Consider the following 46,465-nt stretch of genomic DNA (forward strand, 5'->3'; position numbering starts at 1 on the left):
CACACAACTTCCAATTTGTCGCGAGTTTCCTTGAAGTATGCAATGCAAGCAGATTCATCAGGAAATCTGTTAGTAAATTCAAATAGGTTCATTTTTTCACACAAAGATAATAATTTTGGGCGAAATTCCTGATAGTCATTTTTATTTTTTATTAAGATTATGAATTCCAATAATTTGTGATTTTTTGTTTTCTAAAACCTAATTCTTAAATGCCTAAAAACAAGATCTTTCAAATTTATGATATTTAGCATTGAACAGCCCTGATTTTGAGCTATGGAAATTTTGATAATTTGCATAAAGAAGAGTAATATTTTGTAGAAGAAATAAATGGTTTGTTTTTTTTTCATATATTTGGAAATGAAGTATTGTAGAATAGCAGTTTAGTTACAAAATGAATATTGGTAGATTATGAATATGGTTTTAATGAATGCTTTGAATATGGAAGTATTAAACACTGTATTAAATACGACACATGTTTTAATAACATTTTTTTTATTCTATTTCGCATATTACCAAATAAAGAAACTGAACTCTGTTAACAATGCAACATTCATACAATCAATTACCTCAAATTTCAACAAAGCGGAAGTTATGACAATATTTACACTTCTATATTCGAATAGTGTAAAGTTTGAAACAAATGATGACATTCCAATATTTAAAATTGACATTAATAAAACAGAAAAGATATATCCTAAACTAATATACCCAGAAAAAGGATACTACACAGCAGAGGAAATGGATTTTTATGTGTTAAACAACTTGGATGATGTTGGCTTATATGTTGATCGTAGGTTAATAAAACTTCAAGATGCTCATACTACATTCGGATGGTATGTGAATTTGGTTATGAATAATAAAGCAATTAAATCATATTTTGATTGGCAATTGAAATTTCCAGAAGAATCATTTACATTTATTAAACTCAAACAACTAAATAAAAGATTTGAAACAATTCTTTAAAAACATTAAGAAATCAGTTTTATATTGCAAAAAAAGTAACAAATGCACCTAACCGATGGCAGATAATGCTTTTATCTACTATGACCAATTGCAAGTAAAATATATTTTTATAAATATTTTATTTTTTTTATAAAAATTTATGTTATTTTTGTATATCGAATAATAACAACCATGATTGTTATTAAAATTAATTAAAAAGAATTAAGTTATGAAAAAAAATGCAAGTATTTACATGTTTATTCTTATTATGATTCTATTAATTGCACAAAGCTGTAAAAAAGATGAAAATGGATTTAACATAAATCAACAATGGGAAATCCTTAATATTCCAGACAATAGAGGTTATGATGATTTTGTATGCTCTTTAAATAAGCTTATGTATGGCTTTGAAGATGATCTATACTTTTCAAATGACAATGGAAATACCTGGAATAACATTTCTAATGAAGTTTCCAATGGTACCAGTATTACCAGTTTTTATATTACAAACAATAATTTATATGTAAGTACTTCTTCATCATCACCATTTTATGAAGATGGTATTTATGTATCCGCAAATGAAGGTAAGACTTGGACTAATATTGGAGAAGGTTTGCATAATTACTTGACCTATTTAAATGTTTATACATTATATGTAAATGAGCCAAATATAATCGTTTACAATGGAGGTTATCTAATATTTACCTCAGAAGATAGTGGTAATACTTGGTCTGTGTCTAATTTATCAGGTGTTCGAGTAACAACTTTTGTTTCTTATGGTACAACTGTTTATGCAGGAACTGATGAAGGTTTGTATTCTTCTAATGATAATGGAATGAATTGGACTTTAGTAAGTGTTTTAGATTCAGAATATGTAATATCAATAGCCATAAAAGGCACAAACATCTTTGTTGGAACAACAGATAATGTGTTTTTTTCTAATAATGGAAGTTCATGGAGCACAATAAATAATGGTTTGCCTTCAAATATATATTCTTCCTCTGTCTCCATTAGCGGTAATTATGTTTTTGCTGGGATTTCATCAGAAGAAAGTGGTGGAGTCTATTTTTCTGATGACAATGGAGATAATTGGGTTAAAATAAACAACGGATTAACCTCTAATGTTAATATTGAGAATATTGAAATTAACGATCATTACATTTTTGCAAGTGCTGATGATGATGGACTGTGGAGACGTCCTTTATAAAAATCATAATAAAAAAATCTAAACCTTGCATAACCCGTCAACACAGATTTGCAATCCGTGCATACAAAAACACGAAAAGCATTTTCACATCGCCGCAATATTTCCCAGCTCACGACAACATGTTGTCGGTATGATTTGATAAAGCTACTCGCCCGATTGCATAGTATGTACTACAAATAAATAAAAATTTCTTCAATAGAAATAAAAAAGTAAGCACTCAATACTTTTTATTGTGCTGATAACAAGTCCAATAGGAATTGAATGCAAATGATCTCATTTGAAATACGTGGTATTTTGCAATTCAGAATTCTTTATGACTTACATCATTATTTCTTGCACCTATATCTATTGATATTCTATCCAATGAAGGATTGTCAAATGGATTGAGTTGAGTAGATACAAAACGCAAAATAGCAGGACGCTCCTACGGAACTATAAAAAAATATGAGCCATATTTTACAAACAGTATGATGCTCCTATGGAGCAAAAAACAACAAAAAGCCACAACAAGACATCTTGTTTGGAAAAAACAGCAAAATGATAAAAAGATAGCTCCAGCAGAGTAAGCTGGTTGTAAAATGTAATAATAAAAAATAAGCTCCAAAGGAGCCACCTGTTTGTAGAAAGATATAATCGCAAAAACAAAACCAGCTCCAGCGGAGCGACCTTTTTGTGAAAAATAATAGAATGAAAAAAAGATAGCTCTAACAGAGCAAGCCGTTCGTAGAAATTCCTAAACAAAACAAAATATTTCTTTTGTAAAATCGTAATAATTTATTAATTTCGGCATTGCTTTTTTAGAAAAAAAATAAAATGTAAATGACTGAAATAGAAAACAATAATAATGGCGTAACTGGATATTCTGCTGATAGTATTCAGGTTCTTGAAGGATTAGAGGCTGTAAGAAAACGACCTGCAATGTATATTGGCGATGTAAGTACAAAAGGACTACATCATTTGGTATATGAGGTTGTAGATAATTCCATTGATGAGGCACTAGTAGGATATTGTAATAATATAGATGTTTCTATAAATGCAGATTGTTCAATAACAGTCATTGACGATGGACGAGGCATTCCTATAGATTTTCACGAAAAAGAACAAAAATCTGCTTTAGAGGTTGTAATGACTGTACTTCATGCAGGTGGAAAATTCGATAAGGACTCATATAAAGTTTCAGGAGGTTTGCATGGTGTAGGTGTGTCTTGTGTAAATGGATTGTCATCCCATTTAGCTGCAGAAATACACAGAGAAGGATATATATATAAGCAAGAATACGAATTCGGTAAACCACTCTATGATGTTAAAAAAATTGGTACAACAGAAAAAACTGGAACGATAATTACATTTTATCCCGATGCTTCCATTTTCACAACTACTGTTTATAATTTTGAAATTCTTGAAACCCGACTTCGAGAATTAGCATTTCTCAATAAAGGGATAAAACTTTCTATCGTTGATAAACGAGAAAAAATTGAAAATGGAAATAATGAAAGTGATTATAGGCAAAAAACATTTCTTTCAAAAGATGGTCTAAAAGAATTTGTTGAATTTTTAGATGCAAATAGAGAGAGATTAATTCAGGATACAATAAATATTGAAACTACGAAACACGATGTTCCTGTTGAAATTGCTATGCAGTACAATACTTCTTATGGCGAAAATATTCATTCATATGTAAATAATATAAATACACATGAAGGAGGAACACACCTTACTGGTTTCCGGCGAGGATTGACCAGAACCTTAAAAAACTATGCCGATAAATCCGGAATGCTTACAAAACTAAAGTTTGATATTAGTGGAGACGATTTTCGTGAAGGACTAACAGCTGTAATTTCAGTAAAAGTTCAAGAACCTCAATTCGAAGGACAAACCAAAACAAAACTTGGAAACTCAGAAATTAGTAGTGTTGTAGATCAGGCTGTTAGCGAACTTTTGTCGAATTATCTCGAAGAAAATCCGAAAGATGCCAGAACAATTGTACAGAAAGTAATTCTTGCGGCAACAGCTCGTCATGCCGCTCGGAAAGCCAGAGAATTAGTTCAACGAAAAAATATTCTTGGTGGTGCCGGTTTGCCCGGAAAACTTGCCGATTGTTCGGAAAGAGATCCGACACTTTGCGAAGTATTTTTTGTTGAGGGCGATTCGGCGGGAGGTACTGCTAAACAAGGTAGAGATAGAAAATTTCAAGCAATAATGCCGCTTCGTGGAAAAATTTTGAATGTTGAAAAAGCAATGATGCATAAGATATTTGAAAATGAAGAAATAAAAAATATTTACACTGCCCTCGGTGTTTCAATCGGGACTGCAGAAGATAGCAAGGCTTTAAACCTCGAAAAAATACGTTATCATAAAGTTGTAATTATGACCGATGCGGATGTTGATGGCAGCCACATTACAACATTGATTATGACTTTCTTTTTCAGATATATGCTGGAACTTATTGAGCGAGGTTATCTTTATATTGCAACCCCACCATTATATCTTGTGAAAAAAGGCAAACAACAACAATATTGCTGGAGCGAAGAAGAGAGAATTGCATTTATAAATGAAATTGGTAAAGGCTCGGAAAGTGGAGTACATATTCAACGATACAAAGGACTTGGTGAAATGAATGCCGAACAATTGTGGGAAACTACCATGAATCCTGAGAGAAGGACCTTACGGCAAGTTACCATTGACAGTGCTGCTGAAGCCGACAGGATTTTCTCTATGCTTATGGGCGACGAAGTTCCACCAAGAAGAGCATTTATTGAGCAACATGCAAAATATGCTAACATTGATATTTAAGGCAAAATATTTTAGAATAAAATATGTAATTCTCTGAATTGATTTGTGATGGGAAAACAAAAGATAGCTGTAGTTTTATCATCAGTGCGATTACAAATTTATATTTCCTCGTTTTTTATTCTAATCACAATTCTCGCAGCAATATTCAACTTCATTGAATTACAAAAAATCTGTGTTTGTATTTCTAATTATTTAGCATACTCATGGATACTTTTCGGAATTTCAATTATTTTTGGATTAATTCTTTTTCTTCAACTCACTGCTATTCAAGATATTAATATTCAAAACAAACGCATAATAGTTTTGACAATTTTGCAAACAATTAGTTTCATCGGAGGCATAGTAATATTTGTTTTATTTGGTGCCTTACTGTTAGATTTGTTATAGTTCATTCACAGCGCAACTGTAATTTCCTAAACTTTTGAATAATTTAATTAGCTTTGTTATTTAATATGAATTTATAGAATGATGAAATATAAGATAATTTTAGTCTTTTTTAGCTTAAGTTTTGTAGTAAATGCTCAAGTAGCTCCAAACAAATATAGAATATATTTTACAGATAAAACAAATACCCCCTATTCTATTCAGAATCCTGAAAATTTTTTATCGGAACGAGCCATTCAGAGAAGAATTAACCAGAATATTCCCATAATTGAAAATGATTTACCCGTAGATCCTGTTTATGTTGACAGTTTGATATCTTTAGGATTGGAAATCCTTAACACATCGAAATGGATGAACACTGCCGTTGTTTTCTCAACAGATACTGCACTTTTAGACACTATTCAAAATTTAGGTTTCGTTTCAGATTTATACAAATCTGCTTTACTATATGAAAACAAAACAACTAAAAATAAATTTGGTTATCAAATTAAAAATGAAAGCTTTGCAACAGATAGTTTCATTTTGTTTGACTACGGAGCAGCTTCCAACCAAATAAAAATGCTAAACGGACATATACTGCACAATCAGGGTTTTCAAGGACAGGGAAAAATTATTGCAGTAATCGATGCCGGATTTTATCATACAGATATTTTACCAGCTTTTGATAGTTTGTGGGCTAATAATCAAATAATTGGCACAAGAGATTTTGTCGATGGAGGTACAGTTTCATTTTCTGGACATACTCATGGAATGATGGTACTTTCTACAATAGGTGCAAACATACCGGGCGAATTTATAGGTACAGCTCCAAAAGCAAAATTTTGGCTATTGCGTTCGGAAGATGGTGCTACAGAATATGTAATTGAGGAAGATAATTGGGTTTCTGCAGCAGAATTTGCTGATAGTGCCGGTGTAGATATAATCAATACATCTTTAGGATATAACACTTTCAACGATCCAAGTCAAAATCATACTTATTCTGATTTAGATGGAAATACAACTGTAATTTCTGTTGGAGCTGATATTGCTGCAAGTAAAGGAATGTTAGTAGTTGTTAGTGCCGGAAATAGTGGAGGTGGCTCTTGGCAATATGTTACTGCACCTGCCGATGCCGATAGTGTTTTAAGTGTTGGGGCTGTAGATGAGAATGAAGTTTATGTTGGTTTTAGCTCTACTGGCCCAACTCCTGACGGTAGAATAAAACCAAATGTTGCAGCAAAAGGTTATGGTGCTACGATTCAATCAACGGGAGGTCAAGTTAGTTCAGGAAGTGGAACTTCTTTTGCTAGCCCAATAATTGCTGGTATGGCGGCTTGTTTATGGCAAGCAAACACGGATTTAACAAATATGGAAATACTTCATGCAATTGAAGAAAGTTCCGACCAATTTTTTTCGCCTGATTCATTAAAAGGATATGGTGTACCAGATTTTGCTGCATCGAATTTAGTTTTACAGAATATTGAATATGATGACTTTTACAATGAAAATCATACAAAAACATTTCCTAATCCGTTTACAAATCAAATTAATATAGAATTTTATAGTGTTGATAGTCAGTATATCAATATTGTTGTTGTTGATTTATTAGGAAAAATTGTAAAAGAATATTCTGTCTCTCTTAAATTGACTTCATATAATAAGGTATGCCTTAACAATTTGCAAGACTTACAAAACGGAATATATTTTGTAAAAATTAGTACAAATTTAAGGTCCTATCAATCTAAACTTATAAAAGTAAGTAAGTAATGTCTTTAAGTAGTTTTAATAATTTATTAATGTACTAAAACCAATTATCTCAATACAAAATTTCACACAAATGCAAATCTGAAAACGATTATTAGATAAATCACAATTTCAGATTCATTCTCAAAAAACGTTTAAATACATGAATCTCGAAAGAAAACTATGGCAATGGGCAATACTGATTTTTTTGGCAATTATTTGGGGTTCATCGTTCATTTTAATGAAAAAAGGACTTGATTCTTATACAGATTACCAAGTTGCAGCTTTTCGAATTTTCATTTCTTTTGTAGCTTTTATACCATTGATAATTAAGAATTTAAAAAAGTTATCGAAAGAGAATGTAAAGTCTTTGTTAATTGTTGGTTTCATTGGAAACGCTTTTCCTGCAATACTTTTTGCCAAAGGTCAGACAGAAATAAGTAGTTCGCTTGCAGCAATGTTAAATACCTTAGTTCCTGTATTTACCCTCGTTATTGGTGTTATTTTTTATAAAATTAAAACTAATATAGTAAATATTTTTGGAGTATTGATTGGATTAATTGGAGCTGCTGTTTTAATTTTTTATAGCTCAAATGGATCATTCGAAGGAAATTACTGGTATTCAGTTCTAATAGTTGTTGCAACAATGTTTTATGCAATAAATACAAATGAAGTGAAAAGTAAATTGCAGAATTTAAGCGGAGTTTCAGTAGCTGCATTATCCTTTCTGATGATAGGTCCATTTGCCGGAATTTATCTTATATTTTCAGATTTCACAAAAGCAAGCGAAAGCCCCGATCGTTTATTAAATTTCGGATATATTTGTGCTCTTGCATTATTAAGTTCATTCACAGCTATTATTATTTTTAATGTATTAATAAAACATACAACGGCTTTGTTTTCTGCTTCTGTTACTTATATTATCCCTGTATTTGCGATATTCTGGGGAATATTAGATAATGAAACTGTCAGCTTGATTCAAATATCCTCTGTTGTTATTATTTTTCTCGGAATTTATTTGGTAAACAAAAAAAAAGGAACTCAATCGTAATTTTGAATTCCTTTTTTAAAGGTAATTGATTTTAATAATCTAAAAGACTCATTTTCATGAACCACTACATTTTATCCAAGATAAGACTTCAATAGCTTACTTCTTGATGTGTGTCTTAATCTCCTAATTGCTTTTTCTTTAATTTGACGGACTCTTTCGCGGGTCAAACCAAACCTCTCTCCTATTTCTTCTAATGTCATTTCTGTCATTGAAATACCAAAAAATAGTTTGATAATATCTCTTTCTCTTTCGGTGAGAGTAGCAAGTGCTCTATCAATTTCTCTGCTTAGAGATTCGTTAAGCAAACTTTTATCGGCAATTGGCGAATCGCTGTTAATTAAAACATCTAACAAGCTGTTTTCTTCGCCATCGACAAAAGGTGCATCCACAGAAACATGACGGCCTGAAACTCGCATAGTATCAACTACTTTTTCTTTAGGAATTTCTAAAGCATCGGCCAATTCTTCAGGTGATGGTTTTCTTTCAAATTCTTGTTCGAATTTAGAAAATGCCTTATTTATTTTGTTTAGCGATCCTACCTGATTTAAAGGAAGTCTGACAATTCTGGATTGTTCGGCTAAAGCCTGCAATATTGATTGTCTAATCCACCAAACAGCATACGAAATAAATTTAAAACCTCTTGTTTCATCGAATTTCTGGGCTGCTTTTATTAATCCTAAATTACCTTCATTAATTAAATCCGGCAAATTCAAACCTTGATTTTGGTACTGTTTTGCTACAGAAACAACAAAGCGTAAGTTTGCTCTTGCTAATTTTTCTAAAGCAATTTGGTCTCCCTTCTTAATTCTCTGAGCCAATTCAACTTCCTCTTCAACAGTGATAAGTTCCTCCCTGCCAATTTCTTGTAAGTATTTGTCTAGAGAAGCACTTTCTCTATTTGTAATAGACTTTGTTATCTTTAATTGTCTCATTTACTATATTTAAAAATTTTGCAAAAATAATACTTTAACCTCACAAAACAAATTTTTTGTTCAATTATTTAACTGTTAAAAACAATCGTTTATTATCTCATATTCAGCACATTATATTTTTGTAATCGTTGTTATACGAACAGCTTAGCTTTTAGTTACATTTTTTTGAAATTAAATAAATTTTATTTTATAATGTTTTTATGCATGACTAAAAGATATACTGAAAAAAATACTATAAATAAAAAACCCTCTTTATTAAACTAAAGAGGGTTTTTTATGAAATAATTAAAACTTTAGACCATTTCAACAACAATAGCAGAAGCTCCTCCCCCGCCATTGCATAATCCGGCAACACCGGTTTTTGCATTTTGCTGTTTCAAAACATTCAGAAGTGTTACAATAATTCTGGCACCAGATGCTCCTAATGGATGACCAAGAGAAACTCCTCCTCCGTTTACATTTACAATTTTTGAATCAAGTTCCATTTTCTTTAAGTTAGCAAGCGCAACCACAGAAAATGCTTCATTAATTTCATAAAAGTCAATATCTTCTTTTGTCAAACCAGCTTTTTCTATTGCTTTTGGAATAGCTAATGCCGGTGCGGTAGTGAACCATTCAGGGGACTGAGCAGCATCTGCATAGCCTCGAATTTTGGCAATTGGTTTAACTCCAAGTTCTTCTGCTTTTTCTTTGCTCATAAGTACCAAAGCTGCAGCACCATCATTTATAGTTGAAGCATTTGCGGCAGTTACTGTTCCATTTTTAATAAAAACAGGACGTAAAGCTGGAATTTTCTCAAATTTTACATTTTTATATTCTTCGTCTGTATCAACAATAATATCTCCTTTTCTTGAAGGAATAACTACTGGGACAATCTCTTCTTTAAAAAGACCATTTTCCACTGCATTTGCTGAGCGTTTATAAGATTCTATTGCAAATTCGTCTTGCTCTTCGCGAGAAATATTCATTTCTGTAGCACAAAGCTCGGCTGCATTTCCCATATGGTAATCATTGTAAACATCCCATAATCCATCTTTAATCATTCCGTCAAGTATTTTTCCGTGCCCTAGTTTCAAACCCGATCTTACACTGTCTATGTAATGAGGAACTGCTGACATATTTTCCATACCGCCGGCTACTACAATGTCGTTGTCGCCTAACATTATTGATTGTGCTGCAAACATAACTGATTTCATTCCTGAAGAACAAACTTTATTAACAGTGGTACATGGAACGTGATTTGGAACACCTCCAAAAATTGCGGCTTGACGTGCCGGAGCTTGTCCAAGGTTTGCTTGTAGAACACTTCCCATAAAAACCTCATCGATACTGTTTGCATCAATACCTGCTTTTTCTATAGCACCTTTTATTGCAGTTGCTCCCAATTTTGTTGTTGGAACTTTTGATAATGAACCACCAAAACTTCCAATTGGAGTTCTTACTGCCGAAACAATATATACATCTTTCATACTATAAACATTTAATTAATTTTCGATAAAAATAGTAACAAATTGTAAAAACCAACATGAAATTTCGCATGATTTTATCATTATTTTCACAAAAGCTATTAATATGCTAAATATTAAGCGATTATAATTATATTGAAGGAATTAAGTTTGTTGATAAGCGAACTTACTGAGATTCATTATTGCTTCTAATCTATCATTAGAATGAACAAAAAAATGATTTTCGAAAATATTTTACACCCAATATGTTATGTCTTTTTTAAAATAGAAAACCTAAAATACTATGGTAAAACAATTCGGAAGCCTATAAAGTTGTAGCTGTAGTACGGGTAGGTGTTGAAACGACGGGAAAGCTCACAGCTGATGAAACTGCCGTACCAGCTACCACCACGATAAATGCGGACAGAGCCCGATGTAGCTCCTGTTGGGTTGTTTGTTCCCGATGGATAGTTAGTTTGATGTCGGTCTGCTGTCCACTCCCAAACATTACCGCTCATATCGTATAAACCAATTTCGTTTGGCAGTTTTGTACCTACAGGATAGCTTTGGTTGCTACTATTTGAGCTGTACCAGGCATAATTTCCAAGTGAGCTGCTGCTGTTTGTGCCTGCATAAGTGTCATTATATGTTCCGGCGGCTTGTGCTATGGCTGCTCCTCGTGCTGCTGATTCCCACTCGGCTTCAGTGGGTAATCTGCCTCCTGCCCACAAGGCATATGCATTTGCTCCATACCATGTTACTTCAATTACCGGGCAATCGGCTGTTGGGGCATGATTACTACCACCAAAATAAAAGCTGCTGCCGTTATGGTCTATGGCACAATATGAGCCATTCATATCAATATACTCAATATTCCCATAAGCAGCATCGAAGTAACTGCCAGTGGCATTGCAGTTTATACTGTTCAGGAAAGCAATAAACTCGGTGTGTGTCACTTCGTATTTGCTTATGTTGTAGGAGCTTAGTGTTACATTGGTGCCATTTATATCGTAAACTCCGGCGGGGATTTGTACAAAACCTTCCGGTATCGGTGGTTCGTTTGCAAGATAAATTATAGTATCAGCTAAATTCATTTTTATTTGATAGCCTTGCCCGGGTTCTATATCGCCAATAAGATTAAATCCATATTGTGGCCAATAAACATTTCCAATCTGGTCTTTTACTAAATCAATATTTAGACCGATAGTATAAAGCATTGAATCGATTGGTGCTACAGCTTTTCTCAGATATCCAATCATGCTCCATCCGGCAGGAACTGCAATTGGGGTTTGTTCTGGACCAAGTTCAATACCAGAAATAATAAGTGTATCAGCAGTGTTTGTTTTTATTTGATAGCCATGTCCAATTGTAATATTTCCAATATTATTTATTCCATATTGCGGCCAAAACACAAGTCCCAAGAAGTTTTTTGTTATATATACATTGTTTACAATTTCTGAAAAAACTGAATCAAGCAATGGATACACAGGGTTTATATATGTTGAAAAAATATTCCAACCGGAACTTAAAAAGATTTCTTGTTCGTCATAAATGATTTCTATCTCATAAGAACTAGTAAAAACCTGATTCACTGTATCTGATATAGTTAAATAATATATACCATTTGCCAATTGATCAATATCTTCGGAGGTTTCACCGTTCGACCATAAATATGAATATGGCGGAAGTCCACCCGCAACACTAATATCAATTGAACCTGAAGTTTCACCTATTGGGCAGCCCTCAATAGTAACACCTGTAATCATTATCGGTGTAAATGCAATTAGAGAATTTAATACGCTATATCCTCCAGCAGAAAAATTTCCTTGTTGTGGTAATCCTGACAAATAAGTTGCTTCTGCATCAAACTCACTTTGGTCTGAAGCTCTCCATATTTTCCATTTGAATTCTTCATTTGTTGCAAAGCCATTGTTAATTCCACTTTGTGTTTCGTAAGCGATAATGGAAATTTGGCTGCCTGTCAATTGCGTATATCCACCACAAGCAAGCCCACCTGAGTTTAAATTATAAAAAACTCCAACATAATTGCCCACAGAAATCTGAACTCCATTGATAGATACAGGAATTGTTCCTTGAGCAAGAATGGTGTGCGAAATGCCTGTGTTGGTATAAGTCCAAGCTGGCTGCGAATAGCTATAAGTAATAGCAAAAAGAACAATTAATATACTTGTAATTTTTTTCACAATATTAGTTATTTAAGGAATGAATATTTATCGCAAAGTTAAAAATTCATTTTAATTGCTAAACATTATTTTTATCACTAATTTCATTCTTTTATAGGCAAATTATAATTTGTCTATTGAAGTTAAATGTTGAAGTTTTAAGGCTTTGTAGAACTTTAAAAGACGATTTGAGATTCATAGTGTGTTCGATTTAAAAGTGATTTGGTGATCCGAAGTCACCAAATCACAAAATTAACTTTCCTGTGTTTCGTTCGAGGCATTTCAGACATAGCAATACGCACATAATCCTTTTAGTTTTTTTTTAAAATTAATTAATCAATAAGTTCTTTCAATCGAAATACTTTTACATATTTGATTATTTTTGTGCGATTTTTTAATGAAAAAATAAGAAAATGAAGTTTTTTATAGATACAGCAAACCTCTCTGAAATAAAAGAAGCTCAGGATTTAGGAATACTTGATGGAGTAACAACCAATCCTTCACTTATGGCAAAAGAAGGAATCAAAGGAGATTCTAAGATTTTGAACCATTACAAGCAAATTTGCGAAATTGTTGATGGCGATGTAAGTGCCGAGGTAATTTCTACAGATTTTGAAGGAATGATAAAAGAGGGTGTTGTACTTTCCAAATTGCACCCGCAGATTGTTGTAAAAGTTCCGGCTACCAAAGATGGAATTAAAGCCATCAAATATCTTTCAGGAAAGGGAATAAAAACAAATTGCACATTGGTTTTTTCTCAAGGCCAGGCTCTGTTGGCTGCAAAAGCCGGGGCAACCTATGTTTCGCCATTTATTGGTAGATTGGACGATAATTCTACCGATGGAGTTGAACTTATTTCTCAATTAGTAGAAATGTTTAACTACTACGAATTTGAAACTCAGGTACTTGCTGCATCTATTCGACATACAATGCACATTATCAAGTGTGTAGAAGCCGGCGCAGATGTTGCAACCTGTCCTCTTAAAGCAATTCTCGGACTATTGAACCATCCACTCACTGATATTGGGATTGCAAAATTTTTAGCAGATTATAATAAGTAATTTCAAATAGCTTTAAACATTATGTTAATAAAAATATATCCACAAAACCCCAGCGAAAAGCAAATAAATCGAATTGTTGAGATTCTTCAAAAAGGAGGAATAGTTATTTGTCCTACCGATACGGTTTATGGAATGTGTTGCGACATAAATAATCATAAAGCAGTGGAGAGAATAGCCGCTATTAAAGGCATTAAAAGGGAAAAAGCAAATTTTTCTTTCATTTGCCACAGCCTCTCGCATCTTGCCGATTATGCAAAACATGTTGACAATAATGTATATAAGCTAATGAACAGGAACTTACCCGGACCTTTTACATTTATTCTAAATGCAAGCAATAAAGTTCCCAAATTGTTTAAAAGTAATAAGAAAACTGTAGGAATAAGAGTGCCAGAGAATAATATTGTTAGAGAAATTGTCAGGATTTTAGGGAATCCAATAATGTCAACTTCTGTTTACGACGACGATGAAGTTCTGGAATATACAACCGATCCGGAATTAATTCATGAAAAATACAAAGATATTGTAAACGTAGTGATAGATGGAGGTTATGGCAACAACGAAGCATCAACCATTGTGGATTGCACAGATTCAGATTATGAAATCCAGCGTCAGGGAATTGGTATTTTAGAAACATAAGCCATATTTACGCATTATTATCTTATGAAAATCTAAATATATTCAGGCTACCTAAAAACTATCATATGTTAAAACTAAAATTACATTGGCAAATATTGATTTCATTCTGTTTTGCAATTGTTTATGGAATATTTTTTAGCGAATATGTTGGTTATGTAAGTTGGATGGGAGTATTATTTCTGCGTGCCCTAAAAATGGTTATTATTCCGCTTATTTTAACATCAATCATTTCAGGAATTGCCAATATTGGAAATGCCGAAAATCTTGGCCGCTTAGGAATAAAAACCATGCTATATTACATGGCGACCAGTATTCTCGCAATTCTCACAGGCTTGTTTTTTGTAAATCTCCTAAAACCTGGAGTAGGCGCAGAATTGGGTCTAAAAGAAGAAGTTGTTGGACTAAATGAAGCCAGCGAATCGTTTGGGGATACATTAATCAACATAATTCCTACAAATATTATTTCAGCTATGGCTGAAAATCAGATGCTTTCGATAATATTTTTTGCACTAATATTCGGATATTTCATAAGTAAAGTTCCTCATAAGAATAGTGTTTTTCTTACTAATTTCTTTAATTCGGCTTTCGAGGTAATGATGAAAATTACAATGTTTGTAATAAAATTTACAGCTTTTGGAATTTTTGGTATTGTAGCAAAAGTTGTTTCCGAGCAATCTGATTTACCTGAACTTTTTGGCCGTCTCGGTATTTATATGCTTGCTGTAATATTAGGTTTGCTTGTACATGCTTTTATTTCCTTGCCCCTTTTGCTGAGGTTTGTTGGAAAAGTTAATCCACTCAAACATTTTTCTGCTGTTACTACTCCGCTATTAACTGCTTTCTCTACTTCATCATCGAGCGCTACACTTCCATTAACAATGGATGCAGTTAAGCATAAGTCAGGAGTTTCAGATAAAATCACAAGTTTTACTTTGCCTTTAGGTGCAACAATTAATATGGACGGAACTGCACTATATGAACTTGTAGCCGCCATGTTCATTGCTCAGGCATATGGAGTTGAACTTGGATTTTTCGAACAAGTGATTGTTGTTCTAACAGCCTTGCTTGCCTCGATTGGTGCCGCAGGAATTCCAATGGCAGGATTGGTTATGATCACAGTAATTCTTTCTGCAATTGATCTCCCGCTCGAAGGAGTAGGTTTAATTCTTGCAGTTGATAGAGTTTTAGATATGTTTCGTACTTCTGTAAATTGCTGGAGCGATACTTGTGGAGCCGTAATAATAGCAAAATCGGAAGGCGAAAAACTGAAGGTTCAAACTTAAAAACTTTTTCGTTTTTGTGATTATTTTTAGTTTAATATTGCTATAAATCACTTTGTTTTCATATATAATATTAAGTAAATTTGCTATCTGTTTACTATTAAAATATTTTCATTATGAAAAATTCAAGAAAACTTTCGCAAATATTTTATACAACTTTGGGATTATTGATTTTACTTCAATTAAGTGCAATTTCCCAAAATACGAAAACTGAATCATCAGATATCAAGCATAATATTATTGAAAAAGAAATTGTTACAGAAAGTGATTCGATTGCTAATATTGAAACTAAACAAGGATCAACTATTATAGGTAGAATTATTAAAAAAGGAAATGTTAAAATAGTTATAGAATCTTATGAGTTTGGAGAAATAACAATTTTACTGGAGAATATTAAAAATTTAGAAATTGTTTCATCTGATAGGATAATAAATGGTAAATATTGGTTTGAAAATCCGCATGATTCGAGATACTTTTTCGGACCTACAGCACGAAGTTTGAAAAAAGGTGGAGGATATTTTCAAAATATGGAATTGATTTTAATGTCGGCAAATTATGGAATAACTGACAATATATCTATCGGTGGAGGTTTTTCAATAATGCCTGATGTGGAAATATCAAAACAATTGTTTTTTTTCCAACCAAAGATTGGATTTCAAATTAGTGAAAAAATTAGTGCTGGTGGCGGTTTATTTCTTTTTGGAGCTTCTGAATTTCTTGGTAGTATTGTATATGGAAATTTGACTTATGGAAACTCTGATATCAATGAAACCATCGGTTTAGGTATTGTTTCATTGGATGACGAATTCTTGAAGTACCCAATCTTGATGATCAGTGGAATGCAAAGATTGTCTCCAAGAATTGCTTTAGTTACAGAAAATTGGATTTTTAGTGAATTGCAAATAGTTTCTGCTGGAATCAGATTTTTTGGTCAAAAAATCAGTGTAGATTTAGCTTTAATAAATTTATTGCAAGATCCTATTTTTCCAGGAATTCCTTATGTCGATTTTGTTTTTAAGTTTTAAACTAATGCTTAAAATAAGATACATTAATCCGTTATATACAAGACAAATATATTTGCTTGCATTAGTTTTTTTATATTCCTGCAATTTAGAAAATTGTTATCAGGCTACAGGAGGAGAAACAATAGAAATTAGGCAATTGTCAGATTTTAACGAAATAGAGATTAACGATGTTTTCGATATTTATCTGCAACAAGATACTGTGAATGAAATAAAAATAATCTGTGGTGAGAATTTAATTCCACAAATTTCTACTAAAGTTTCAGATAAAAAGTTGGTTTTATCGAACAATAATATTTGCAATTGGACCCGCTCATTCAAAAACAAAATTGAAGTTACAATTAGCTTTATTTCAATAAAATACTTACTATTAAATGGGGAATGTAATATTTTTTCGAATGATACTTTATTTGGAAACAAAATTCTGATTGATAATTATTCCGGAGTTTCAAGCATGCAACTATCTTTAAATTACGATACTATTCATTTCAGTTTACATAGCGGAACCGGCGATTTTATTTTGAATGGCAGTACAAATATTGCATATTATTATAATCATGGCACAGGATATTTGTTTTCTCAAGAATTAGTTTGCAGTAAAATATTCATCACAAACAGCTCTACCGGAGATTGTTATGTTAATGCTACAAATTCTCTATTTGTTTCGATTATTGGAAATGGAGATATTTATTATAAAGGAAATCCTGAAATTAACTTTGGAGAAATGACTTCAGGTGGAAAATTAATTGAAATTTTGGAATAAAATTGACGAAAATCAATTCTGAATATTGATCAGCAGTCTTTTATATAAAAAGAAATTGAAGACTGCTGACCAAAAATATTGTACTAATAAGCCTTCGCAAACAAAACTCGCATATTTGAAGGTTTACCTGATATTATGCATTTGCCTTCCTCTTCAGTAGAATCGAAAGGAATACACCTAATTGTAGCTTTTGTTTCATCCTTAATTTTTTGCTCACTTTCGGCTGTACCGTCCCAATGAGCTAAAACAAAACCACCTTTTTCCTCAATTATTTCTTTAAATTCATTGTAGGAATCAACTTTATTAGTGTTATTGCTCCTAAAATCGAATGATTTTTTATAGATATTTTTCTGAATTTCGGTCAATAAATTTTCAACAATTTCTTCGATGTTTTCTTGTGGTATAAACTCTTTGGTAAGAGTATCTCTCCTTGCGATTTCAAGCGATTTGTTTTTAACGTCCCTCGGACCTATCGCAATACGAATAGGAACTCCTTTCAATTCATATTCGGAAAATTTGAAGCCCGGTTTATGAGTATCTCTATTGTCATATTTTACGATGATTCCTTTAGATTTAAGCTTCTGTTCTATTTGTTTTGCAACAATATCAACTTCTTCAAATTCTTTGTTTCCTTTATAAATTGGAACAATAACTACTTGAATTGGTGCAAGCTTTGGAGGAAGAACTAATCCCTTATCGTCGCTATGAGCCATTATTAAAGCTCCCATCAATCGAGTAGAAACTCCCCATGATGTTGCCCATACAAATTCTTGTTTACCTTCTTTTGTGGCGAACTTCACATCGAATGCTTTTGCAAAATTTTGCCCTAAAAAATGCGATGTTCCCGATTGCAAAGCTTTACCATCTTGCATTAAAGCTTCTATAGCAAAAGTCTCAAGTGCCCCGGCGAATCGTTCGCTTTCTGTTTTTGCACCTTTAATAACTGGTAGTGCCATCCATTGCTCGGCAAAATCTGCATAAACATTTATCATTTTCATTGTTTCTTCTTCAGCCTCAAGTTTCGTTGCATGTGCTGTATGCCCTTCTTGCCAAAGAAATTCTGCTGTTCTTAAAAAAAGACGAGTTCGCATTTCCCATCTAACAACGTTTGCCCATTGGTTTACCAAAATCGGTAAATCTCTATATGATTGTATCCAGTTTCTATAGGTGTTCCAGATTATTGTTTCTGAGGTGGGTCTGATTATGAGTTCCTCTTCCAATTTTGCATCATCATCAACGACTACACCTTTACCATCAGGATCATTTTTTAATCGGTAGTGAGTAACAATTGCACACTCTTTTGCAAATCCTTCGACATGACTTGCTTCTTTGCTAAAAAAGGATTTTGGAATAAACAAAGGAAAATACGCATTAGAATGTCCTGTATCTTTGAACATTTTATCTAATTGTGCTTGCATTTTTTCCCAAATTGCATATCCATAAGGTTTAATCACCATACATCCTCTCACGGCTGAGTTTTCCGCTAAGTCTGCTTTTATAACCAACTCGTTGTACCATTGCGAATAATTCTCGCTTCTACTTGTTAAAAATTTTGCCATCTTCTAATTTTTGGTATAATAATTGTAAATTGCACGTTTGAATTTATTGCAAAGAAAAAGAAAATATTTATAAAAATGATATTTAAAGGAGGAAAGAAAATGAAAACAATGTTCAAAATTTTTGTAGTTATACCTTTATTGTTTGTTGGATGCTCAACAACGGATTACATTAATTCAGGATATACAGATGACATATATTATTCGCCTGACGACCAGGAAGTTGAAATTGAAAAAGAATATGTATATGTTGATACAAATCAAACTAATCAAGAAAACTCAAATAATGAATATGTCTATAAAAGTGGCGGAATAGCCGAGGAAAACCAAGATTTTGAAAATAGAGATTATTCAAATTATGGTAATGATGAAAATTTAGAAAATCAGAATCAGGAATATTATGATGATGAGGAATATGAATACTATCCTGAAGAGGAATATTATGATGATGATTTTGAATATGACGATTATTACGATTATCAGTATGCTTCACGAATAAGAAGATTTCATAATCCTTATGTCGGTTGTGGTTATTACGACAATTATTATACAAATTATTATATGTATAACCACGATCCATACTACTGGGGTTCAAGCATTTATTTGGGCTACAATTGGTGGTATCCTTCATATGGATTTTATGGATCTTATTATAGTCCATACGGTTTTGGATTTGGTTTTGGCTACAATCCATTTTATTATTCCTATTATTCACCATATTATGGATATTCTGCAGGATATTATCATGGTTATTGGGACGGTTACTATTCAGGAAATTACGGAGGAAATTACCATGGCGACAATTACTACAATAGCTATGACGGAACAAATTACTACTATGGACAAAGAGAAAATAGTAGTACAGATGGGATTGTTGATAGAGGAAACACTTCGCTTGGAAGAAAGTTTGAAAATTCAATAAAAGAAAATGGTGGCAATATTCATTACGTTTCTACCAATGGAAGTTTTTCGAATTCTGCTGCAATTTCTAGCACAAAATTACCTGTCGATCATAAAATAACAAATTCAAAAGCTCCTCAAAATTTGCCTACTGCAAGCAACTCTCAATCGAATAGTTCTGTACAGAGCGATGCTAAAAACATTAAAAACCCAAATAATAATTTATCAAATAGTACTACTCAGCCTACAAAAACTAATGTTAGTGAAAATAGTAAAATTCAAACTAATAGGACTATTTCTGAACAATCTTCAAAAAAGAATATAGACCCAAGTTCAAAATATTCGAGTAACACTAAAACCTACCAGGATTATAATAAGGAAGTTTCGAAAAATACTCAATCAAGTAAAACAAGTAGTAATACAAGCTCAAAGCCACCACAATCAAAAAAATATATTTCGAACACATCTAAATATAAAAAGCCAAGTAATACTACTAAACCAAAATATAATAGTGATTCTCGCTATAAATATTCTGATTCTAAAACATATTCAAAAAGTAGCACGAACCAAAATTATTCAAAACCAAAAAGTAGCACAACAAGCAATTCGAATTATAGAAAAAGCACTTCAACAAAGCAAAATTATACTAAACCTACTAAAACTTATTCTAAACCAAATAAGACCTATAATAGCCCAAAAAGAAATTCATCTTATACGAAACCACGATCTAATTCAAGTAGTAGCAGCTCAAACCGAAACTCACGATCGAGCTATAGCTCACCGAGCAAAAGTGCAAATAAAAAATCATACAGTTCTCCGCGTAGTAGTTCAAGTTCAAGCCGTTCCAACTATTCTTCACCTTCAAGAAGTAGCTCAAGTTCAAGCCGCTCTAGCTATTCGCCCTCAAAAAGTAGCTCAAGTAGTTCATCTTCAAGAAGCAGCAGTTCATCTTCACGTTCTTCATCAAGTTCAAGCAGAGGTCGTAGATAATTTTGTTGTCAACAGAAGTTTAAAAAGCCATTAACTCAAAAATCAAATAATCATGAAAAAAGTAATAAGTATAGTATTTTTCACATTGTTAATCACAACAATTTCATTCTCGCAAAATGGAAGCGATGCTTTGAGATATTCGCAAAGTTTTCCGCAAGGTACCGCCCGATTATCAAGTATGGGTGGAGCTTTTGGAGCACTTGGCGCCGATTTTTCCGCAATTCTTATTAATCCTGCAGGATTGGGTGTCTATCGTAAATCGGAATTTGTTCTTACACCGTCAATTTCATACAATAAAACATTGTCGAACCTGAATAACCACGCTTACGAAGATTTCAAATACGATTTTGGACTAAATAATATTGGTCTGGTTGGTACATTCAAAACCGGAAATAAAAATGGATGGATAAGTACAAGCATTGCTTTCGGATATAATCGTATAAGAAATTTCGATTTTAATACTCTCGTAAAAACAGATGAAGCAACAAGCTCTATGCTCGACGAATTTGTCTATAATGCAAATAATGGAGATATTCGAAATTTTTACGAAAAGATGGCAATCAATACGGGTGCAATATATTTCGATTCTTTATCGAATATTTACACAAACGATTTCATAAAATATAACAATTCCGAATATGGACATTTACAGCGACGTTCAATAAATACTAGTGGAAAGATGGGTGAATATGTAGCTGCAATAGCGACAAATTTCGATAATAAAGTTTTTATTGGAGCAAGCATAGGTTTTCAGAAAGTGAATTACTCAAGCACTTCTATTCACGAAGAAGAAGATACGAGAGATGAAATTGAATATACAAACAGATTCATTTACGAAGACAATCTCAAAACTGAAGGAATTGGTATAAATTTCAAATTGGGAGCAATTGTTAAACCTGTACAATGGATAAGAATTGGTGGAGCAATTCATTCGCCTACATTTTTCGACTTGAAAGAAGATTTTAATTCTACAATGGATTTCTTTATGGATAACGAAATCGACCAATTCAGAGATATTGCAAGTGGCGGATATGATTATGAATTGACAACACCTTTGAAAGCTATCGGTAGCCTCGGATTTGTAATATACAAATCTGCGATTGTTAGTTTCGAGTACGAATTTATCGACTATTCGACCATGCGATTGAGAAACGGTGGCGATGGATACGATTTTTACAATGAAAATGAAGAAATTCAAGGAAAATATGTTTCAACCGGAAATCTGAAAAGCGGTGCAGAATTGAAATTTGGTCCTTTAAGTTTGAGAGCTGGATATTCCTTATATGGAAGTCCTTACAACTCTGATGCATTAAATAAAGATGCTTTCACAACAGCCTATTCCGGTGGTTTTGGAATAAACAGTAAAAGCTTCTATTTCGATTTTGCATATGTTTATTCACAACAGTCGATAGAATATGTTTTGTACCAATACTCGGATCCAGTAGTTTCTACGATAGAAAAAAATCCAAATCAACTAATGGCAACATTAGGATTTAGATTCTAAAATACATTTTATAGATAGTTAAATTAGAAGGAAGCTGGAGACGGCTTCCTTTTTTTTGTTATAAATAATGAATATCGAATATTGAATAATGAATTTTAGAAAACTTCAAATAGTTATTTTGTCATATATTCTTTTATATGTTGGGTTGCCCATTGTCTAAATTTTGTAGCTACATGCGATTTTTGTGAATTGTTTTCTTGTACTTTCTTTTAGTTTCAATGTGTATGAATGCTAAGCGTTGGCATTTTAGAAATTTCCAAATAATTTTTTTGAAGGGGTTAAAGTTAATATTGCCTCATCTTCAATCTTTTCATTACTTACCTTATCTGCATTTCCAAATTCTTCAGTTAAAGTTCCTTCTTGATTGTATGTTAAGATATATTGAAACCGCTGTCCTTTTAGTTCAAACTGTTGTGTTTTTGTCTCAAAGTATTCGTACAAATGGACAAATTGTGCTTTATCAACACTATCAAAAATACCATCGTGAACTAGAAATCTTGGAGCATTTAAGTTTTTATACATTGAATTAAATAACAATGAAATATCGTAAATAAGTGTTCTTACATTATTTTTGCCTTTACCAAACATTGATGAGTTTTCTAGAAAACTGATTGCAATTTTTGATTGTTTATCTGTTGCCCCAATATCAAATATTGAATTATCATCCTTATATTCAGGATAAATTGCATTATACGTTTCGTGTATAATTTTTGAAAGTTCATATTTATAAGAACTAATTTCTTTTTCAAAATCCAAAACTTTAACTTCAAGCTTTTTTATTTCAACTTCAATTTCTGTTTTTTCTATTTTCAAATCTCGATAAATATCAACCCTCCCTTTAAGTTCTGAAAGTTCATTTTTCTTTTCTGTTAATCTATAATGAGCTTCCGACAGATCTTTAATAGCTTCTTCATTTGAAAGAAAATCAAAAATATTTTTCCGTTTATTTTCTAATTCATTAATTTCCTTTTTTCTTTTATCAATTTTTTTCTTTAATTCTTTTACTTCTTCATTAATAAACTCTTTTCTTGATTTTATTAAATCTTTTTTAAATTTTATTGTTTCATCTAACGTTTTCTTGATATTCTCTGCAAGAAGTACATTAAATTCTTTATAAAGTTGCTCCACTCTTTTTGTTTGTATTTTAGTATCATCAAACTTTAAACTATTACTAAAAGCTTCTATTTGTTTTTTATCACTATAATTTTCAAACCATAATTGTTTGATTTTTGCAGTATATTCGTCTGCTTTTTTTTCATCAACTATATAATTTTCTTGAAGTTTAAAGCTTTTAATTGTCTTATCTAACTCTTCATATTCTCTTTGTAATTTATTTAAATTACTTGATATTTTTGCTTGTTGATTGTCAGAAAGACTTAAATCATACTTTTCTTCAAAAAATGATTTTATACCATCTAATGCTGGTTTAATTTTTTTTAATTCTGATTGATATTTGAAATTATTAAATGACAAAGCATTATCAATATCCATTAAAAACAAATGATATTGATTTAACTCTGTTTCATTTGTTTCTTTTATATATCTAATAGGGTCAGTAAAACCCTCTTTTTTATATTTATGTATTTTTAAATAAAATGGAATTAATTTTCTTAACCAAATATTTGTATAATGCCCCTCATAATCTTCTTTTTTGAAAATTAAATCGCACAGTTTAGTTTTTATTTCATCTTTTGTATATGGTGCAAATTTTGAATTGCTAATTGAAAATAAAATTTCTTTATTAGGATTGTCAAAAGAACGCTTTATAATATAATTAGTTTCATTAATCCCAAACTCTAAAACAACCGTTTTTTCTTTTAAATAACCTTTGTTATACGCTGCAAAAAGCCGTTTATTTCTACTGTTATAATCAGAAAGCAAAGCAAAATCAAGTATGTCTAAGAATGTAGATTTGCCAATATTATTTAATGATTTTTTTGATTGTGTAGATTTCTCTTTTTTACCAAAGATAAAATTTATACCAGATTTAAATTCCACTGGTTCAAAAGTAATAGGTTCTGTATATAGTTTATTTAAATACATTATTTTTTCAAGTAAATCTGAAATTCGTTTTTATCTACAATTTCTGAAAGCCATAAAAATGTTAAAGCATCATAATACGTATCAAAGCTTATATCTATTTTCTTTTTAATTTTTTGATATAGTTTTTCAATATTGTAAGATTGTGTTTTCAGCAATTTAATTATCTCAGAACCAATTACAAAAACATTCTTGTTTAAGTTTTCATATTTAGATGGAATAATCATAATTAAAATAATTTCTGTTGCTTATTTTTATTTTCATCCATTGTTTTTTTGCCAAAGTCACAAAATTCAAAGAAATATAAAATTAAAGCGATAGAATTTGCCAGATAATCAGGATTGTTAATATTTTGCTTTGGAATATATTTTTCAGACATTTTTTCAATAATTGTATAATCATCTATAATTGTCTGATTATCTTTTGTGTTTCTTATTTCTCTGTAATTTTTTTTTGAATTTCAATTTTTAGTGCAATTACTTTTTCTTGATTTTCGTTTGAAATAAACTGTTGAATTAAATCTTTACGTCTCCATAAATTACTAAAATAGTTTTCTATATTTTTACGATCAACACCTTTAAAATTTAGAGGAATTTTTATTTTTAAATCTGTTAGTTTATCTTTATTTACTTCATATACTTCCCCTATTTCTAACACATTATCATATATATATTTAAAGATATCTTCAATAATACCAAAATCTTTTACTTCATCAAAAGCAAAATAATTATTGACAGTACTACTATCACCAAGTTGATAACCTGTTCCTCCTTTTTCAATATTTTGTTTTTGACTTTTCATTTATTAATATTAATTGTACTATTATTTCCAGTTTGATAACCTGTACTTTTTTTTCCAATTTTCTGCTCTTGCTTGTTAATAAAATTTAGCTGTTTTTTATATTTATTCTTCTGTATCAACTGAATAATGCCAAAAATAAATGATATTAAGCCAAACAACCAACCTGATATTGAAATAAAATCCATAAACATTATTTTTTAACCAACAAAAGTACATATTTTATCTTTACTCAATCTCAATTTTATCAATTTCTCTTATTATTCTATAAATTTCAGAAAGAGCTACTATTATTTTTTGATAATATAAAATATCGTCAAACTCCAATTTTCGGTATTTCAGCCATTTTTGGGCAGCTTGATAACTACAATATAAAATTCCCAAGCTACGAGTAGCATATTTTCAAAATATGAATCAAAATTCACAATTGAAAAATATTATTTTTCCCCTTCAACAACAATAACAATTTCGCCTTTTATTTTTTTTTCTGAAAAATAATCTATCACTTCTATAATTGTTCCACGCTTGTTTTCTTCATAAATTTTTGTCAATTCGCGAGAAACCGAAACTCTTCTATCCTCACCAAAAAACTGAGCAAACTGATTTAAAGTTTTCAACAATCTGTATGGCGATTCGTAAAAAATCATTGTTCTGCTTTCTTCAACAAGTTGTTCTATTCTCTTTGTCCTACCTTTTTTTTGTGGCAAAAATCCTTCAAAACAAAACCTATCGCTGGCAAATCCAGAATTTACCAATGCAGGAACTAAGGCAGTTGCTCCTGGCAGGCACTCAATTTCAATGTTGTTTTTAAGACATTCGCGAACCAATAAAAAACCCGGATCTGAAATAGATGGTGTGCCTGCATCAGAAATAAGAGCTATGTTTTTATTAATTTTAAATTGATCTACTATTCTCGAAATTGCCTTGTGTTCATTAAATTTATGGTAAGATTGTAGCTTTTTTTCAATGCCATAATGTTTCAGTAGTTTTTGTGAAGTTCTGGTGTCTTCAGCCAAAATTAAATCTACTTCTTTTAGAATTCTAACTGCTCTAAAAGTAATATCTTCAAGATTCCCAATAGGTGTCGGAATTATATAAAGTTTGCACATTTTAGTTTACCTTAAAATCTAATGTATAGTCTCTCAAAAGACGAAATAAATCTTCATATCCTGATAAAGGAAGATCTTCCGATTTGTCATTAATATTATGATATTCTTTATATTCACCAATTGAGTAAATAAAAAAACTTTTTACACCCGCATCATAGAAATAATAATGGTCGCTATTTGCCGCAGCACCTCTTGAAGAAACTTTTTTCAAATAATTGTTTTGCTCATTTATTTCAACAAACTTCTGATATTCGTTTTCGAAAACTTTACCATTCACAATTTTAATTCCTTTTGAGGCATCGCCCACCATATCTAAATTAATTAGTATTTTTATTTGCGATAAATCGAAAAATGGTGAATTTACATAATATTTCGAGCCTAATATCCCTTCCTCTTCTCCCGAAAAAAACATAAATGCATATGAATAATGTGGATTTTCCGGCAAGCCTGAATAGTATTTAGCGAGATCCAAATTCATAGCAACACCGCTTGCATTGTCATTTGCTCCTGGAAAATATGCACTTTTCCCCATCATCCCAAGATGATCGTAATGAGAAGAAAAAACTATAAAACTATCGGTTTTGCCTTTTACATAAGCAATTACATTTCTGGAAGTGTAATTTTCTATATACTTGTTTTTGATATTAACAGAAATGAATTTATTTTCGTGTCCTATTTTTCCTCGTTTTATTTGAATAAGTGGGAATTTTTTTTCTGTTTGAGATTTTCTATATACTAACTTTTTATCTGCAATTTCAATTATTCCCTTTGCATTCACTACATTTGAATCCAATATTATTTCAATAAGTTCCAAAACATCTTTTCTATGAATTCCAACTGTATCTATCGCCAAAAAATAGTTCGACAAGTCGTTTGAAAGCATATTAAATAAGGCATCTCTGTGATTTACTACTTTTTTATTAATCCATGCAATTGGGAATTTCCCTTTGCAAGAATTTGATTGTGAGCCTACTAAATAATCAACTCCCGGAACAAGCTCATTTTTATCAATTTTTACTGATATGGCAGACGGAAAAGTATTGATTGAAAAACTAAATTCCTGAAAATAATCATCGTCAAATTTCTGCAATTTATTAGAAATAAGTTCATTTCTAATAAATTTTGCTGCTTTTTTATCTCCATTTTTTTCATATCCTCTTCCTCTGAAATTCTCAGAACAAAGCTCCGAAATTATTTGTCGAGCATATTCAATGTCTTGATTAAAAGCGGATAATGAAAATAAAATTAGAATTATTGGAAAAATATGTTTTTTCATATACTTGAGTTATATTTTAGGAAACCTCAGCTGATTGATCATTCGAATTTCAATAAGAAGACATTTATAAAAATCGCCTATTTATAAATTCCGAGAGCTTCTTCATAGCTTTTTCGTTTTCTGTATTGGCCTTACTTGTATTCAATATATCGAGTGCTTTTTCTTGATTTTCAGCCGTATTTATTAGGTTAATAGTATTATTATATTCATCTACATCGCCATTAAACAGTCCATTAATCAACCAGATTTTATCGTTTAATCCAATTGCATTTTTTATATTGTCGATAGGTTTCGACTTCAATAAAGTTGAAACATCTTTGTTTGTTTGCTTTTGCGAAAGCCTTTCGTTCACAGAAATAATATCTTTGTTTAGCTGCTCACCAATAATTTGTTTTTCACTTTTTTCAATATTCTTTTCAGATTTCAGTAACTCTTGCTCATCTGTTTTTTGGCTCTCAAACAAAGAAGGTTGATTTTTCTCATATTTATAGGTTTTTTTTGATTTTTCAGAGATCCGTTTCGGAGTTTTTGCTTCCTTTTTTTGAATGTTTTTTTGATCAGAGCTTGGTTTTTCTTTCGCTACTGAATCTTCTATTTTGGTATCTTTTGCTTTTTCGATAATAGATTCTTTATTATCAGAAATCTTTTGCATTTCATCTGTTTTGTCTGGTTCCACAGTTTTCTCTGTTGCATATTTTTGGTCAGAATCTGTTTCTTTAAATTCAATTAGCTTTGGTTCTATTGCAATTATATTTTCTGTCGGTTTTTCTACTTTTTCAACAGATTTAGTGATTTGTTTCTCTATCTTAGAATCTTCAATTGCGGTTTCATGCTTTTTTTGATCATCTATTTCGATTTTTGGTTTTGTTTTTTCCACTACTACAGTTTCAGAAACAATCTCCTTTTTGATGTTCAAATCGTCATGTTTTTCTGTTTTTTTATCAGTATCAATACTTCTGTTTGCCTCCTCCGGAAATGTTGGTACAGAAGATTTATTATTATTCAATAACTTAAACATCAAAAGTTCTTCATACAATTCCCTGATTTTTTCGAGCGAAAGCTCAATATCAAGAATTGGAATTTCGGAATAATTAGTAAAATTTTGAATTAACAGATTGATATTGTGGCTTTTTTCGATAATTTTTTTTACCTCTGAATTGTTACTCATTGCGTTTTATTTTTTTAAATAAATCATTTATATGCAAATCAAATCATAATTTTTAATTTTGTAAAAATAATTTAATGATTTTGAAAAATAAACGAAATTGAGAATAAATAATAATGTTTCTTGAAAGCAATAATAAAAACATACAACATAAAGGCTGGATTGAAGTAATTGCAGGTTCAATGTTTTCCGGTAAAACAGAGGAATTAATCCGTAGATTGAAGCGAGCAAAATTTGCAAAACAACGTGTTGAAATATTTAAACCTGAAATAGATACAAGATATTCTAATGATGAAGTTGTATCGCATGACTCGAATGCAATTTTATCAACACCGGTAAACTCATCTGGTAATATTCTGATGCTTGCCAACAATATAGACGTGGTTGGAATAGACGAAGCCCAATTTTTCGATAAAGCTCTTGTGGACGTTTGTAATAATATAGCAAATCGAGGAATACGTGTAATTGTTGCAGGCTTAGATATGGATTTTCAGGGAAAACCTTTTGGCCCGATTCCAGAACTTTTTGCTGTTGCCGAATATATTACAAAAGTTCATGCAATTTGCATGAGGTGCGGCGACCTCGCTCAATATTCGCATCGACTCAGCGATTCGGAAAAGTTGATTGTTCTGGGCGAAAAAAGTGAATATGAACCTTTGTGCAGAACGTGTTTTGGAAAATCTATTAAGAAATAAAATCAAATCTAATTCCAAAAGATTCATTAATGACACATACAAAACAAAAATTAGCATTTCCGTTTTGGCTAATTACTCTTTCAGCTGTATTTGGACTTACTCTTACAGTTTTAATTCAAGATGTTATGTTTCAAGATGCAATGGCGTTTAGCTGTGTTTCTCATAATATGGGTATTGGTATTGGAACTTTTTGGTTTCCACAGTACAGTACATTAAATATTGATAATATCCCTTCTTTTCACGAACAACTACCATTAGTTTTTGGGATACAATCAGTTTTTTACAGATTGTTAGGCGATAGTATGTATATCGAACGATTTTATACTTTTTTGATTATTCTTCTTCACATAGTTTTTATTAGCAAACTTTGGAGAATAATATTTAAAAACAAGCCCGAATACAATGCACTTGCCTGGCTTCCTGTATTATTTTGGATTATTATTCCAGTATGTTTCTGGTCTTACCGGAATAATATGCTGGAAAATACTGTCAGTATTTTTGCATTAATTTCTATTCTGATAAGTTACAAACAAATACACATTCAAAAAAATAGAATAATACCTTGGTTGTTATCCGGTTTCTTCATTTTTTTAGCTTCCTTTAGTAAAGGTATCGCAGGCTTTTTCCCTATTGTTTTTCCATTTTTGTATTGGCTAATAACACGAAAAATTAGTTTCAAAAAAAGTATTTATCTAAGTCTGATTTTAATCTCAGTGCCACTTGTTATTTACCTCATATTTTTGATAAATCCTGATAGTAGGCAAAGTTTGACAATTTATTTTGTCGATAGGTTTTTGAAAAGGGTAAATACTATGCCCACAGCTGATTATAGGTTAGAAACTGCATGGAGATTATTCACTGAAATGATACCTATATTAGTCTTTTGTGCTATTAGTTTATTTTTTGCAAAAAGGACAAAACTAAAATCGTATGTTTCAGAAAACTATAAGAATTTTCTTTTATTTGTAGCTATTGGGCTTTCAGGCACATTGCCATTAATGCTAACTATGATACAAAAAGGCTGGTATATGGTTCCTGCATTCCCGTTTTTTGCAATCGGATTCGCCATCTTAATTACACCTGCTATCAATGCATATCTTCAAAATATTGATATTCTGAATATTAGATTTAAAGTGTTTAAAGCATTCAGCATTTTACTTTTTATATCAGTAGTAATATTTATTACTTTGCAGATAGGAAAAATTAGTAGAAGCAACGAAGTTGTAACAGATGTGTATAAAATTGGTACAATTGTTCCAAAATTTTCAACAATTACTGTACCACCAGAAATGTACGATCAATACGATTTTAAACTTCAGGGTTATTTAGTCAGATATTTCAATATTAGCATTAGTCCTTACAAAGAATATGATTATTTCTTGAAAGAAAAAAAATCGAACTCATTAATCCCCGATAAATATGATGAAGAAATTAATTTGGATTTGAATGTCTATGAACTATATAAAAAATAAGTCAATCAAAATGAGATAAATGGTTTATGGAACTTCCAAAATTAGTAAAGGGAACTTCTAAAAATGCAAATTTCTTCGTTTTTTCAAAATTTCAAAATCCTCATTTACAATAGTAAACTGCGGTTTTGAAATTTCTTACGCCTTGAAATTTGCTATTTTAAGAAGTCCCCTAAAGTTGGAGGTCTAAGAAATTTACATTATTATATGTTACCATAAATATTTCAGACTTAATGCCATAAAAATTTTATTCAACAATATTTTTAATGACTCGTAATTGATGGGTATATCGTTTTGTATCAACATTGTAAATCCCATGATGGTCGATATTATCAATTCTTACCTTGCCTGAAGCATGAATAATTTGCTTTGAATTGAGCAAAATCCCAACATGAATAATTTCTCCGGCTTCGTTGTCGAAAAAAACCAAATCGCCGGTATTAGCTTCGTTAATGAAGTCTATAACTGAGCCATGTACAATTTGCTGGCTGGCATCTCTCGGCAGAAAAATATTGTTGATTTTTGCAACAAGCTGTACAAATCCTGAACAATCAATCCCAAATGGAGTTCTCCCACCCCACAAATAAGGTGCATTTAGGTAAAGTTTCGATGTTTCAATAAGAGAACTACGAATATTTTTGCCGTTTTGAAACAAAGGACTTTTTCGAAACTTAAATTTTCTGCCATCAAACCGAAAAGACCTTTTCCCATTGAAATTTGGAATGCTGCTACCTGCAACGATTGTGTGCTCAATTTTTTCTTTATTATCAATAATAGGAATCATTGAGTTTGATATTATGCTCAAATTCTTATTTTGCATATAATTGAACGAATATGTAGATATATCTGAGTGCATTTTTGCATCTATCCAGCCAATATAATCATCGAAATATGTTTTTATCTGTAACCAATTATCTCTGGTTCCCAATACATGATAAGTTTCTCCAAAAAGCAACTGACTAATCATTTCACTTTTTTCAGATGGTTCCTTCCTGATTGGAATAATGCTAAGCTTTGAAATTCCAATTTTCATCTGCTTTTTCTTTATAGACTTTTTTTTTCGACTTTTCATGTATCTTAATATATGGAAAATAAACTAAAAAATTATTTCAACACGAGAAAATAGTTATTGCAAAATACTGTCATCAACAATATTAGGTAAAGTTACTTTAAGTAATGGATTAAATTCCATTGCGCGTTTTATCGCAAAAATGGCTTCTTTATTTCTTGCCCAGCTTCTTCGGGCAATTCCATTGTTTACATCCCAATGAAGCATTGATTCAATGTTTGTTTGTGCATTTTCTGAACCATCAAGAAAAAATCCAAATCCTCCATTTATCACTTCGCCCCAACCTACTCCACCTCCATTGTGGATAGAAACCCATGTGGCACCTCTAAACGAATCGCCAATAACATTTTGAATTGCCATATCTGCTGTAAACTGCGAACCATCGTAAATGTTTGAAGTTTCACGATAAGGCGAATCAGTCCCTGAAACATCGTGATGATCGCGTCCAAGAACTATTGGTGCAGATATTGTCCCATTTTTAATGGCTTCATTAAAGGCTAAAGCAATTTTTGTTCTGCCTTCGCAATCGGCATATAAAATACGAGCTTGCGAACCCACAACCAACTGATTTTTTCCGGCTTCTTTTATCCAAAGAATATTATCTTTAAGCTGCCCAACAATTTCTTTCGGAGCTGTCTCAGCTATTTCTTCAAGAATCTTAGAAGCAATCTCATCCGTTTTTTTCAAATCTTCCGGATCCGACGAAGTACAAACCCACCTAAAAGGTCCAAATCCATAATCGAAAAATAATGGTCCCATAATATCCTGAACATATGAGGGATATTTAAACTCCTCAGATTCGCCAAATACATCAGCACCAGCCCTTCCAGCTTCCAGCAAAAAAGCATTTCCATAATCCCAAAAATACATTCCTTTGCCAGTCAGTTTATTTATTGCTTCAACATGACTACGCAGAGACTCTTGAACCTTTACTTTAAATAATTCAGGATTATTTGCCATCATTTCATTTGATTCTTCAAAAGATAGTCCTGCAGGATAGTACCCTCCAGCCCATGGATTATGGAGCGAAGTCTGATCAGAACCAAGCTCAATACTTATATTCGCCTCTGATAATTTGTCCCATAAATCGACTATATTTCCTTGATAGGCAAGGGAAACAGCTTCTTTATTTTGTTTTGCAATTTTTGTTCTTGATATAAGTTGGTCAAGGTCTTGATAAACTTCATCTACCCACTTTTGTGAATGTCTAAGATGGACTACTTTTGGATTAATTTCTGCAACTAAGCATATTGCTCCGGAAATTACAGTAGCTTTTGGCTGGGCTCCGGACATTCCGCCAAGGCCCGATGTTACAAAAATCTTACCTCCCAAATCTGTTTCTCCTTCACGCAAAATCTTCCTTCCGGCATTTAATACTGTAATTGTAGTTCCATGAACAATTCCCTGTGGACCAATATACATAAATGAACCTGCTGTCATTTGCCCGTATTGCGAAACTCCAAGTGCATTAAATCGCTCCCAATCGTCTTGTTTCGAATAATTTGGAATTACCATTCCGTTTGTAACAACAACTCTTGGGGCATTTTTATGCGATGGAAACAATCCTTGAGGATGACCAGAGAATAGTACGAGAGTTTGCTCTTCTGTCATTTCTGCTAAATATTTCATCGTGAGCAAGTATTGAGCCCAATTCTGAAAAACAGCACCATTTCCACCGTAGGTAATCAATTCGTGAGGATGTTGAGCAACAGCGTAATCTAAATTATTGCTAATCATCAGCATAATGGCTGCTGCTTGCTTAGATTTGTGCGGAAAATCATTTATTGATCTGGCAGTGATTTTATAATCGGGACGAAATCTATACATATAAATTCTGCCATATTTTTTCAATTCATCAGCAAATTCAACCGCTAATTCAGAATGAAATTTTTTATCGAAATATCTTAAAGCATTTTTTATTGCCAGCTTTTTTTCTTTATGCAATAAAATATCCTTACGTTTTGGAGCATGATTTATGTTCGTTTCATAGGATTTTTGATTAGGTAATTCATCTGGAATTCCCTGTAATATAGCCTTTTGGAAATCTTCAATTTTCATTTTACTACATTAATAATTGTTAAAATTTTGTGTGTAAATGTAGATAAAATTTATAAAGTATAAAGTTAATTGATAAATTTTGAAAAAGTTAATGTAAAGTGCTCAATTGCAAGCACTTCCCATTTAAATACAGATGAATTACAGTTCTACAATTAAACCATCGTAGGCGGGAAAAATATTTGTAGGGAGCTCATTTTCAATATTTTTGTGCAAACCCATCTGATGACTTAAATGGGTAATGTAAGCTTTTTCAGGTTTTAAGATGTTGAAAAGTTCAAGAGCTTCATCTAAAGTAAAATGTGAAATGTGCTTTTTTCTACGCAAAGCATTAAGAACAACTACTTTTGAGCCTTTTATTTTTTCAATTTCTGTATTGGAGATATAATTTGCATCGGTAATATATGTAAAATCCTTAATTCTATAGCCAAAAATAGGCAGAAAATAATGCTGTAACCTGATAGGAAGAAACTCCAAACTGCCAACTTTAAACTTTTGGTTCGAGATTTCGTGAACACAAATCTCAGGAACTCCTGGATATTTATCTTCTTCAAAAACGTATGAAAATTCTTTTTTTAGTGCATTATGAACCCTTTCTTCAGCATAAATGTCAATGATTTTATTGTTGAAAAAATTGAACGCACGAATATCGTCTAAACCAGCAATATGATCTTTGTGTTCGTGGGTAAAAATTATTGCATCGATATCCTGAACATTTTCTCTTAGCATTTGCTGTCTGAAATCCGGTCCGGAATCAATTACAATCGTCTGACCATCCTCTTCTATCATAATTGAAGTACGCAAACGTTTGTCATTCATAGAGTTCGACTGACAAACTTTACATTTACACGCAATTACGGGTACGCCTTGTGATGTTCCTGTTCCTAAAAAAGTAATTTTCAAATGTTTATATTTTTCATGAAAATCTTTAAAATAAAGAATTTGATATTGATTTTCAAAATCATTTATTAAAAAATATATTGCATCAAGTATTATTAATATTTTTGTATATTAATTTTAAAATTATGGATATAAAATTTTATAAATATCATGGTACCGGCAACGATTTTATACTCGTTGATAATAGAAAGAATTCTTATTCACTGAATTCGAACCAAATAAAAAGACTTTGTGATAGAAATTTTGGAATTGGCGCAGATGGTCTGATACTGTTAAGAAATGATAAAGATTACGATTTTTTTATGGAATATTACAATTCTGATGGTCATGAATCGTCGATGTGTGGAAATGGCGGGAGATGTATTGTGCAATTTGCAAAAGATTTGAAAATAATTTCAAAAGAAGCAGAATTTGGGGCAATTGATGGAATTCATACAGCATTTATTATGGACAATGGTTTTGTGAATTTGAAAATGATAGATGTAAAGAACATTGAAATTGGGGATAATTTTTATTATTTAGATACTGGTTCTCCGCATTATGTAGCATTCAGAGACAATATAAAATCTATAAATGTTTTGAATGTGGCAAGAGAGATTAGATATAATAGTAGATTTAATGATGAAGGAACAAATGTAAATTTTGTTGAGATAATAAAGGATACAATTTTTGTAAGAACCTATGAAAGAGGAGTAGAAAACGAAACCTTATCGTGTGGTACAGGAGCAGTTGCTTCAGCAATTTGTGTTCAGATAAAAATGAATGTTGATTCTAATAAATTGGAAATTAATACATTAGGCGGTCTTTTAAAAGTTGAGTTTAAGAAAAATCCCAACAATGAATTTAATAATATTTGGCTTTCAGGTGAAGCCAAATTTGTATTTAAAGGAAATATTAGAGTTTGAAATATCAATTATTATATTCTGAATAAAAGATACTGCTCAAAAGCTTTAACTTTTAATTAATTATACAATTTACGAGGAATAGCAATTGTTTTGGACAATTTTTGATACTCAAATTTAAAAGCTAAAAATAGTTAAAACTACTAAGAGCCTGATTTACAGAACAATATAAAATTGATGATATTTATAAATATTTTTTATAGAAAATAATTATTTTAATATTTTTGACAAGTGAATAATAAATAAAAATTGATATGGACGAAGTATTTGATAAAAGAGAAGGAAAAGAAAGAAATGATCGTACCGAGATTTATTCAAAAGTAGTAAGAGCCGGAAAACGCACATATTTTTTTGATGTGAAAGCAACTCGTTCAGGCGAATATTATTTAACTCTGACTGAAAGCAAGAAAAAGTTTGACCACGAAGGAAATTTCCATTTCGAAAAACACAAAATATTTCTGTATAAAGAAGATTTTGAGAACTTTGAAGAGGGACTTATTGATACAATTAGCTTTGTGAAAAAATCTCAAAGTGAAGAATAAAATCTATAAACAGGATGGATTGCAAATAATACTTGTTTATCCATTTTAATATTTCAAGAATTATTGAATTTAATAATTTCATATGAAATGAATTCTATTTTCAACAAAAAATCCTGATATTTTTCTATCAGGATTTTTTGTTTTGGGTTAACTAATTGATTATTGCTTTTATTCTTTTTCTCGTGGTTCAACTTTTTTGTATGTAATTTTCATAGAAAATGACTCTTCGTTTTGCTGAACAACTATTTCTGATTCAGTTGCTTCTATCAATTTATATTTGCTTGTAGCATCTGAGCTTTTATTAAATCTGTCAAAATAAGGACCGTAAGGACTGCAATATATAGATAAGTAGCTATCAGGACCATCCTTTCCATCTATATATCCTGGGGCTCCTTCTTGTCCGGGATTTCTCCAAATTTCGTAACCAACTTCCCAGGCATAAAGATTTAAAGCAAAACCATCCCAAAATGAACCTTCGTAATATAAATCATAGTATCCAGATTGAGCATGGTAGTTTCTTCCCCAAACAAAAACCTCGGGGATTGCATAAGTTCCTGCATCAATGTATGATGGCTGATCGTATTCCCAGTCTAAAGAAATATAAGCTTCTCCTGGGCGGCCATCTCTGCCTCTTTCGCACGAGCTTAAACTCATTGACGTGAAAATTAGTAATAGAAATCCAAATAGTAAATATTTTTTGAATTTCGTGCTGGGTTGATAATTTGACTTTTTCATGGTTTTTAAAATTTAAAATAAAAAATATGAAAGCCTTGATTTCAATTTGTGTGCCAAAAAGAATGATTTGAAAAATTTTGAGATGAAAAGTTGTGAAGATGCGAGGATCTTGAATTGTGAAATTTGCAGATAATATTTTAATTTCTTTTACTTTTGCAGTTTTTTTACTGAATAGTAAAATTTTATGAACAATCAAGAAATCAGAGAATTACTAATAAAAGAGTGTCTAAAAATTGTGGATACTACTGTAGAAAATGCAAAACTTGCTGTAGAAGATACACAAAAGATGGCAAATGAATATGGACAACCAAAAGACAGGTACGATTCGTACAGGATGCAATTGTTGCGAAAACGGGATTTGCATGCCCAACAGCTTCAGAAAGCAATTTTTGAAAAAAGTGTTATTCAGAAAATTGAAAAGTCTCAAAAAAGCACTAAAATTGCCTTTGGATCGGTAATTATTACTTCAATGCAAAAACTGTTTGTATCCATTGGATTGGGAAAAATTGGTATAGATAATGATCAATATTTCGCTATTTCTGTAAATAGTCCCATTTTCAAGCAATTGAAAAATAAAACTAAAGGCGATAGTTTTCATATTAATAATAAGGAAGTTAAAATACTTGAAGTTTTTTAATCAATTCTAATAAGTTTTTTGCAAACATGAAAACAGATATCTACAATTATAAAAATATTTCAACAGAGGATTACTACTATTCGCTTCCATCAGAACGAATTGCAAAATTTCCATTAGCCAAAAGAGACCAGTCGAAATTGTTAGTTTATAAAAATGAAAATATCTATCACGACCGATTTTTCAACATTACAAAATTTATAGAAAAAGATAGTTTAATTGTTCTTAATAATACAAAAGTTATTCAGGCTCGATTGAATTTTCGGAAGGAAACCGGAGCAAAAATTGAGATATTTTGTTTAGAGCCTTATAAACCAAGTGATTATGAATTTTGTTTGAATCAAACCAAAAAATGCGAATGGAAATGTACGGTTGGAAATTTGCGAAAATGGAAAAATGAAATTCTTTTGAAGACTTTTTCAATTGAAAATGAAGATATTAAACTTTCAGCAAAATTATTGAAAAGGCAAACTGAATATCAAATTGTCGAATTTAGCTGGAAGAATGAGAAAATTTCGTTTGCAGAAATTCTTGAAACTTTGGGTGAGACTCCTATCCCACCCTATCTGAACAGGAATGCTGTGGAGAATGATAAAAAAAACTATCAAACTATATATTCAAAACCGGAAGGCTCTGTTGCGGCTCCAACTGCCGGTTTGCATTTTACTGAACCAGTATTTCTGGGAATTAGCAAGAAACAGATAAAAATTGAAGAGTTGACTTTACATGTTGGCGCCGGGACTTTTCGTCCTGTGAAAGCCAAAACAATTGGTGAACATGAAATGCATACCGAAACTATTTTTGTTTCAAAGAAATTAATAAACTCCTTGATTTCGAAACTTGGGAAAATTGTGGCTGTTGGCACTACATCGCTACGTACGCTTGAAACTATCTATTGGCTTGGTGTGAAAATTATGGATACAAATGTCTTCAAAGAGTGTAGTTTTGAGATTTCCCAATGGGAGTCGTATAATTTGCCTCAAAATATAGAAACAAATGAATCGCTGCAAACCGTAGTTAAATATATGGAAACCAATGGTGTTGAAACTATTGAATGCAAAACTCAAATAATAATTGTGCCCGGCTACAAATTTCGAATTGTCAATAGCTTAATCACAAATTTCCATATGCCAAAAAGCACTTTGTTGCTGTTGATTGCAGCTTTTATTGGAAATGACTGGAAAAAAGTTTATTCAAATGCATTAGAAAATGATTATAGATTTTTGAGCTATGGAGATAGTTCGATTCTGATTCGAGGGAACTTCTAAAAATGCAAACTCCTAGTGTCATGTCAAGCATAATCTTTCAGCCCAAGTTTTGTTCTTCTCCAGTTTTGCTTTATAAAAAAATGACTCACTTAGCTTCGGCTATGCTTACTTTTTTTTATTTCGTAAAACAGAAAAATAATTGCAACTTAACCGAAACTTTATGCTTGACATGACACTAGGTTATTTCAAAATTTTAAGATGCTCATTTACAAAAGTAAACTCCGCTATTAAAATTTTTTACGCCTTGAATTTTACTATTTTTAGAACTCCTCTTGAGATTAATTGTAAGAATAAATGAAACAATTTATAGCTTAATTCATTTCCATTTCAATAACTTCATATTCTACCAGTAATTCAACGATATCAAGAATTTCAGAAGCGTGTTCTTTATCTATTTCGGCTTTTTTAATTATGTCATAAATACTTTGGGTTTCTGCACTGGGAAAAGGTAAATTATAAAGAAAATTTCCCTGAGCAATTGTCAAACTGATTTTTCGCTCTTTAGGTTGTCGTCCGGTTCCAATCCAAATTGCTACGCTGCTAAAATATTGACTATTGCGGGCTAATGAAAATCTGGCACCGGCATTTTTCTTTTCTCGAATTTTTTTCTCAAAGCCATTTAATAATTGATTTTTTTCGAATAGTGTATCAAGATCGATTTCCATTGTTATTTTTCGTCTCTTTAGAGAATATCTAAAATATGGACGCTTTTTTTCGTAAACTTCCTCTTTCTCTAAAATCCCAACAATTGTCATGGCTTCCATAAAATCCTGAACAGTACGAATATGGAGATTTAATCGTGAGGCTGCTTCAGAAGATGAGATATTGCGATAATTAACCAATAATTTAAATAGTGGTTCCGCATGTTCCTTCGATATGAATGATCCTAATATTGCTGCTTCTTTAAAATTCATTCTGTTCTTATTTTCTCTACTTTTATTTTTCTATTTCTATTTGTTTTATGCCTAAGTATATTTGTTTTGAGTTTTTATTCAATGAAAGGATTTAACTTAAGTGAATTAAATTTATCAATTATTCTAACAGCATTTCCGTTTTTGTGCAATTCGAAAAATTCTATAAACAATTGGCCTAATGATGCGCACAATTGATCGAAGGAGAAAACATCCTTGTATTTCAAATAATCGTTTTTGGTAATTAAAACTGCAACATTTCCTGATTTGTCAAATGAAACCCATGATTCGTCATCAAAACCTCTTTCAAGCCCAATTTGTTTAACATATGAACTACATAAAGAAAAAACAACTTTTTCTTCTTCAAAATAAGGCAAAGCGATTAGGTTTTTCTGCATAAATTCTGCAAAAGTTTTGATATGAAAGTCATTAGGTTCAATTTTCCCTAAAGATAAAGGACGTTCAGAAAATCCATTTTGCGTATCGTTTACAGGCATAGCTGCCAACTCAAGAATTTCTCTTGTTCTCCACTTAGTTATTTTACTGAAAACAACATAAATTATTATTACACAAGCTATAATAACAGCAATAATGAATGGCAAATAGTCTTCTTTTGGACTATTAATTCCTATGATTGAAATTTCTCCGGCAAAAATTGTTATTAATAAAAATGCCAATGCCATCCATAAAAAACCGGTATTTTTTGTCCTGAAATACATATTTATTTGAATTAGCAAAACAAGAAATTCCAATAAGGCAATAAATCCAAACATTAATTTTACACCACCAATTAAAAATGTAATAAGTAATATTGGGAAACAAAGTATTCCAAGTTTATGCTCAATATTCCATTCCGGTGGTTTCAATTTTCTTATAAAGTTCATAGTATTTGTTTTTAGCTAAAAATGTTGATTTTTAATGAATCAAGTCTATCAATTATCCTAAGCTCCTCGCCTTTCAAGAATAATTCAAAAAAATCTTTGAATAGATTCCCCATTGATTCACAAAGTTGATCGAAAGATAGATTTTCTTTATATTCTAAATAATCTTTCTTTGAAATATGGACTGTAACATTGCCCATGTAATCAAACAATATCCATGATTTATCTTTATAGTTATAATCGTTTGTATATAAAAATCTGAATTCCTGTCCCATTTTAATAGGTACAAATGCAATTTCATTTTCTTCATAGAATGGCAAAGCAATTTGATTGCTACGTAAAAATGAAGCAAATTCTAACAAATCGTGTTTAGAATAATTTAACTTTCCGGTCGGGTATGGTCGTTCTGTAAACCCATTGGAAGTTTCTTTTACTGCCATAGCAGCCAGCTCATAAACTTCCCTGCCTTTCCATTTTACTTTTCGAGTTATAGACAAATAAACGAGCCATATTAATAAAGCAAACATGCAAAATGCAAGAAATTTATTAAATGGTGTGAAATTTATTTTGTCAAGCCCTACATCAGAAATTGGAGCAAAGAAAAGAAATAGAGCAAATGTCAAAAGGTATATTGAGCTAATCAAATACGTTAGACTTCTTACTCTGTGATATGCTCGGAATTGAAACAGTGCATAAATTAAAATTATAAGCGCAAGTACCTTAAACCCAACATGAAACCCCCAAAAAATATTTGCTATTATAAAAAGTCCTAATGACACTATAGCCGGCATTAAACCAGCTATTGAATTGTTTGCTTTTAAATTTCTTCTATAATACATTATAATATGTTTAATTAATTATTAAAAATATCTTCTTTAGGTTTGTAAATGATATCTTATTATACATTCTTTTATCCTTTAACAGCCCATTTTACAAGATTCATAAATTTTGGCGGAGTTCCTTGCATCAGAATGCAGGTTCTAAAAATCCTTCCGCTTATCCATACAATTAGTGCGGTAAATAGAATTACCCCAAAAAGTCCGACTATTGGTTGCCAAACAGGAATATTCACGGGTGTTGCCATTCTAACAGTCATCAACATTGGTGTAAATGGAGGAATCAATGACATAGCTGTTGAAAATGCGCCTAAGGGAGCTTTCAACATTGGAAACATAACAAACATGGGAAGCAAAACCGGTAACATTGCTGGAAACTGCAACGACTGTGCATCTTTCGAATTGTCGCAAGCAGAACCAAGCGCAGCCATTAACGAGCCCACCATAATAATATTTAGTAGAAGGAAAGTGAAAAACCAGGGTAGTAAATCATATGGAATTGATTCTGAAAATCCCATTTGTGTGGCTGCAATTGCTCCACCAATTATATAAACACTTGAGCCAATTATCGATACTAAAATGCTTCCAAGAATTTTGCTCATCATAAACTGAAATGGAGTTACCGACCCAAGAATTACTTCTGCAATCCTTTCGGTTTTTTCTTCCATAACTGCACTCAGCAATGGTATGGTAAACATCATTACCATCATAAACATAATCATCATTAAAATATATGGTACAGCAACAGCTTCACCGATATTGCTTTTTTTGGCATCTTTCACGCTGCCGGTTTCTTCATTTATACTAAAAAGTCCCATACCTTCCATTTCTATCCAGTAAAAAAGGTCTTTCGATTGTTCAGCAGGAATATTTAAATCGACAACCCTAAGTTGTCTTAGCTGATTGTTTATGATTCTTGAAATCCAACTGCGAATATCGTCCATCATGGAATTTTCCGAATAATAATACATTCGGTATTTCTCTCTGTCGTCTCCCGGATGTAAAATTTCAGGGCCGATTTCAACAAAAGCATGTAATTTCTTTTTACTAACCCGTTCTGAGAGATCAAGTTTTTGTTGTTCAAGATTGTCTTTTTCAGGTTCAACAATCTCAATATTGTATGCAGGCCGTATTTTTTCTTTTGTGGTCTCATCGTAAATATTCTTATTTCTTTCTTCAGAAATTTGTTCGAGTGATTCGGCCATTATGCCTGAATGATCGATGACCACAATATTTTTATCTACAATATCAACTTTGTCTTCAAACAATTTGATAACAGCAAAACTACCACCCATAAAAATCGGTGCTATTATTAATCCTATCAAGAAGCTTTTTGTTCGTACTGCTGTTAAAAACTCACGTTTTGTTAGTATAAATATTTTACGCATTTTTTACCTCCTTTTCGTCCGGACTTGCAATCCTTATAAATATATCGTTTAATGATGGTTTTGTTGTTTCGAACTTTGATACTTTAGTTTTCGACAGAATTGTTCTAATCATCTCCTGAGTATCAGTTTCTTTTGAAACACGGATTTCTTGCATTTGTCCAAAATCCGTAATCTTTTCAATTCCGGGAATTTCTTTCAAAATTGATGATCCATTATCTGTGTGAATTCGTATGGTATCGGTTCCAAATTGGTCTTGAATTGAAGTTAAAGTACCATCTAATACTTTTTTTCCTTTATAAATCATAAAAATATAATCGCACATTTTTTCTGCAACATTCATGTCGTGAGTACTAAAAATAACTGTTGCACCTCTTGATTGAATATCCAAAATTGTGGTTCTTAAAATTTCAGAATTTACCGGATCCAGGCCACTAAAAGGTTCGTCAAGGATAATTATTTCAGGTTTGTCAATTATAGTAGCAATAAACTGAATTTTTTGACTCATCCCTTTACTCAGAGTTTCAACCTTTTTGTTTGCCCATTGCGAAAGGTCAAACTTTTCCAACCAATAATCAATCTCTTTTTTAATATTATCGGTATTTTTCAAATCTGCATGAAATTGCAGAACATCTTTGACTTTCATTTTTTTATATAGTCCACGTTCTTCGGGCAAATAGCCTATATTATCAAGTTTGCTACCCAAATATTCGTTTCCAAAAAGTTTGATGCTTCCACTATCAGGATATAAAATATTCATTATCATACGAATAGTGGTAGTTTTACCTGAACCATTTGGGCCAATAAAACCATAAATGCTCCCTTTTGGAACTTTCAAAGACAGATTGTCAACTGCCTTGTGCTTACCAAAAGTTTTGGTGATTTTTTCAAGTTCAATTGTGTACATTTTTATATAAATTAATTAGTTATTAAAATATCTATTTCAAACAAAACTCATTTACACTCTTTCAATCAACATTTTATATACTTCACAAATCATATACTATGCAAATATAGAAATAAACATATTTATATTCCAAATTTTTATGTTGCTTTTTTTTATTTTTTTTACTATAATTTTATTATCTCCTGTTTATCAGTATTTTAACAGTGAAAATAATTTTGATATATTTTCTAATGGAACTTCAAGAAAAAAATAGAAATGTTTGATACGCTCTGTAACAAAACAAAAAAGCCTGACAATCCGAATAGCTATCAGGATTGTCAGGCTTGAAAATAAAATAATCAAGTTCATCAAAGTTTAAAACTTTGATGAATTTTAGTTGCTATAGAATCATTCTACACTCATCATTTTTGTATCAGAAAAACCTTCAGAATTTAATCTATAAAAATAAACTCCCGATGGTAAATGTTTCCTTTCAAAAACAATCGTATGGTTTCCTGAACTAAGGTTTTGCGAATGAATAGTTTTGATTTTTTCACCAATCAGATTAAATAACTCTATTTCTACAAAAGCCTTTTCGGGAATGTAAAAACCTATTTCAGTTGTTTGAGAAAATGGATTTGGATTGTTTTGAAAAAGTTCAAAATTTGATATTCCTTGTTCGATATTCAATATTTTTTCAGCAACAGCTATTTTATTTGTTTCATAAAATTCATCACCTTCAAGCCAGGACTCAACTTTTACCACATCCACAGAATTTCCATTCCAAATTTGGATTATATAACTCTCCTCGCCTATCATTCCATCAATTTCCTGCGAATATTCATCATCACCCCAAATTGAAATTGCAAGGTTTTTAGCTGTGAAAACTGATGAACCAACAAGTTTTCCACTTTCACTAAAAATACCTATTTCTGAACCAATTGGAGGTTCTGTTTCCCATGCTGTTGCAGGAATTCCAAGAGTCATATTTGAGCCTGTGTTTAGAATTCTATTGAAATGCTGTGTTTGAGGAATTAATGCTTTAGATTTTGCGAGATTTATTGTATTTGCAGGATAAACTAAGGTATCGGCGTTTGACATCTTAATATTATAACCACTACCCGGTTGCATATCTCCAATAGCATTTATTCCAAATATTGGCCAATATACATCACCTAAACCATTTTTTACAATTATTATATTATTTTCAATCTCAAGCAGTAGATTTTCAATTGAGGCAGAAGACTGCCGTAAATAGCCCACAAGATTCCATGCAGCATGCAAATATATTGGGTGATTTTGAGGATTAACTATTGTACCATAAATTGTTAAAACAATTTGATTTTCAACCTTTACCATATATGCTTCACCAATTATCATATCTCCTATCGCATTTATGCTAAACAAGGGCCAATATACTGCCCCGGCTTCGTCTTTTACAATTATTAATTCAGATAATATTACTGAAAATACATCGGATACATTCGGGCTTGTTGGAACAATAAAAGTTGATATTAAGCTCCAACTATTCATTAGGTTAATGTCCTGCGAAGAAAATGAATCTATTACAGTTATATTAATTGTATCCGAATTAAAACATTGATTTTGATTTTCAACCAGAACTGAAATTGTATGAGTACCTACTCCATAAATTGATGCGTCAAACACTAAAGATTGTGTTGTTGTTCCATTATTCCACAAATAGCTTACAAAACCTGAATCAGCTTCCAAGATTAATGTCTCCGTGATGTATAAAGTTGTATCCATACCTAAATATATAACCGGCAAAGGAAAGACAGTAACAGATTGTGTTTCGGAATTTGTACAGCTATTTGTATCTGTAAATGTATATGTTATATCAAAAAATCCATCTAAGCCAGATGGTTCAAAGTCGTTTCCATTGATTCCACTTCCGCTAAAAGTTCCACCAACGGGCAAACCGGTCAATTGAACTGTAGGTTCATCAATGCAATATTCCGCAGCAAGTCCGGTAAAACTTACAAGCGGCAATGGAAATACCGTTACTGATTGTGTTTCGGAATTTATGCAGCCATTGGTATCTGTGTATGTATAGGTAATATCAAAGAATCCATCTCCGGCAGAAGGTTCAAAAGTATTTCCCGAAATTCCGCTTCCACTGAATATTCCACCAAGAGGTGAACCGGTCAATTGTACTGTAGGTTCATTGATGCAATATTCTAAAGCAAGACCGGTAAAACCTACCACCGGTAATGGAAAGACTGTAACAGATTGTGTTTCAAAACTTGTACATCCGTTTGTATCTGTAAATGTATATGTTATATCAAAAAATCCTTCTCCGGCAGACGGATCAAAATAGTTTCCATTGATTCCACTTCCGCTAAATGTTCCACCAATGGGCGAACCGGTCAATTGAACTGTAGGTTCATCGATGCAATATTCTAAAGCAAGACCGGTAAAACCTACCACCGGTAATGGAAAGACTGTAACAGATTGTGTTTCAAAACTTGTACATCCGTTTGTATCTGTAAATGTATATGTTATATCAAAAAATCCTTC

41 protein-coding genes are annotated in these 46,465 nt (G+C 31.6%); 19 read left to right on the top strand and 22 right to left on the bottom strand.

Annotation, left to right across the window (positions count from 1 at the left end):
* Window positions 1–408: 408 nt before the first annotated feature.
* From HN894_03555 to HN894_03580, 6 genes are all read left to right on the top strand, one after another.
* Window positions 409–963: a hypothetical protein gene (locus HN894_03555; GenBank protein ID MBT7142389.1), complete on the top strand. Its 555-nt coding sequence runs from the start codon at window positions 409–411 to the stop codon at window positions 961–963.
* 208 nt (window positions 964–1,171) lie between these two features.
* Window positions 1,172–2,149 (top strand): hypothetical protein, encoded by a 978-nt coding sequence (locus tag HN894_03560; GenBank protein ID MBT7142390.1) that lies wholly within the window; start codon window positions 1,172–1,174, stop codon window positions 2,147–2,149.
* A gap of 819 nt (window positions 2,150–2,968) precedes the next feature.
* Window positions 2,969–4,942 (top strand): DNA topoisomerase (ATP-hydrolyzing) subunit B, encoded by a 1,974-nt coding sequence (gene gyrB / locus HN894_03565; GenBank protein MBT7142391.1) that lies wholly within the window; start codon window positions 2,969–2,971, stop codon window positions 4,940–4,942.
* Between the two features lie 48 nt (window positions 4,943–4,990).
* Complete coding sequence (locus HN894_03570; GenBank protein ID MBT7142392.1) at window positions 4,991–5,329, top strand: hypothetical protein; 339 nt, start codon at window positions 4,991–4,993, stop codon at window positions 5,327–5,329.
* 78 nt (window positions 5,330–5,407) lie between these two features.
* Window positions 5,408–7,072, top strand: a complete 1,665-nt coding sequence (locus HN894_03575; GenBank protein ID MBT7142393.1) for a S8 family serine peptidase — start codon at window positions 5,408–5,410, stop codon at window positions 7,070–7,072.
* Window positions 7,073–7,211: 139 nt separating this feature from the next.
* Entirely contained in the window at window positions 7,212–8,099 is an 888-nt protein-coding gene (locus HN894_03580) for an EamA family transporter (GenBank protein MBT7142394.1), read from the top strand.
* A gap of 71 nt (window positions 8,100–8,170) precedes the next feature.
* On the opposite strand, the gene HN894_03585 is transcribed toward HN894_03580, so the two are convergent.
* From HN894_03585 to HN894_03595, 3 genes are all read right to left on the bottom strand, one after another.
* Complete coding sequence (locus tag HN894_03585) at window positions 8,171–9,031, bottom strand: sigma-70 family RNA polymerase sigma factor (protein ID MBT7142395.1); 861 nt, start codon at window positions 9,029–9,031, stop codon at window positions 8,171–8,173.
* A 293-nt stretch (window positions 9,032–9,324) separates the two neighbouring features.
* Window positions 9,325–10,500 (bottom strand): acetyl-CoA C-acyltransferase, encoded by a 1,176-nt coding sequence (locus tag HN894_03590; protein ID MBT7142396.1) that lies wholly within the window; start codon window positions 10,498–10,500, stop codon window positions 9,325–9,327.
* A 278-nt stretch (window positions 10,501–10,778) separates the two neighbouring features.
* Window positions 10,779–12,242 carry an SUMF1/EgtB/PvdO family nonheme iron enzyme gene (locus HN894_03595; GenBank protein MBT7142397.1) on the bottom strand — a complete coding sequence of 488 codons (1,464 nt, stop codon included), beginning with the start codon at window positions 12,240–12,242 and terminating at the stop codon, window positions 10,779–10,781.
* Window positions 12,243–13,072: 830 nt separating this feature from the next.
* On the opposite strand from HN894_03595, the gene fsa reads away from it, so the two are divergent.
* From fsa to HN894_03620, 5 genes are all read left to right on the top strand, one after another.
* Window positions 13,073–13,720, top strand: a complete 648-nt coding sequence (gene fsa, locus HN894_03600; protein ID MBT7142398.1) for a fructose-6-phosphate aldolase — start codon at window positions 13,073–13,075, stop codon at window positions 13,718–13,720.
* Between the two features lie 21 nt (window positions 13,721–13,741).
* Complete coding sequence (locus HN894_03605; protein ID MBT7142399.1) at window positions 13,742–14,356, top strand: threonylcarbamoyl-AMP synthase; 615 nt, start codon at window positions 13,742–13,744, stop codon at window positions 14,354–14,356.
* Between the two features lie 65 nt (window positions 14,357–14,421).
* Window positions 14,422–15,639, top strand: coding sequence for a dicarboxylate/amino acid:cation symporter (locus HN894_03610; protein MBT7142400.1), 1,218 nt, complete (start codon window positions 14,422–14,424; stop codon window positions 15,637–15,639).
* Window positions 15,640–15,752: 113 nt separating this feature from the next.
* Complete coding sequence (locus tag HN894_03615) at window positions 15,753–16,661, top strand: hypothetical protein (protein ID MBT7142401.1); 909 nt, start codon at window positions 15,753–15,755, stop codon at window positions 16,659–16,661.
* Window positions 16,662–16,665: 4 nt separating this feature from the next.
* Window positions 16,666–17,421, top strand: a complete 756-nt coding sequence (locus tag HN894_03620) for a DUF2807 domain-containing protein (protein ID MBT7142402.1) — start codon at window positions 16,666–16,668, stop codon at window positions 17,419–17,421.
* Window positions 17,422–17,504: 83 nt separating this feature from the next.
* Here HN894_03620 and HN894_03625 read toward each other — a convergent pair whose 3' ends face one another.
* Window positions 17,505–18,980 (bottom strand): proline--tRNA ligase, encoded by a 1,476-nt coding sequence (locus HN894_03625; protein ID MBT7142403.1) that lies wholly within the window; start codon window positions 18,978–18,980, stop codon window positions 17,505–17,507.
* Between the two features lie 75 nt (window positions 18,981–19,055).
* Between HN894_03625 and HN894_03630 the strand changes: the two genes are divergently transcribed.
* Together HN894_03630 and HN894_03635 are read left to right on the top strand one after the other, a co-directional pair.
* On the top strand, window positions 19,056–20,867 hold the full coding sequence (locus tag HN894_03630; protein MBT7142404.1) for a hypothetical protein: 1,812 nt from the start codon (window positions 19,056–19,058) through the stop codon (window positions 20,865–20,867).
* A 52-nt stretch (window positions 20,868–20,919) separates the two neighbouring features.
* Entirely contained in the window at window positions 20,920–22,371 is a 1,452-nt protein-coding gene (locus tag HN894_03635) for a hypothetical protein (GenBank protein ID MBT7142405.1), read from the top strand.
* A 246-nt stretch (window positions 22,372–22,617) separates the two neighbouring features.
* Here HN894_03635 and HN894_03640 read toward each other — a convergent pair whose 3' ends face one another.
* The 8 genes from HN894_03640 to HN894_03675 form a co-directional block, all read right to left on the bottom strand.
* A complete protein-coding gene (locus HN894_03640; GenBank protein MBT7142406.1) occupies window positions 22,618–24,414 on the bottom strand; it encodes a DUF2326 domain-containing protein in 1,797 nt (598 codons plus the stop codon).
* Window positions 24,414–24,638: a hypothetical protein gene (locus tag HN894_03645; protein MBT7142407.1), complete on the bottom strand. Its 225-nt coding sequence runs from the start codon at window positions 24,636–24,638 to the stop codon at window positions 24,414–24,416. Before HN894_03645 ends, HN894_03640 begins: the two co-directional genes overlap by 1 nt.
* Window positions 24,639–24,640: 2 nt before the next feature.
* On the bottom strand, window positions 24,641–24,790 hold the full coding sequence (locus HN894_03650) for a hypothetical protein (GenBank protein ID MBT7142408.1): 150 nt from the start codon (window positions 24,788–24,790) through the stop codon (window positions 24,641–24,643).
* Window positions 24,791–24,843: 53 nt separating this feature from the next.
* Entirely contained in the window at window positions 24,844–25,212 is a 369-nt protein-coding gene (locus HN894_03655) for a hypothetical protein (protein ID MBT7142409.1), read from the bottom strand.
* The gene (locus HN894_03660; GenBank protein MBT7142410.1) at window positions 25,209–25,397 is read right to left on the bottom strand and encodes a hypothetical protein; all 189 of its coding nucleotides are present in this window, start codon (window positions 25,395–25,397) and stop codon (window positions 25,209–25,211) included. Before HN894_03660 ends, HN894_03655 begins: the two co-directional genes overlap by 4 nt.
* 249 nt (window positions 25,398–25,646) lie before the next feature.
* The gene (gene rsmI / locus HN894_03665) at window positions 25,647–26,318 is read right to left on the bottom strand and encodes a 16S rRNA (cytidine(1402)-2'-O)-methyltransferase (protein ID MBT7142411.1); all 672 of its coding nucleotides are present in this window, start codon (window positions 26,316–26,318) and stop codon (window positions 25,647–25,649) included.
* A 1-nt stretch (window position 26,319) separates the two neighbouring features.
* The gene (locus tag HN894_03670) at window positions 26,320–27,594 is read right to left on the bottom strand and encodes a DUF4910 domain-containing protein (GenBank protein MBT7142412.1); all 1,275 of its coding nucleotides are present in this window, start codon (window positions 27,592–27,594) and stop codon (window positions 26,320–26,322) included.
* 64 nt (window positions 27,595–27,658) lie between these two features.
* Window positions 27,659–28,762 (bottom strand): hypothetical protein, encoded by a 1,104-nt coding sequence (locus HN894_03675; GenBank protein MBT7142413.1) that lies wholly within the window; start codon window positions 28,760–28,762, stop codon window positions 27,659–27,661.
* A gap of 113 nt (window positions 28,763–28,875) precedes the next feature.
* On the opposite strand from HN894_03675, the gene HN894_03680 reads away from it, so the two are divergent.
* Together HN894_03680 and HN894_03685 are read left to right on the top strand one after the other, a co-directional pair.
* On the top strand, window positions 28,876–29,454 hold the full coding sequence (locus tag HN894_03680; GenBank protein ID MBT7142414.1) for a thymidine kinase: 579 nt from the start codon (window positions 28,876–28,878) through the stop codon (window positions 29,452–29,454).
* Between the two features lie 29 nt (window positions 29,455–29,483).
* A complete protein-coding gene (locus HN894_03685) occupies window positions 29,484–30,926 on the top strand; it encodes a hypothetical protein (protein MBT7142415.1) in 1,443 nt (480 codons plus the stop codon).
* 244 nt (window positions 30,927–31,170) lie between these two features.
* On the opposite strand, the gene HN894_03690 is transcribed toward HN894_03685, so the two are convergent.
* The 3 genes from HN894_03690 to HN894_03700 all read right to left on the bottom strand — a co-directional run bounded on the left by HN894_03690 (window position 31,171) and on the right by HN894_03700 (window position 34,950).
* Window positions 31,171–31,956, bottom strand: a complete 786-nt coding sequence (locus tag HN894_03690) for a C40 family peptidase (protein MBT7142416.1) — start codon at window positions 31,954–31,956, stop codon at window positions 31,171–31,173.
* Between the two features lie 93 nt (window positions 31,957–32,049).
* On the bottom strand, window positions 32,050–34,050 hold the full coding sequence (locus HN894_03695) for a urocanate hydratase (protein ID MBT7142417.1): 2,001 nt from the start codon (window positions 34,048–34,050) through the stop codon (window positions 32,050–32,052).
* Between the two features lie 138 nt (window positions 34,051–34,188).
* A complete protein-coding gene (locus HN894_03700) occupies window positions 34,189–34,950 on the bottom strand; it encodes an MBL fold metallo-hydrolase (GenBank protein ID MBT7142418.1) in 762 nt (253 codons plus the stop codon).
* 122 nt (window positions 34,951–35,072) lie between these two features.
* Between HN894_03700 and HN894_03705 the strand changes: the two genes are divergently transcribed.
* Both HN894_03705 and HN894_03710 read left to right on the top strand, forming a co-directional pair.
* Window positions 35,073–35,852: a diaminopimelate epimerase gene (locus HN894_03705; protein ID MBT7142419.1), complete on the top strand. Its 780-nt coding sequence runs from the start codon at window positions 35,073–35,075 to the stop codon at window positions 35,850–35,852.
* Window positions 35,853–36,103: 251 nt separating this feature from the next.
* Window positions 36,104–36,391 (top strand): DUF3276 family protein, encoded by a 288-nt coding sequence (locus HN894_03710; protein ID MBT7142420.1) that lies wholly within the window; start codon window positions 36,104–36,106, stop codon window positions 36,389–36,391.
* A 168-nt stretch (window positions 36,392–36,559) separates the two neighbouring features.
* Here HN894_03710 and HN894_03715 read toward each other — a convergent pair whose 3' ends face one another.
* Window positions 36,560–37,045 carry a hypothetical protein gene (locus HN894_03715; protein ID MBT7142421.1) on the bottom strand — a complete coding sequence of 162 codons (486 nt, stop codon included), beginning with the start codon at window positions 37,043–37,045 and terminating at the stop codon, window positions 36,560–36,562.
* Window positions 37,046–37,310: 265 nt separating this feature from the next.
* Here HN894_03715 and HN894_03720 point away from each other — a divergent pair, with 265 nt between their 5' ends.
* Together HN894_03720 and HN894_03725 are read left to right on the top strand one after the other, a co-directional pair.
* Entirely contained in the window at window positions 37,311–37,763 is a 453-nt protein-coding gene (locus HN894_03720) for a hypothetical protein (GenBank protein ID MBT7142422.1), read from the top strand.
* Window positions 37,764–37,789: 26 nt separating this feature from the next.
* Window positions 37,790–39,028: an S-adenosylmethionine:tRNA ribosyltransferase-isomerase gene (locus tag HN894_03725; protein ID MBT7142423.1), complete on the top strand. Its 1,239-nt coding sequence runs from the start codon at window positions 37,790–37,792 to the stop codon at window positions 39,026–39,028.
* Window positions 39,029–39,339: 311 nt separating this feature from the next.
* On the opposite strand, the gene HN894_03730 is transcribed toward HN894_03725, so the two are convergent.
* From HN894_03730 to HN894_03755, 6 genes are all read right to left on the bottom strand, one after another.
* Complete coding sequence (locus HN894_03730) at window positions 39,340–39,942, bottom strand: hypothetical protein (protein ID MBT7142424.1); 603 nt, start codon at window positions 39,940–39,942, stop codon at window positions 39,340–39,342.
* A gap of 74 nt (window positions 39,943–40,016) precedes the next feature.
* A complete protein-coding gene (locus HN894_03735) occupies window positions 40,017–40,823 on the bottom strand; it encodes a hypothetical protein (GenBank protein ID MBT7142425.1) in 807 nt (268 codons plus the stop codon).
* 11 nt (window positions 40,824–40,834) lie between these two features.
* Window positions 40,835–41,659, bottom strand: a complete 825-nt coding sequence (locus tag HN894_03740; protein ID MBT7142426.1) for a hypothetical protein — start codon at window positions 41,657–41,659, stop codon at window positions 40,835–40,837.
* 71 nt (window positions 41,660–41,730) lie between these two features.
* Window positions 41,731–43,044: an ABC transporter permease gene (locus tag HN894_03745; GenBank protein ID MBT7142427.1), complete on the bottom strand. Its 1,314-nt coding sequence runs from the start codon at window positions 43,042–43,044 to the stop codon at window positions 41,731–41,733.
* The gene (locus tag HN894_03750; protein ID MBT7142428.1) at window positions 43,037–43,948 is read right to left on the bottom strand and encodes an ATP-binding cassette domain-containing protein; all 912 of its coding nucleotides are present in this window, start codon (window positions 43,946–43,948) and stop codon (window positions 43,037–43,039) included. Before HN894_03750 ends, HN894_03745 begins: the two co-directional genes overlap by 8 nt.
* Window positions 43,949–44,335: 387 nt before the next feature.
* Window positions 44,336–46,465: T9SS type A sorting domain-containing protein (locus HN894_03755; protein ID MBT7142429.1), on the bottom strand; the 2,130-nt coding region annotated here is incomplete at its 5' end.

The organism is Bacteroidota bacterium (assembly GCA_018692315.1).
Classification (GTDB): Bacteria; Bacteroidota; Bacteroidia; order Bacteroidales; family JABHKC01; genus JABHKC01.

Bases quoted from the DNA above. Each gene is read 5' to 3' on its own strand.
- HN894_03605 (MBT7142399.1), top strand. From the start codon at position 13,742: ATGTTAATAAAAATATATCCACAAAACCCCAGCGAAAAGCAAATAAAT.
- HN894_03685 (MBT7142415.1), top strand. From the start codon at position 29,484: ATGACACATACAAAACAAAAATTAGCATTTCCGTTTTGGCTAATTACT.
- HN894_03560 (MBT7142390.1), top strand. From the start codon at position 1,172: ATGAAAAAAAATGCAAGTATTTACATGTTTATTCTTATTATGATTCTA.
- HN894_03745 (MBT7142427.1), bottom strand. From the start codon at position 43,044: ATGCGTAAAATATTTATACTAACAAAACGTGAGTTTTTAACAGCAGTA.
- HN894_03695 (MBT7142417.1), bottom strand. From the start codon at position 34,050: ATGAAAATTGAAGATTTCCAAAAGGCTATATTACAGGGAATTCCAGAT.
- HN894_03610 (MBT7142400.1), top strand. From the start codon at position 14,422: ATGTTAAAACTAAAATTACATTGGCAAATATTGATTTCATTCTGTTTT.
- HN894_03690 (MBT7142416.1), bottom strand. From the start codon at position 31,956: ATGAAAATTGGAATTTCAAAGCTTAGCATTATTCCAATCAGGAAGGAA.
- HN894_03660 (MBT7142410.1), bottom strand. From the start codon at position 25,397: ATGGATTTTATTTCAATATCAGGTTGGTTGTTTGGCTTAATATCATTT.
- HN894_03590 (MBT7142396.1), bottom strand. From the start codon at position 10,500: ATGAAAGATGTATATATTGTTTCGGCAGTAAGAACTCCAATTGGAAGT.
- fsa (MBT7142398.1), top strand. From the start codon at position 13,073: ATGAAGTTTTTTATAGATACAGCAAACCTCTCTGAAATAAAAGAAGCT.
- HN894_03570 (MBT7142392.1), top strand. From the start codon at position 4,991: ATGGGAAAACAAAAGATAGCTGTAGTTTTATCATCAGTGCGATTACAA.
- HN894_03670 (MBT7142412.1), bottom strand. From the start codon at position 27,594: ATGAAAAAACATATTTTTCCAATAATTCTAATTTTATTTTCATTATCC.
- HN894_03675 (MBT7142413.1), bottom strand. From the start codon at position 28,762: ATGAGTAACAATTCAGAGGTAAAAAAAATTATCGAAAAAAGCCACAAT.
- HN894_03635 (MBT7142405.1), top strand. From the start codon at position 20,920: ATGAAAAAAGTAATAAGTATAGTATTTTTCACATTGTTAATCACAACA.
- HN894_03730 (MBT7142424.1), bottom strand. From the start codon at position 39,942: ATGAATTTTAAAGAAGCAGCAATATTAGGATCATTCATATCGAAGGAA.
- HN894_03640 (MBT7142406.1), bottom strand. From the start codon at position 24,414: ATGTATTTAAATAAACTATATACAGAACCTATTACTTTTGAACCAGTG.
- HN894_03655 (MBT7142409.1), bottom strand. From the start codon at position 25,212: ATGAAAAGTCAAAAACAAAATATTGAAAAAGGAGGAACAGGTTATCAA.
- HN894_03650 (MBT7142408.1), bottom strand. From the start codon at position 24,790: ATGTCTGAAAAATATATTCCAAAGCAAAATATTAACAATCCTGATTAT.
- HN894_03720 (MBT7142422.1), top strand. From the start codon at position 37,311: ATGAACAATCAAGAAATCAGAGAATTACTAATAAAAGAGTGTCTAAAA.
- HN894_03740 (MBT7142426.1), bottom strand. From the start codon at position 41,659: ATGTATTATAGAAGAAATTTAAAAGCAAACAATTCAATAGCTGGTTTA.
- HN894_03555 (MBT7142389.1), top strand. From the start codon at position 409: ATGAATATGGTTTTAATGAATGCTTTGAATATGGAAGTATTAAACACT.
- HN894_03585 (MBT7142395.1), bottom strand. From the start codon at position 9,031: ATGAGACAATTAAAGATAACAAAGTCTATTACAAATAGAGAAAGTGCT.
- HN894_03715 (MBT7142421.1), bottom strand. From the start codon at position 37,045: ATGAGTTTAAGCTCGTGCGAAAGAGGCAGAGATGGCCGCCCAGGAGAA.
- HN894_03680 (MBT7142414.1), top strand. From the start codon at position 28,876: ATGTTTCTTGAAAGCAATAATAAAAACATACAACATAAAGGCTGGATT.
- HN894_03725 (MBT7142423.1), top strand. From the start codon at position 37,790: ATGAAAACAGATATCTACAATTATAAAAATATTTCAACAGAGGATTAC.
- HN894_03645 (MBT7142407.1), bottom strand. From the start codon at position 24,638: ATGATTATTCCATCTAAATATGAAAACTTAAACAAGAATGTTTTTGTA.
- gyrB (MBT7142391.1), top strand. From the start codon at position 2,969: ATGACTGAAATAGAAAACAATAATAATGGCGTAACTGGATATTCTGCT.
- HN894_03595 (MBT7142397.1), bottom strand. From the start codon at position 12,242: ATGATTACAGGTGTTACTATTGAGGGCTGCCCAATAGGTGAAACTTCA.
- HN894_03615 (MBT7142401.1), top strand. From the start codon at position 15,753: ATGAAAAATTCAAGAAAACTTTCGCAAATATTTTATACAACTTTGGGA.
- HN894_03750 (MBT7142428.1), bottom strand. From the start codon at position 43,948: ATGTACACAATTGAACTTGAAAAAATCACCAAAACTTTTGGTAAGCAC.
- HN894_03735 (MBT7142425.1), bottom strand. From the start codon at position 40,823: ATGAACTTTATAAGAAAATTGAAACCACCGGAATGGAATATTGAGCAT.
- HN894_03705 (MBT7142419.1), top strand. From the start codon at position 35,073: ATGGATATAAAATTTTATAAATATCATGGTACCGGCAACGATTTTATA.
- HN894_03580 (MBT7142394.1), top strand. From the start codon at position 7,212: ATGAATCTCGAAAGAAAACTATGGCAATGGGCAATACTGATTTTTTTG.
- HN894_03620 (MBT7142402.1), top strand. From the start codon at position 16,666: ATGCTTAAAATAAGATACATTAATCCGTTATATACAAGACAAATATAT.
- HN894_03710 (MBT7142420.1), top strand. From the start codon at position 36,104: ATGGACGAAGTATTTGATAAAAGAGAAGGAAAAGAAAGAAATGATCGT.
- HN894_03575 (MBT7142393.1), top strand. From the start codon at position 5,408: ATGATGAAATATAAGATAATTTTAGTCTTTTTTAGCTTAAGTTTTGTA.
- rsmI (MBT7142411.1), bottom strand. From the start codon at position 26,318: ATGTGCAAACTTTATATAATTCCGACACCTATTGGGAATCTTGAAGAT.
- HN894_03625 (MBT7142403.1), bottom strand. From the start codon at position 18,980: ATGGCAAAATTTTTAACAAGTAGAAGCGAGAATTATTCGCAATGGTAC.
- HN894_03630 (MBT7142404.1), top strand. From the start codon at position 19,056: ATGATATTTAAAGGAGGAAAGAAAATGAAAACAATGTTCAAAATTTTT.